Here is a 56,477-nt window from a genome sequence, read left to right as displayed (position 1 = left end):
CGCCACACAGGCAACCGCCGCTTAAGACTGGGGCAGGGCTCATGGCTTCCTCCAAGGCGAAAACAAGACCTAGCACTACCGCGATATGATGGGGAACGCAATAAAAAACCAGCCCCGCAATGGGGCTGGTTGAGTCGGGGCTGATCACTGAGCGGGCTGATTGGCGTTCGCCACTCATGCTCGCCACTCATGCTCGTCACTTATGCTCGCTATTCTGGTTCGTCACCACTGTTCGCTCTGGACGTACGTCATCCCCCCGTTGTGGGGGTCGCCATAAGGTGGCTTAGAGGCGGCTGCTGATGAAGTCGTAGATCTTGGCTTCGGCCGCTGGGCCTTCGGGGCAGTGGCCCGCATCGCCAAAGAACGCCACTTCAGAATCGGACGATAAAGCCGCAGTGGCGTGCATGTCCGCCGGGGAGGCAACCCGATCGGCCTTGGTGTTGATCACCAGCAGTGGCACTTGAGTGTGGGGCTTACCATCAAAATAGCCTTTGGTTTTCAGCGACAGTGGGATGGAGTAGCTGCCGGGATTGCTGAGCTCATCAAAGCGCAAACCGAAGCGGGCAAACAGCGAATCGACGCTCATTTTCGGCAAGAACTTAAATTTCTGCGGTTGGGTCAGTACCCCGTCCACTAACGCACAGCGCGCGACCGAGGCTTTCAGGCTTGGATTTTGCAGCACAAACTCCATCAAGCTAATGCCGCCGCCGGATGAGGTCAGTGCGGCTACGCGGTTGGCGTCCAGCAGTGGCGATTGCGCCACAAAAGCCAGCGCAGCGTTGTGAGCGGCGGCTTCATTGCCAACGGCCAATGGCAGTGTTTCGTTTAAGCCGCCGCCGGGCATATCGAAGGTTAATACCGCGTAGCCGCTGTCGAGGTAACGCTGTAATGAGTGCTGATGTTCAACCAAGGTTTTATCAACGCCGCCGGTCCATAAAATGGTGGCAACGGGGGCGCTGATGTTGGTTGGCAGGTGCAGTAATCCCGTTAGCTTGATGCCATTGGCCGCAGGCATGTTAACGATGTCTACACGCTGCTGTCGCAAGGCGCTAGCGCGAACGTAATGCTGTACTGATTGTTGTAAGGCTGCCCGTTCTGCATCGCTGCCGTGGTTTGGGTAAGAAGCCACTAAAAAGAGGGCGCTGGCACGTTGATGCAACGCGAGTGTCTGAGCTTGTTGGCTTGCGGGGGTGGCGTGCGCTTGGGCTGCGATCCGCTGCGCTTGCTGGCTCCATTCGTAGGTCCAGAAGCCATTTTCATTGGGGTTGATCTGATCGCGCAAAGCGGCGGTGCCATGGATGCGTGGCAGCACTTGATTGAGATCGTCTTGGGTTAATCCCAGTTGTTGCCAGTCGCTTAGACGCAATTCGCGATACCACGACTGTTGATCTGAATACTCTAATTGGCCGCCCCGAAAATCCTGATGTTGGGCCAGGTTGGTGGCGTTAGCGGTTGTGGTTGCTGATGATTGCGCCTGTGCACTTGGGTGCAGCAACAGCAGGGCGGTAACAGCGGCGGCGGTGTAGCGAAGTTTATTGGTCATCATCGGATTGGCACTGTGGTCGTTTATTGTTTGGTTTGACCATAAGGCTTGGGCAGTGAATAAGGTGTGAAGACAACGGTTCATTTTGCGCTGCAGGCGGCGACCGGATCGACAACCAAAAAAAACGGCTCCCGAGGGAGCCGTTCTTTTGCTTTGCGTTTAGCTTGCTGACGTTAAGCGACGCTTAGCGGTGCCATACCCAATCGGTGATCTCTTTCGGGTCTACACCGTGTTCTTTGATGTAGTTGCGGTGATCAACCAGCTTCTGCAGCATTTCGGTGGTGATTTCGATGTGTTGTGCATCGGTGATCACGCCTTGCTGGAATGCTTTGTAAGCCATGTCGATAACCAAGTGGTAACGAGAAGTACCGTTACGTACGCCCATGTCGAATGGGGTAGTGGTCGAACCTTCTTCGACGTAACCCTTAACGCGACAGCGCTGGATACCAGGGTAGTTGAACAACAGCTTGTGGATGGTGTTCGGGTAGCCGTGGTAGTTGATTACTACGCCTTTGTCTGCGGTGAAGAACTCATCCAGCATGTCTGGGTTCTGACCGTACTTGAGGCTACCGATGCCATCGGAAGTCAGCTCAGAGATGTTCACAAAGCGAACTTTCACTTTTGGCATCTTCTCGCGCATCAGTACCAGCGCCGCCATACACTCTTGGGTAACGTAGTCACCACAAGAAGCCAGTACCACGTCTGGGTTTTCGTCAGAAGCGAAGTCCCAAGTCATGATGCCTTCGGCGGTTTGCTTACGGGCTTCTTCCAGAGTCAGCCACTGTGGCAGCTCTTTCTTACCCGCAACGATAACGTTCAACTTGTCGCGGTCATCAAACGACTTTTCGGTGTAGCACAGGGTGCTGTTACCGTCTGCAGGCAGGTAAGCGGAGATGATGGTTGGGTGCTTTTCAAGCATGGCGCCCAGCAGCGATGGGTTCTGGTGCGAGTAACCGTTGTGATCCTGACGCTCCAGCAGCGAAGACAGCACTACGTTACACGCAGGAACTGGCTTACGGAACGGCACACCTTGCGAGGCGTACACGTACTTACAGTATTGGTCACACATGGAGGAAACCACCTGTGCAAACGCTTCGTAAGTAGGGAACATGCCGTGACGACCGGTTACGGTGTAACCGTGCAACATACCAAACAGCAGGTTCTCAGACAGCAGCTCCATTACGCGACCATCGCGAGACATATCTTGGTCCCACTCTTTGATTGGCCACTGCCAAGCACGAGAGGTCTCTTCGAATACCGCTTGCAGCTGGTTAGAGTAAGTTTCGTCTGGCGAGAAGATCCGCAGGTTCTTCTGCTCGGCGTTGAGGCGGAATGCATCACGCATCCATTCGCCCATCTTGTTCATGGACACGCCACGTTGACCACGGGCGGTTTCGGCGCCGTAAGACAGCTCTTCCAGATTTGGCTTGTTCAGTGGGCGAACCACTTCACCGCCGTAAGACAGGATCTGGCGACCAATACGCAGGTCTTCACGTGGGATCAGGGTTTTGATCTCGTCGTCAAACTCGATGGTGCCGTCAGCAGCGATGTTGTACAGCTCATCGAAGCCGTAGCTTTGCAGCCATTCGTTCAACAGACGCAAGTGCTCTGGGTTTTCAGCACACTTGTTGATGATCACCTGGTGAGATTCGCAGTTGCCTTCCAGTTTCTTACCGTTGGCTTCTTTAGTACCGGTCCAACCTTTGGCAGTACGCATCGCGATTACTGGCCACTTTGGCTTACATACGTCTTCGCCGCTGCGAGCACGAGTTTGGATGTCGGTGATGATTTCGTAAGCGCGGTCCATGGCATCCGCCATCTGCACGTATACGTCTTCTTCTTTTTCGTCATCAACAAACAGCACTTCGTAACCTAAACCGGTGTACTCCATGCGGATCTCTTCGTCGTCCATACGACCCAAGCGGGTAGGACCAGAGATTTTGTAGCCGTTGATGTGAAGAATTGGCAGAACCGCACCGGAAGTCTTTGGATCCAGCAGGCGGTTAGCGTACCAAGAAGCCGCCAGTGGGCCGGTTTCGGATTCGCCGTCACCAACCAGTACCACGTTGATCAGATCTGGGTTATCCAGTGCTGCACCAACACCAACAGACAGAGAGTAACCCAGTTCGCCACCTTCCAGGATCTGGCCAGGGGCTTCAGGGTTAGCGTGTGATGGGTAACCGTAAGCGGCAGAGAACTTCTCACAGATCTGCTTCATGCCCGCTTCTTTGTACGGGATGGTGTCTGGGTAGAAGTGAGACAAGGAGCCTTCGATAAACAGGTTTGCCTGTACCGCTGGGAAGCCGTGACCAGGACCTACCAAGTATAGGAACGGACGGTTGTGCTTACAGATCAGACGGTTGATGTGAGCGTAAACAAATGAGATGCCAGGACAGGTGCCCCAGTGACCCAGCAAGCGCGGCTTGATGTCTTCGTGTTGCAATTCGTTCTGCAGCAGAACGTTTTGCTTCAGGTAGATTTGTGAAACGGACAGATAGTTACTGGCACGTACCAGTTTTTTCAGTGCGCCAATTTCTTTGTTATTCGCCATGTCGATAGCTCCTTGAACGTAATCTCGCGGGTAATAAAGACCTATTCATCTTAGACCGTTATCTGCGAGTTAAACTTAGGTTGTGTGAAAGAGCGTAAGGGATGATTTGCTCAAAAAAGTGGAGCTAAATCACATCCGCATAAATCGTGAAGAATTGTTATTTCTCTGGGTGTGGCGGTGTATTTTCACAAGATTGCACAGGGCTGTTGTTAAGGCGAAATTGAGCCGCTGAGAATGATTTCACTCGCTTCTTTGACGACCTACAACGGCCGTGCTGAGGCGTGACTTCTGTGTGATGGGGTGAACAGCGACAGGGCGCAGACTGACCAAGGTAACCGAGTTATAGTGGCCCCGTTGAGCGGCATGATGGCCACGGCGGTTGGTTGCTGTGGCAAGCCTGCTGCAGCGCGGTTACAGCCACGGTCGCTATCGGGGAACGGGGCAGCGAAGAGTGGCTTGGAATGCGGTATTGGACTTATTTTGAGAACAATGGCTGTAATTTTAAGAACAATAAAGGGAGCATTTTCGGGATCCATACCCATTAAGGGCAGGGGGGCCGGCAGAGCGTTACGGCGGTAACGGGCTCAGCCAGTTCGTGCTTGGCGCCAAAAATGAGATCTAAAACTGTGAAACCCTGTTTGCGATGTGATCTTGATCGTCATTCATTTGGCTTTTTTGATGAAAAAAACAGCGGCATTGAGTTGAAAGCCAATAGACCAATGTCTGAGATGGTGATCTGGATCACGCACGCTGATTGCTGGTTATTATCTGGGTTGGGTTTTATTTGCTCAGCTTTGCACATTGTTTATTGCGCTCGCGTAACGGCTTTGGCTTTTTTCTGGCGCTGCACGCCAATGAGCGGCCTTACTGCCGCCATTTGGGCAGCAATGATCACCCTCAATACGGCAGAGATCTAATGGCGTCGATAAATGGGCCTAAAAAAATGCCGAAGCGAGCGGCTTCGGCATGAACGGCATCTCTTGCCAGGGCGTGAGTTAACCAGACCGGCTGAGGTGAGCAGCTGGAGACCCGGTGTTAACCTTTATAGTGGCGTGCGGTTAATTGACTGAGGGTCACGATCATCTCAACCGCCTGTTCCATTTGGGTCAACGAGGCAAACTCGTGCTTACCGTGGAAGTTGTAGCCGCCAGTAAATAGGTTTGGGCATGGCAGGCCTTTAAAGGACAACACGGCGCCATCGGTACCGCCCCGGATCGGCTTGATCAGCGGCTCAATCTGCAGCTGTTGCATCGCTTGTTTCGCTAAATCGATGATGTGAGGGTGCGGTTCAACCATCTCTTTCATGTTGCGGTAGCTTTCTTGCCAGTCCAGCTGGCAAGGAATGCCATTGGCGTTAAATGCCGCCACTTGCTGTTGCAAGAACGCCTTGCGCTCGGCCAAGGAATCCAAGCAGAAGTCGCGCACAATGTAGCTCAGGCTGGCGGTCGCGGTGCCGCCGTTGATCGCCACCAAGTGGTAAAAGCCTTGGTAGCCTTCTGTGTGTTCAGGGGTTTGCGCGCACGGCATCTGCTGATGAAACTGGGTGGCGAGCGTTAACGCATTAACCAGCTTGCCTTTGGCGGTGCCGGGGTGTACTGAGTTACCGCTAAATTCGATGGTGGCGCTGGCGGCGTTGAAGTTTTCATACTCCAGCTCCCCCACGGGGCCACCATCAATGGTGTAAGCCCACTGTGCGCCAAACTTGGCCACATCAAACAGGTTGGCGCCACGGCCAATCTCTTCATCTGGGGTAAAGCCGATGCAGATGTCACCGTGAGGCAACTCCGGCTGGGCTTGCAGCTGCACCATCGCGGTGATGATCTCTGCGATGCCGGCTTTATTATCCGCCCCCAGCAAGGTGCTGCCGTCGGTGGTAATTAAGGTTTGGCCAAGCAGTTGCTTCAGCACCGGATATTGGCTTGGGCAGAGCTGCTCACCACGGTCGTTTAACGCAATCGTGCCACCTTGGTAGTTTTCAATCAGCTGCGGCTTTACGTTCTTGCCAGAGGCATCCGGCGCGGTGTCCATATGGGCGACAAAGCCGATGGCTGGTACTGGGTAGTCCACATTGCTGGGTAATTTCGCCATCACGTAGCCGTTGTCGTCGAGCGACACATCAGCAAACCCGAGCGCAGTAAGTTCTTGGTATAGCGCCTTGGCAAACACCATTTGACCAGGGGTGCTGGGCACGCATTGGTTGGCGGCATCGGATTGGGTATCAAAGGTAACGTAACCGAGAAAACGATTGAGTAAGGCGTTCATAGCAACCTTGGCTAATGACAAAATTAGGGCGGTATTATGCCAAGGGCAGTGGTTCAGGCTGTTTGAGGGGGATCACACAAATACAACTGCTCACCACCGACCCCGTTTATTGGCCGGTGGTGGTGGCGGCGTTAGTTCTTAAATTGCACACATTGCGCCAGCGGGGCTCGGCTGGTTCGGGCGTTATTGGCGGCCACGTCAGGATCTTCATAGCCAAATGAGATCCCAACCAAAATCCCTTCTTGTTCGGGAATGCCCATGACCTCTTTCACCAACGGCGGGAAGTAGGCCAGTGCCCCTTGAGCACAGCTGGCAACGCCGTGGGCTTCCATGACCAACATCAGGGTTTGTAAGTAGACCCCAATATCGAGGCTGTTGACGATGTCGTACTCTTTATTCATGCAGATAAAGGCCACGTGTGGGGCATCAAAAAACTGGTAGTTTCGTACCAAAGCGCCCATTCGGCCGCGTTTATCTTCCCGTGGGATCCCCATTGCGCCATACAGCGCTTCAGCACATTCCACTTGCCGAGTTCGATGTTCACCGGAGAATTTACTGAAGTAATCAAATTCGGCTTTAGGCGGGGTGCCGGCCATGATCTGCTCAACCAAGCCCTGTCTGAGTTGATTGCAGCTGTTGCCACTGGCGACATAGGTTTGCCATGGCTGGGTATTGCAATTGGACGGTGACAGCTGCGCCTCGGTGAAGATCTGCTCTAAGGTTGCGCTATCAATGGCTTGGTTGGTAAAGCCTCGCACCGAGCGCCGACTGCGTAGCAGCTGCTCTAAGGTGGCTTCAGAATAAGGGCGGGTCATGGCAATGCTCTCCGTAGCGATTTGCTTCATCACAGCACAACCGCTCCTGACTGTAAAACGCTCGTTTGAACGTGACCGTTGTGAGCCAAATTCAAAGCTGCGGCAAATGTGACCGTTGGTAGCAGAAACTATCGTTTTTACAAACGGCTTTATCCTAGTCAATTGTTAATGTTATGTTGTGCTCTAAATCTTTAGTCGCATGTCCCAATAACGTTGACTGGTATAAAAACCAAACGGTTAGGGCAACAAAATAACAAAAGTAATCGGTGTTCGGGTGGCATAACCACCGGTTCAAATTGCCAATAAAGAGGTTCTACATGTTTTCATCTGTGCGGCAAAGGATGAGCCGCAAACGGCAGCAATTGGATGCAGCAAAAGTAAGCCTTGAGGGGCAGCAGCAATTAAAGCGGCTGGGTTGGCACAGTGCCAAGGGCGGCTTAGCGTTGATCCTGCTCTTTGTGGCCGCATTTATGTGGAGCAATCTGGACAGCCCATTGTCGTTGCCGGGTGAATATCACGGCCCCAGCCAAGTGGTGATTGATGCCAACGGACAACCGCTGTCTGCGGTAGTGAATAACCAAGGTTACTGGCGTTACCCCGTCAACATTGATCAAATCTCCCCGTTATTGATTGAGGCGTTGTCGGCACAGCACCAAAGCGTCTTTGCTGGTGTGATTGGCTTTGATCCCCTGACCGTAAAAACCGCGGAACTGTTTTTCCCTCAAGCGGGCATGTGGCAGAGCCACGTTCGTACTCTGCAGCTAGAACTGGCGTACAGCAAAGATGAGATCATGGCGCTGTACCTTAATCACGTTCGCTTAGGCGGCAAGATTGAAGGGGTGCAGGCAGCCAGTTATCAATTCTTTGATAAACCGGCCTTAGCGTTAGAGCATCACGAAGTGGCGTTGCTGCTGGCACTGGCGAAATACCCGAAACGCTATCGTCTGGATAAGTTTGCCGATCGAGCCAAGGTTGAGCGGGATCAACTGATCAACGAATTTGGCGACGAGCAGCTGTGGACCCAAAAACAAGTAAACCGTGCTCTTGGTATGCCGGTCGCGACGGTTTCATTAGCGTTGCCGCAGATCGCCAGCCAATACGCCAGCAAGGTGATGCAGGATAACGATGAAACGGTGATCCGCAGCAACATTGATGCGGTGATCCAAGCTGAGCTAGAGCGCTATTCACAAGAATTTGCCGATAAACAGGTGAACGGCTCTAGTATGGCGATGCTGATGATGGATAACCAAACCAAGCAAGTGATCGCCTACGTCGGTAACTCGCCCGGCCACGACAGCACCGACATGGTGCAGGCGATGCGCTCCCCGGGTGACATGCTGAAACCGCTGGTTTTTGGTAAGGCGTTGGATGAACGCTTAATTCACTCTGAATCGTTGCTGGCGGATGTGCCTCGCCGTGGTTATTTGCGTGATGTGGCTGACGGTTTTGATGAATTCATCGGGCCGGTTTCCGCCAGTGAAGCCCTGCAGATGTCATTGAACGTGCCTTTCGTGCAGTTGATTGAAAACATTGGCGAGAAGAAGTTTCTGAAATCGTTAGCGGCGGTTGGGCAGCCATTAGAGCTGAGTGATTTTGGCTTGTCACCACGGGTACTGCTGGGGGAAGCGGAAACCAACTTGGCGCAAATGGTGCAGTTGTATGCTTCTTTTGGCAGCCAAGGCAATGTGGCACCACTGCAATATTTACCGGCGGCTGAGCGCCCCGAGAACAAACGCTTTATGAGCGCGGAATCGGCTTGGATCACTTGGAATACGCTTCGTGAAGCGCCGGTGCCAGAGTACGTGTTAGCGCCAAAACCAGCGGTACTGGGTTGGAAAGCGGGTTCCGGTTGGGCCAGTCGTGATAACTGGGCGATTGGGGTTACCCCCTCCTTTACCCTTGGGATCTGGGTTGGGGTACACGATGACATCTATTCGAGCCCAGTCAGCGGCCGTGATAACGCCGTTGCCTCGTTGATTGCGATCACCGCAGCGATGGAAGAGTATCGGCCTCTGGGTAAGCTGTCTCGCCCTCGTGGGGTAAAACAAGAAGAGATCTGTTGGCCGGATGGTCGCAGCCGTGGGGTGAACCTGTACGGCTGCGATCGCCGCAAAACCGCATGGACGAAAAATGGCGATGCACCGCGCACCTTATTAGCTGGGCAGGGCAAAGGCTGGTTCCGCAGTCAAAAAGGGATGTACGTTGACAGCATTACTGAAAAACGCTTAAGCCGCGGCTGTTATAAGAACCGCGCCGAGTACACCACCGCAACGTTATGGCCACGGGTGTTAGAGCCGTGGTTGCCAGAGCGAATGCGCCGTGCCAAACGTTTGCCTGATTTTAATGATTACTGTCCCAACATTCCGATGGAAAGTAACGAGCTGGTGGTTACGGGCATCGCCCCACAACAGGTGTTCCACCGCATCAACAACAAGCGGTTGCCACCATTAATGGTGCAGGCGTCCAGTGCGAACGGCGATGTCGAGTGGTATCTCAATGGCGAATCGATTGCGGATGGCAACTTGCTGGAGCTGAACTTAAATCGTCTGGTTGATGGCCCACAGCAGCTGGTTGCCTTGGATGAAAAAGGGTATTCGTTGCAGATCCCATTTGAGATGGCCAAAGCGTTACCGGAACCGGTTAAGGTGGCCCCCGCGGCGGCTGCAACCGTGCCGACCGCTGAAGGTGACGACGAACAAGCCTATGAGCCAGTAATACTGTGATCACCGAGAAGTGCGGCTAAGTTGCCGCAAACGGTTATTTGGCTCGAACACAGAAAAGCCGACGCACACTGCGTCGGCTTTTTTATTGCCGTGAGGCTCTCCCTTTCTTGCCAGTCACAATGCGCCACTTCAGTACCTGTGTGTTTCGAGCGAGAATAAACCCATCAGAGGATGTTTGTGATACCAGGGCAAAGCGCAGCGGCAGGGCATAGCGATTCAGGCACTGCGGGCGCGAGCACTATTATGCGCGCTTGGCGTTGGCCGCGATAACCGGCGCTGTTCTGTCGCCGAGTTCGAGCCCAATAGGAAGCCCGCAATATCAAGATCAAATCCGGCAGACGTGATTGAAACCCAGACAGCAAAAAGCCCCGCTAAGTTTCCTTAGCGGGGCTTTTAAACGGCTAGCTTATAAGTAACGAATTACTTAGCAGCGTTGCGTTCTTTAACTTCAGCAATTACTTGCTCTGCCACGGTGTTCGGGCAAGGCATGTAGTGGGAGAACTCCATAGAGAACTGACCACGGCCTGAAGTGATGGTACGCAGGTGACCGATGTAACCGAACATTTCAGACAGAGGTACATCTGCCTTAATACGAACGCCGGTAGAAGCAGCCATCTGATCTTTGATCATGCCACGACGACGGTTCAAATCACCAATCACATCACCAACGTGATCTTCTGGAGTGAATACGTCAACGTACATGATTGGTTCGATCAGCTGTGGGCCCGCTTTAGGGATAGACTGACGGAAAGCGCCTTTAGCAGCGATTTCGAAAGCAATCGCAGAGGAGTCAACTGCGTGGAAACCACCGTCGAACAGCTCTACTTCAACGTCCAGCACTGGGAAGCCAGCCAGAACGCCTTGCTCCATCATGCCGCCGAAGCCTTTCTCAACTGCTGGCCAGAATTCCTTAGGAACGTTACCGCCAACAACAGAAGAGGTGAACTTGAAGCCTGAACCCGGCTCACCTGGCTTGATGCGGTAATCGATCTTACCGAACTGACCAGAACCACCAGACTGCTTCTTGTGAGTGTAAGAATCTTCAATCGCAGTAGTGATGGTTTCGCGGTAAGCAACCTGTGGCTTACCAACGATCAGATCAACACCGTAGGTACGCTTCAGGATGTCTACTTTGATGTCCAAGTGCAGCTCGCCCATACCTTTCAGGATGGTTTCGCCAGAATCTTCATCAGTTTCAACCAAGAAGGATGGATCTTCAGCAACCATCTTACCGATCGCGATGCCCATCTTCTCGCTGCCGCCTTTGTCCTTCGGAGAAACAGCGATAGAGATCACTGGCTCTGGGAAGATCATTGGCTCCAGGGTACATTCGTGCTTCACGTCACACAGAGTGTGGCCGGTCTGTACGTTCTTCATACCAACAACGGCGATGATGTCACCTGCTTGCGCAGAGCTGATCTCGTTACGTTCGTCAGCGTGCATCTCAACCATACGACCAATACGCTCGGTTTTGCCGGTCGCAGAGTTCAGGATGGTCATACCTTTTTCCAGTTTACCGGAGTAGATACGGATGAAGGTCAGGGCGCCGAAACGGTCGTCCATGATCTTAAACGCCAGAGCGCGCAGTGGCTCGTCGGTAGAAACCAGAGCAACTTCACCAGTTGGCTCACCGGTTTCTTTGTCGGTCAGCGGCTGTGGGTCAACTTCGGTAGGAGACGGCAAGTAATCAACAACAGCGTCCAGCACCAGCTGAATACCTTTGTTCTTAAATGCAGAACCACAGTAAGTTGGGAAGAAGTCGTTGGTACGAGTACCAGCACGGATACAACGCTGGATGTCTTCCAAAGATGGCTCAGTGCCTTCTTCTAAGTATTCCATCAGCAGATCTTCGTCCTGCTCTAGGGCAGTTTCGATCAGCTCTTCGCGGTAGGCCGCTGCATCGTCAACCATGTCGGCTGGGATGTCGGTTACTTCGTAGTTTTCTGGCAGACCGGAGTCATCCCAGATGTACGCTTTCTGGCTCAGTACGTCTACACAACCTACGAAGTCATCTTCGCGGCCGATAGGCAGAGTCATAACCAGTGGGCGTGCGCCCAAAACGTTTTTCACTTGATCTACAACGCGGTAGAAGTCTGCACCCATACGGTCCAGCTTGTTCACGAAGATCAGACGAGCAACTTCAGAGTCGTTCGCGTAGCGCCAGTTGGTTTCGGACTGTGGCTCAACGCCGCCGGAACCACAGAATACGCCTACACCACCATCCAATACTTTCAGGGAACGGTAAACTTCAACGGTGAAGTCAACGTGTCCTGGGGTATCGATGATGTTCATGCGGTGATCGTTCCAGAAACAGGTAGTAGCTGCTGACTGGATGGTAATACCACGCTCAGCTTCCTGCTCCATGAAGTCAGTAGTCGCTGCGCCATCGTGAACTTCACCGGTCTTGTGGATCTTACCGGTCAGTTTCAGGATACGTTCGGTGGTAGTGGTTTTACCGGCATCTACGTGAGCGAAGATACCGATATTTCTGTAACGGGATAAGTCTGCCATTAGTTGTACTCTGTCAGGGTCGAAATCGCGCGAAAGTATACAGGATTTCTTGTTTATATTCGAAGAATTCCGTCTTCCACGCCATTTCCACCAATCAAATTCGTTTTTCTGCACCACAAAATAAGTTATATCGTTGAATATCAACGACATAGGTGCTGATGCATTTTTCACCAGCAAAAGTAACTTTGTGAAGAAAAACAAGATTGTATGACCGAAGGTCAAAAATTCAACCGCTATTGCTGAGTGGTAACCACCCATAAGCAGTTTAGCAGTCGATCCTTGGGTCAATAAGGCAACGGAATACCCGTTGCCTTGTGTTTAATCGTCGGCGGCGTAACCACCAGCAGACAATTGCTCCCCATCCATCATCGCGCAGTCGTTCGCCATGGTCAGTCGACCTTGGCAGAACCACTTCACCACAAGTGGATAAATGCGATGCTCTTGGCTGTGAACGCGCAGGGCTAAGCCGTCTGCGACGTCCTCAGTAAACACCGGCACTTTGGCCTGCAATACCACCGGGCCACCATCAAGCTCTGGTGTCACGAAGTGCACCGAGGCGCCATGTTCGTTATCACCGGCGTCAATTGCCCGTTGGTGAGTGTTGAGGCCAGGGTACTTCGGCAATAAGGAGGGGTGAATGTTAAACATCTTTCCCTGGTATTGTCGAACAAAGGATTCAGAAAGAATCCGCATAAAGCCTGCCAGCACAATCAGATCAACCTTATATGGGGCTAATTCAGCCTGCAAACGCTGATCGTATTGTTCGCGGGTTTGGCCTTTATTGGCGGCCACGACTTGCTGGGGGATCCCGGCGTTAGCGGCGCGCTCTAGGCCAAACACATCCGCTTTATTGCTGATCACGGTAACCACCTCACCGTTGATCTCGTTGGCGGCACAGGCGTCGATAATCGCCTGTAAATTACTGCCGCTGCCGGAGATCAACACCGCAATGCGGAATTTTTTCATTGGGCTTCCTTTCACTCGGCTGAATGTTGCGACCAGTTAGCTGTTGTGGATCTCAACTTGTTCTTGCTCGCCATCGCGGGCGGCAATCTGGCCAATCACCCAAGCGTGCTCACCTTCGCCGTTCAGTAACTCTACGGCGGCAGCGGCTTGATCTGCGGGTAACGCAATCACTAAGCCCACGCCACAGTTAAAGGTGCGGTACATTTCGTGTTGGTTGATGTTGCCGGTCTCTTGCAACCAGTTAAACACCTGGGGCCACTGCCAACTGCTGCCGTCAATGACCGCTTTACAGTGTGCCGGTAAGACGCGTGGGATGTTTTCCCAGAAGCCACCCCCAGTAATGTGGGAGATCGCATGCAGGGGGGTTTGTTTGGCCAGCTTTAAAACCGACTTAACGTAAATTTTGGTTGGCGCCATCAAGGCATCAATTAAGTTTTGCTCACCCAACTGTACTTCACTTGGGTTGTCGCAACGCTCTAGTACCTTGCGGATCAACGAGTAACCATTTGAATGCGGACCACTGGAACCCAGTGCAATCAACGCATCGCCCGCGGCGACTTTGGTGCCGGTGATCACTTCATCTTCTTCTACCACCCCAACGCAGAAGCCAGCCATGTCGTAATCGGCGCCTTCATACATGCCTGGCATCTCTGCGGTTTCACCGCCGATCAGGGCACAGCCGGCCAGCTCACAGCCATCAGCAATGCCGCTGACTACTGAGGTGGCCACATCCACATCCAGCTTACCAGTGGCGTAGTAATCCAAGAAGAACAGCGGCTCGGCACCTTGCACGATCAAATCGTTAACGCACATGGCCACCAAATCGATGCCGACGGTGCTGTGGCGCTGATGGTCGATGGCTAAGCGCAGCTTGGTACCAACGCCGTCGGTGCCGGATACCAGCAGTGGCTTCTTATAATTGGTAGGTAGGCGACATAGGGCGCCAAATCCACCCAAACCACCCATTACTTCAGGACGATGGGTACGTTTTACCGCAGACTTGATGTTATCAACCAGTGCATTACCTGCATCGATATCAACACCCGCGTCTTTGTAACTCAGTTGGCTAGAAGTAGTCACAGAGGCCTCGTTATGGTTTTTGTTTTAGGTAGAGCAGTACTTGTAGGGGTACTAATTTTGCGCGGTATTCTAGCAGTGACGGCGGTTTGACCCAAGCAGCTTCGGTGCTAATTGATTGTTTTACTTACAGGAAACTGCCGCCGCTGAGATGGAATATTAAATTCACTGCGCTGCCGCCTATTTTTAGTGGAAAGCATTGCCTGAAATGGTCACTGCGTTAGCGAATAAACGTACAGCAAAACAAGCGCTTGGTGATGATGGTCACAAAAATGCAATGGGATTGGTTGAATTGCTTTTGCGCTGGCGTTGATTGCGACTATGCTCCCGTTAATTTGTCTGGTAAAAGTCTTGGAGACGTCGATGCAAGTCACTGAAGTAAACCACCCACTGATCCAACATAAACTGGGTTTGATGCGCGAAGCGGATATTAGTACTAAACGCTTCCGTGAGTTGGCTCATGAGGTTTCTAGCCTAGTGACCTACGAAGCGACCAAAGACTTCGAGATGGAAACCGTTACCATTGATGGTTGGAACGGCCCGATTGACGTAAAGAAGATCAAGGGAAAGAAAGTTACCGTCGTGCCAATCCTGCGTGCCGGTTTGGGCATGATGGACGCGGTGCTAGAGCACATGCCATCGGCTAAAGTATCGGTTGTTGGCATCTACCGCGATGAAGAAACCCTAGAGCCAGTGCCGTACTTCGAAAAGTTGGTTGCCAACATTGAAGAGCGCATCGCCATGGTGGTTGATCCGATGCTGGCGACCGGTGGTTCGATGATCTCCACCTTGGATCTGCTGAAGTCTCGTGGCTGTAAGCACATTAAGGTGTTGGTGCTGGTTGCTGCCCCAGAGGGCATTAAAGCGCTGGAAGCGGCTCACCCAGACGTTGAGCTGTACGCGGCCTCTATTGATGAGTGTCTGAACGAGAAAGGGTACATTTTACCGGGCCTCGGCGACGCCGGAGACAAGATTTTCGGAACCAAGTGATCCGATAGCAACAATTAAGGCGTCGATATCGGCGCCTTTTTTTCGACCTGAAAAACTTCAGGTACGATGGCACTAGCCTAAATACGATAAAAAATAAACAACAAACCCTTTGGGACTCTACATGCAAACTCAACAATTCACTCCTGCGCAGCAGATCTTGGCCGGTGGCCAGATGCTGTTTGTGGCGTTTGGTGCCTTGGTTTTAGTACCGATGCTAACCGGTCTTGATATTCGGGTGGCGTTATTCACCGCTGGGATCGGCACCCTAATCTTCCAACTGGTGACGAAGCGCCAGGTGCCGGTGTTCTTAGCCTCTTCCTTTGCTTTTATTGCGCCGATTTCTGCCGGGGTGGCGCAGTGGGGGATCGCCGACACCATGGGCGGGTTGTTCGCCGCTGGTTTGGTGTACATGGTGTTATCGCAAGTGGCGCGGGTCGGGGGCGCACAAGCGATCAACCGTTATTTGCCTGCAGTTGTAGTTGGCCCGGTGATTATGGTGATTGGTTTATCACTGGCACCGGTTGCGGTGAAGATGGCCCTGGGTTTTGCCGGTGATACGCAAGTGGTGCCGACGGCGACGGCGTTGATGGTGGCATTGCCAACCTTAATTACCGCGTTGTTGGTGTCGATATTGGGTAAGGGCTTACTGCGCTTGCTGCCCATTTTGTGCGCCATTGTGGTGGGCTATAGCTTATCGCTGGCGTTTGGCTTGGTGGATTTCAGTCCCGTGGCGGCGGCGGCTTGGTTCTCGTTGCCGAGCTTTGTGGCGCCAACGTTTAACTGGCAAGCGGTGCTGTTTATGTTGCCGGTGGCGATTGCCCCAGCGGTAGAACACATCGGCGACATGGTGGCGATATCTAACGTGACCGGCAAAAACTACGTGGAAAAGCCGGGCTTGCACCGCACCTTGTTGGGAGATGGCTTGGCCACCAGCACCGCGGCACTGTTTGGTGGGCCGCCAAACACGACCTATTCGGAAGTAACCGGCGCGGTCATGCTCACCAAAAACTACGATCCAAAAATCATGACCTACGGCGCGATCTTTGCGGTGGCCTTGGCAATGGTCGGTAAGTTTGGTGCCTTGCTGATGACGGTTCCGGTGGTGGTGATGGGCGGCATTATGATTTTGCTGTTTGGCTCGATTGCGGCCGTGGGAATGAACACCCTAATTAAGCACCAAGTGGATCTGACCGATGCACGTAACTTGGTGATTGTGGCGGTAACCTTGGTGTTTGGTATTGGCGGTATGGTGTTCCCATTGGGGAACTTCCAACTGCAAGGGATCGCGCTGTGTGCGGTTACCGCCATCGTACTGAACCTTGTCTTGCCGCGTACGCGCCATTAACGGGTTAGCTTGTCATGGGATCGCAGCGATCCCATGACAATGTCGTGATACACTTGCTGTCTATGATTTCGTAAGTTAGGAACCCCAGTGCGCGCTGCTTTATTACTGTTTTTAAGTCTGTTTAGTTTGCTGGCCAATGCCGTTCAGGTTACCCAACTTTACCGTGGTGACGTAACCGTGGAGGCGCGGGATAACCGTGCTCGCAGTGCGGGGGTTAAGGCGGCATTAGCTCAGGTGTTGGTGCGGATCACCGGCGATGACAGCATCGCATCGCAGCCCCAAGGTAAGGCGCTGCTACGCCAAGCCGACAGCTTTATGCTGACCTATTCGTTTCAGTCGGGTGAGCCACTGCGTTTACAGGCACGGTTTGATGCCACCAAGTTGCAGCAGCAGATGCGCCAATTGGGCTTACCGATTTGGGGGGCACAGCGGCCAACAACGCTGCACTGGGCGGCGATTGAGCAAACCGACGGCCAATTGCGGCTATTAAGTGATGCGGATGAGCTCGGCGAAAAAGTTGCTGCGCATGCGGAACAACGGGGATTACCGCAACTGTTGCCGTTGCTGGATCTTGAAGACAGCATGAAAGCCGACGTTAACGACGTGCGGGGGAATTTCCCCAAATTGGTGTTAGAGGCGTCACAGCGTTATGGCTCTGATTTTGTGTTGCTCAGCAGCATCGAACCCATCGCAGAACAGTGGCAGTACCACTTGCATCTTTACAGCGGCGCGGTTGCTAGCGATCCTTTTGCGGTGGCACGCACCCTGCTGCAAGGCAGTGGTGAAGCGGCCACCGAAGCGGAGGCGCTGGATCAGGTGATCGCCAAGGTTGCTCTGTACTTTTCGCTGCGTTATGGCGCGATTGCCAGCGAGCAAAGCGGGCAAACTCAACTGCACTTTACCTTAACCGGCGGCATTGCGGCGCTGGTTGAACTCGAGCGCTATTTAACCAGTCTCGCCCCAGTTAAAGCCACCAAGGTGGTGGCCGTTACTGGCCAAGAGATCCAGATTGAATTGGACTTGATTGGTGGCCTCGCCGAGGTGGAGCAGCTGATGACGCTAGAGCAGCGACTGACTAAACTGGAAGTTGTCGATCAACTAGACGAACGCACCCACTATCTGTGGCAGCAGCCGTAAGTCGGGCAGGAGTCATGGTACAATTGCTGGGTAAACGATAGGTAAGGGATCCAAGTTATAGTGACACCAAGCTCACCCATTCAACTGTCTCTGCCGGTGCACCTGCCGGACGACGAGACCTTTAACAGTTACCACCCTGGTGGCAATCAACAATTGATTGATAGCCTCCGTTTGGCTGCTTCCGGCCAAGGCGAGCGCATCACCTATTTGTGGGGGCCCGCCAAGTGTGGCCGTACCCACTTATTGCATGCCACTTGCGCCTTGGCCGCCGATTCGGAGCTAAAGGCTTTTTATCTGCCCTTGGGCATTCATGCCTCGATGTCGCCCGCCATTCTTGAAGGATTAGAGAATCTGGATCTGATCTGTTTGGATGACATCGATCAGATCAGCCGACACCCCGTATGGGAAGAAGCGCTGTTCGATTTGTATAACCGAGTGGATGAGAGTGAACGCTGTCGCTTGGTGGTCTCGGCTCGCAGTGCCGCGTTACAGGCGGGTTTTCTGCTGCCGGATCTGGTGTCGCGACTCAACTGGGGCATTCAATATCAGCTGCATCCGCTGAGTGACGATGCGAAGTTAGCGGCGATGCAAAATCGAGCCAAAGTCCGTGGCTTAGAACTGCCGGAGGACGTAGGGCGGTTTTTGCTTACCCGCTTAGCGCGGGATCTTCGTACCCTATTTGAAGTACTGGATAAGCTGGATAAAGCGTCGATGGTGGCGCAGCGCAAGTTAACCATCCCGTTCGTGAAAGAGATACTGCACCTGTAAACGGTTCATGTTCCCCCCAATAGGTTCAATGGCGGATCGCGGTTGAATACGCATAAGGCGCGCTAGCAATAGAGCGCCTTTTTGTTGCCAGAACCGGCTCAGTACCTTAGATCAGAATGATGACTCAGCCGTCGGACTCGTTGCCAAGCCAGCGGTAGGCCACCCCCGCTAAGATCGCGCCCGCTATCGGTGCCAACCAAAATAACCACAGCTGGTTGATCGCCCAGTCACCTTGGAACAGGGCAACACCGGTGCTGCGGGCGGGGTTAACCGAGGTGTTGGTGATCGGAATGGAGATCAGGTGGATCAGGGTTAAGCCTAAGCCAATGGCAACGGGGGCAAGCCCAGCAGGAGCCCGTTTATCGGTAGCCCCTAAGATGATGATCAGGAACATGAAGGTCATGACGACTTCAGCCACTAAGGCGGCCATCATCGAATAGCCACCTGGGGAGTGTTCACCGTAGCCATTGGCAGCAAAGCCGGCACTGGCGTCAAAGCCGACTTGGCCCGAGGCGATGATATAGAGCAGCCCAGCACCGCTAATGCCGCCCAGTACCTGAGCCAAAATGTAGGGCAGTAACTCGGCGCTGCTAAAGCGGCCACCGGACCATAAACCCAGTGATACCGCTGGATTTAAGTGGCAGCCAGAGATATGACCAATGGCAAACGCCATGGTTAACACCGTTAACCCAAACGCCAGTGACACCCCAAGTAAACCGATGCCAACATCGGGAAACGCTGCCGCCAAAACGGCACTGCCGCAGCCACCAAGCACCAGCCATAGGGTGCCAATAAACTCCGCCGCGAATTTGTTAGTCATCGGCATGGGATACTCTCCTTAACGCAACCGCCTTGGTTACGAACAAAAAATTAAGCACGATCAACATGATCGTGCTTAAGCGTAGAAGAGTTTCGCGCTGCTGATGACTGCCGCTACCGGTTAACCACGGCGTTTGGCAAAGGCAAACTTGCCGAGGCGAGTGAAGGTATCAAACACCGCATACCAGCCACTGAGGTTGTACTTTGGCTCTAAGCCGCGGCCAATGCGGCGCAGCTGCGCTTCATACCAAGTGATGCTGAGCATCGCGGCGGCATCCAACCCCTTGAAACCAGTGGTTGGGTTATTCACATCCACACTGAAGTCGTCATTGTGGATCGCTTGCTTAGCCAGATCGGGCACCAGTGACAGCGGTCGGCCAAGACCAATCATGTCGGTTGCGCCGCTGGCTAAGGCTTCGTTCATCGCTTTTGCTGAGCGGAATCCTCCGGTAACCACCAAGGTGCAGTTAACCTGATGGCGTGCTTGTTCAGCGTATTCAAGGAAATAAGCTTCACGCTTGGCGGTGGAGGCTTTAACGTCGGTCTTCTTACCCGCGCCCATCATCGAAGGAGATTCGTAGGTGCCGCCGCTGATCTCAATCAGATCAATACCAGCGCTATCAAGCGCTTTGATCACCGCCATGGATTCGGTTTCATCAAAGCCATCTTTCATAAAATCAGCCGAGTTGAGTTTGATTCCAATCGGGAAATCCTCACCCACGGCGGCGCGAATGGCGTGGAATACCGCCAACACAAAGCGCATGCGGTTGTCGGCGCTGCCGCCCCATTGGTCATCCCGTTGGTTGTGGCGAGGCGATAAAAACTGGCTGACCAGATAGCCGTGGGCACCGTGGATCTGCACGCCGGCAAAGCCCGCTTCTTTGGCGAGAGTTGCGGCGGTTGCAAACGCCGCGATGGTGGCTTGGATCTCGGCTTCGGTCATGGCGCGGGGGGTGTTAAAGGATTTTTCTAAGCCACGCCCTAATGAGATAGCCGATGGCGCTAACGGCTCTGGGCTTAATACCGCAGGGATCTGCTTACCCGGGTGGTTTAACTGCATCCACAATTTGGAGCCATTAATGTCGGCCGCCACCGCCCACTGCTTAAATTTACGCAGATCGCTGTGTTGATCCAGCACCACATTGCCCGGCTCGCCCAAGGCGTTGCGATCAATCATCACGTTGCCGCTGACGCAGATCCCAACTTCACCTTTGGCCCAAGTTTGATACAGCCGCGCTTGTTGTGGCAGTGGATCGTGGTGTTTGTCGCCAAGCTGTTCGCTCATGGCGGATTTAAAGACGCGGTTGATGCTGTGAATGCGCTGCTGTTGCAGCGGGCTGCCAAGGGTTACGGTGGTCATTAGTGCTCTCCATTAAAATTGATGTCTGTAACAAACACGTGCTGCAACAGAAGTTCCATTTGCGCCAGCATCGGTTCGATGCTGCCTTGCAGCTGCATTCGCAGTAAGCCGCCTTGCCAGCAATCCCAAAACAGTTGCGATAATTGCAGTGGCGGCAAACTGGAGCGGATCTGTTGCTGTTGTTGTCCTTGTTCAATCACCGCCATCAGCCATTGTTCAAACTGGCTAAACACATGCAGCATGGCGTGATTACACAGGTTGTTATGGTGGCCCAGCTCAGCGGCTAACGATCCCAACAAACAACCGTGCTGATAGTGGTTGGCTTGGTATTGCTGCAACCCTTGGCGCACGATCTGCGCCAGTTGATCCCGGGGCTGGGGATAGTCACTGGCGATCTTGTCCATCTGTGCCAGTACCTGTTGGCCGTAGCGTTCGATCACCTGAGCGACAAAATGCTCTTTGCTGTCGAAGTAGTGATAAAAGGAGCCTTTGGGCACCTGCACCAGATCCAAAATCTGTTTCAGTCCGGTGCCGTGATAGCCCTGCTGCGCCAGCAAGCTGAGGCCAGCATCCAACAGTTGCTCGCGGTTGTGATCGTTTCGTCGTGGTCTGGCCATGGCCGTGGTGTTATTGAGCTGCGGTTTGATATTGGCATTATGCGACCGGTCGTCTACAAATGGTAATCTAAATTTCCGATTGCCTCAAAATGTGGGGAAACAGTGTGTTTTTCTTGCAGGCTAACCGAGGCCATTTGCCTTGTTTATGTTGGCCGAAGCAGTGGTATGGTCTGCTTATGGGCGTAGTGGGTACTGGGCGTAATGGTTACTGGGCGAAATGCGGCAATGTCCTGAACGGACAGAGGGCGTTTGTGCGTTGCTGAACGTCGCGCAATGCCGTTGCGGCTCCGTTTAGGCCGTTGCCGAGGCCTGCTGTTGGGAAGGGATAACCGATGAACGAGATAATGGAAGACAACATAGAGGCGCTGCTGCAGCTGAATCAGCAGGCGTGGGATAGACGCACCGAGATCCATTTAAAATCAAAATTTTATGACGTTGAAGGGTTTCTGGCCGGGCAATGCAAACTCAATCCGCTGGAGTTATCGCTGTTGGGCGATGTGCGCGGCAAAAACTTACTGCATCTGCAGTGTCACTTTGGGCTAGAGAGCCTGTGTTGGTCGCGGCGTGGTGCTTGGGTTACGGGGCTGGATCTGTCGCCAACGGCAATAGAGCAAGCCAATCGGCTGGCCCAACAAACCAAGCAAGCGGTGCATTTTATCTGCACTGATGTGCTCAGCTTTGGCGATGAAGTCAAGCCGGAGTACGACTGGGTTTACACCAGTTATGGGGTGCTGTGCTGGCTGGCCGACATCGATCGTTGGGCTCAAACCGTGGCCAAATCCCTGCACCGTGGCGGCAAACTGTGTTTGATTGAATTTCACCCTGCGGTGGATCTGCTGTTGGGCTACGGCTATTTCAGTCGCGACGAGCCCGACATTGAAGTGGAAAGCACCTATACCGAAAACGCCGGTACCGAAAAACAACGGGTTGCCCTGTGGAATCACAGCATTGGCGAAGTAATGTCGGCGTTGTTACGCCACGGCATGGCCATCGAGCACTTCCAAGAGCATCGAGTCAGCCCCTATGATTGCTTTGCCAATCTGACCGAGCGCGCCCCCGGTCAGTTTGTGTGGCAGCAAGATGGGCACGAGATGCCGTTGCTGTATTCGATTGTGGCGCGCAAGCAATAGCGTTGTTAGCGCGACGGGTTGTGTTGCAACACCTCAGACAGCCCCATCGATAGCCCTTTCATGGTTTCGACTTGTTCGAGCAGCAGCGCGGCCTGTTGCTCAACTTCGACCGACACTAAGTTACTGCTGTCGGCGGTTTGGCTGACATCCAGGCTGGCTTGATTCAGCTGATTTGCGGCTTGCAACTGCTGGCTGATCAGCTCGGCCAACTGGCTGATGTCTGTTTGGGTAACACCAATCTGCTGGATGATCTCACCCAACTCCGACGCGGTGGCTTGCACCACTTTTTGTCCATGCACCACCTCTTGCTGGCTCTTATCCAAGATCTGGCGGATCTCAATGGCGGCGTTGGTGCTTTTGCCTGACAGTTCACGCACCTGATCGGCCACCACCGCAAACCCTCGGCCTTGCTCACCGGCGCGAGCCGCTTCGATGGCGGCATTGAGCGCCAGCAAGTTGGTTTGTTCTGCCACCGAGGTGATCAGATCCGCCACCGAGACGATCTGCTGGTTGGTTTGCAAGATCTGGGCAATGGCTGAGGTGGAATCGCTGAGGGTTTTCGAACTGCTTTGCGCCTGTTGGTTGATGGCATTGCTGCGCTGATTCAGATCGCCAACAAACTGATCCGCTTGGGCCATGTCGATGTTCATCTGTTGCAGTTGGGCGTTCATCTGCTCGGTGGCGGCCGACTGAGTGGTGCAGTTGTCTTTCAGCTGCCCCACCTGTTGCTGCAGCTGCCCAGATTGTTGATCCAGCCACTCGGTGACTTGGTTGAGCTGGCCAACGTTATCTTGCACGCTATCAACCACACCGGCCAGGTGCTGTTGGTTTTGGCTCGATTGGGCCGCAATTCTATCCGCTTCGGCGCTGGCGCTTTCGGCGCTATCAACCGCTTGCTGCCGTTGGCGAGCGGTAAAGCCTTGGGCGATGCTTAAGATCAGCAGCGGCAGCAGCATGCCCGAGATCGCTTCAATCCGATTGGCGCTCTCAGACAGCGTCATCAGCGGAAATTCAGCCCCATTGATGGCCATCACCACCAGCGCTAATGAACCACTGATCACCAAAAAAGCCCAAACGTTGGCCATTAAGGTGCTGGCCGAAAGGTAAAAACCGATAAGCAGCACCGGCAACCACAGGGTTTGATCCGAAGCCAGTGGCCCACCATCTTGGTAAACAATGTTGAAGGCGTGCACCACCATGCCAAGAAAACCGATGTTGAGTGCCGCCACGTGGCTGTGGCTGAGTCGCAGTACGAGCCCCGCGACAATCGCCAGCACCACAATCACCATCGAGGTGCTGATCAGCAGTTCGTGTTGGTGTTTGCTCCATTTAAACAAGCTGTATAGGCCAATGCCGGTTGAAAGCAGGGTGAAAAACAACAGGGTGTCGACTTGTCTGATCTTGGCTTGATCCCAGCGATGATCCGCAGGATAAAACAGCCCTTTCCATAGGTTTAACAGGTTCATGATTTGCTCGAATTATTTTTGTTAGCAGCGGGATAACGATAAAGCATTGAAGGGGTTAACGAAAGGCTGAAGTCATTAGGCTGTTGTTGCATTGCGTCATAATGAAACCGCCCCAGCACAGGGGCCGGGGCGGGGTATGACACACTTAAATAAGGCGTGCGTGAGTTGATTTTTATGGCTTAAATCAAGGCGCTAGCGATTGCTTGTCTGGTGGCGCTGATGATCATGGCGCGAGCCCAAATAAAATCGCCCTTGCAACGGCGACTGCGGCTTAGATTGCAGCACCGAATTCACCCCAGCATTGGCGGTCGGGGTGGCGAAGTTAATGGCATCAAACCAACTGAGGCCACGGATCATCGTTTGCGGTGGGTCGAGCTCGTTGCTGATGTTACCCAGCTCCGGCAGCAACGCATCAAACACCAACTGCACCCGTGGCGTCAGTTCGGTCGCGCCAACGCGACCCCGTTGCCCTTGGGCCACGATCAGATCCAGCGCCGGATTGGTGGAGCGGCCGCTGGTGACCGCAACATCGCGGTGAATGTTATAACGATGCTGCATCATGGTTTCTTCAACCAGTACCGCCAGATCCTCCCGTGGGGTGCTGTAAGCGTAAAAATCGGAAGCCCGATCAGCAAAAAACTGCTGCGCGACATCCTCCGCGCTGAGCGCTTTTTGGCTGCTGTTGGCTTGGGCGCCTTGAAAGCTGACTTGAGCCAAGCCGCGCATGGTGTCGCTGCTGAGGCCATAGCTGCTGTCGAGGCTATCAGACACCAAGGTTTTGCTGTTATAGCGATCGTTGGCCAGTTGCAGCAAGGTGCCGCTGCCCATGCTGCTGTGAAGGCTGCGGGGGAAGAAATCGTTGGCGTGGGCCAATTCGTGGTACATCAAGCTGGTGAGATCCGGCAGCACCTGTTGCCATGGCCGCGACAGTTTTACGCCCGGTGGATAGTACAGGCTGGCGTAGTCATTGCCGTTAACGAAGCGCCACGGCATTAAAAATTGCAGTTCAGAGCCAAAACCGCTGCGGTAATCGGGATCTTCATTGATGCTGGCACGCTGCCATGGGTGCTCCCACAGGTTATCTGGATCCAGATAGATGGCACCGGTCACCACCCAATAAAAGGAAGGGCGTACGTCTGAGCTGATCACCACCGCAGTCACCGCAGACAATAAGCGGCGGAAGTCGCCGTTGTTGTCGTTGTTGCGCAGCAGGTACTCCAGCTGCGCTCCCATCCACGGGTGCGACACCACCACGCGATCCAGGATCTCATCGATGCTGGGCTCGGCACTGTTTTGGCCGATCAGGGGCAGCTCTGCGATGCTGCATTCTTGATTGAGCTGGGTGGAGTAAACGCATTTGCTCAGCGCCGCCGCGTAGGGGCTGTTGCTTCGGTAGGGTTGCACCCGTGCTAATGGGCCATCAAAAAAGGCGTTGGGGGCGGGGGCAGGATCGGCGGTAACCCAAACCGAAACACGATCGGTGCCGGTAACGCCATTGGCGCTGCCGCTCAGTTCAAACACCAGTTCCGTGTCTTGGGTTACGTTAGGGGCACTGAAGGTCAGCAACTGCGGTTCTTCATTGCCTAAATTCGATACCGCAGGGCCACTGACTTGCTGCCAGCTGAGGTTACTGGGGTAGCTTTGGCCGAAGTCATCCAGTGCTTCCGCGCGCAGGCTCACGCGGCCATTACTGACGACTTGTTGATCGCTGTAAGAGGCGATGCTGTCGCTGATCGCACCACTGCTGAAGCTCACATTGGCGCTGGCGTCGCCCACGTCCACTTGCAGCTGGTAGGTGCCACTGGTCGTCACCGCAAAGCTGGCCAGTGGGCTGTTGGGGTTAACAATATTGAGCTGTGGCCCGCTGATCTGGCGCCAACGCACCGCTTGTGAGAGCGAGGCGCCGTTGGCGCGGACGATAAACGCAGCGCCATCGCCCAAATTAACTTGCTCGGGACCGCTGACGGTTAAGCCACCATTGTCCACCACCTGCTGGGGTTCATCGCTGCCGCCTCCGCCGCCGCAACCAACCAGTAACGCTGATAACCCGAGTCCAATCCATTTGTTACTCATTATCCCTCCAGCGCCCAAGCGCGTTGAATTTATTTCGTTTTTAACTTCTTCAAGCTTAACCCTAATTCACGACCACGGTGTCTGGCAAAGTAAGTTGCCGCCAAGAGCCAGATCAGCAAGGCCGCCACGGTCGCCGAGGCGATGATCCGTTCTTGCGGGTAAACCCACCACGAGGTGGCGCTACTGAGCAAATACAGCGAGGCGATAAAGCCAGACCAAGCGTGGGTATAAGGCTTACCCTGCAGCAGCCCAACGCTGGGTAAAAACAGCGGGATCAACAGCAACAGCTGAAAAACGAGGCTTGAGCTGCTTTGGCCGATGGCGGCCCAGCTCAGCAATAACACGACCGACGCAAGGTAGCCCAGTCGGGCGGTAAGGAACCAGCGCTGGGTAAGGGGGCTCATTGGGCTCATAACAGCTCCAACACGGCTTCGGGTGGCCGGCCCACTGCCGCGGCGTTACCGTGGATCACCACCGGTCGCTCAATCAGTTTCGGGTTGGCCACCAAGGTTTGCAGCCACTGTTGTTCGGTGAGCTCGGCGTCGGCCAAGGCCAGTTCGGCAAACAGCGCTTCTTTGGTGCGGGTTAATTGCAATGGGGTTTTGCCGAGCAGCGACAGCACTTGAGCCAGCTCCGTGGTGGAGGGCGGGGTCTCTAAGTATTTTACGATGGTTGGGTTGATGCCACGCTCTTGCAGCAAAGCCAAGGTTTGGCGGCTTTTGGAGCAGCGGGGGTTGTGCCAAATGGTGGTCATGATGATCTCCTTATTATTGTTTGAATTGGTGCTTGCAGCTGCGGCAACGGGGCCGCTATTTAAATTGTTGTAACTGCTGTTGTGCCAGTCGCATCTGTTTAATGCGCGCGTCGATGCGCGCCAGCTGCAGCGGTTCTTGGCGCGATAACCGATAAGCGTGCTGCAGTTGATCAATGGCGAGTTCGTAATTGGCGCGCAGCGCCAGCAATTCCGCTTGGGTTAGGTAGCGCTGGGCATTGAGCTCTAAGCGCCGGTACACGGTGCTCAGTAACGACAACACCGTTGAGTTTTGTGGCTGCAAGATTTGCAGCTGCTCCAGCAGCCGTTGGGCTTGCTCGATTTGGCCTTGCTCCAGATAACTGTTGGCTAAGTTAATCTCGATCACCGCATTATTGGGGCGATTTTTACGGGCGGCTTGCAAGGCATCAATCGCGAGTTGGTGTTGACCGCTGGCCAGCATCACATCGGCGTAGCTGTCGAGGTAAAACAGGTTTTGCGGATCTTGATTCAATAACTTGCTGATCAGCGGCTTGGCATCGGTCAGGTTGTCTTGTTTCAGGTAAGCCAACACCAAGCCATATTCTGCCGCGGCGCGAAAACGCTGATCGATGCTGGCCAGTTGCTTGGTAAAGATGTCGATGGCGCGATCGGCACTGTAATCGGAGTAACGCACCTGCACGCGGGCTTTGGCCAAACGGAACAGCAGGCTGTCGTCGACTCGCCGTGGCGGGTAGCGGGCGGCGCGGTTACGGCTGTCGGCGATGCGCGATTCGGGCAGGGGGTGGGTTAACAACATCGCCGGTGGTTTGGTGGCAAAGCGATATTGTGCGGCCATTTTGCCAAAGAAGCTCGGTACGGCGTTGGCATCAAAACCGGCTGCCACCATCGAACGCATGCCAATCCGATCCGCTTCTTGTTCGTTACTGCGGGTGTAGTTGATCTGGGCTTGTTGGCCTAAGGCCAAGGTGGATTGCAAGGCGGCGATCCCAGCCTCGGGGGCGGCCATCGCTAAGATGATGGAGCCCAGCACCCCAGCCACTGTGGCGGGGGTATTTTTACGCTGCGCTTCAATCGAACGCGCCAAGTGACGCTGGGTCACGTGGGCGATTTCGTGGGCCAGCACCGACGCCAATTCACTTTCGTTGTCGGCATACAGAAACAGGGCGCTGTGCACCCCAACGTGGCCGCCAAAGAAGGCAAAGGCGTTGATGGTGTTGTTGTTGACCAAGAAAAACTGAAACGGGGTTTTGACGTTATCCGCGTAGGCAACAATGCGATGGCCGATGTCATCCAGGTATTCGGTAAGCACCGGATCGGTCACCAACGGCAACTGCGAGCGCATTAAGCGCATGTAGATCCCGCCAATCTCATTTTCTTGGTCGATAGAAAGGGTACTGCCCGCCACGGTGCCCAGTTCTGGCAGATCGTTACTGGCGTACACCGTGGCCGCGCTGAACAGGGCGGAACAGCAGCACAGGAGGGTGGCGATGGTTCGACGTTTAATCTGAATCACAAAATCCGTTCTTTGTTTGATGCCGGTACAGTTTACCGTTAATAAAATCTGCTGCGCCAGAGGTTTAAGTTTTGCCAACAGCAAGCGATAATGGCGCTTATATCCAAAGGATACCTGTTGTATAACATGGCGGTAGAGCGATGCCTGAAAAATTAGCCATTACGGACTTACGTCATCTGCGCTGCCCAATGGCCTTTGTACAGGCAAAAATGGCCATTATCGAGCGTTGTCGGTCGCAGCCGTTAGTATTGCTGTTATCTGACCCTGGAACACGCCAAGATGTTCCGCGTTGGTTAGACAAAAACCAGATTAAGTATTGTATTCAGGCCGACACAGCAAGCGGCATGACCATCCAAATTACCGGCTAAGCCGAGGAAAACTGAACCCGAATGTGGAATTTTGTTCGTAGCTGGTATCAAGAAAAGTTCTCTGATCCCAAGGCCGTGACGTTAGCGGCGATTTTATTAACCGGTTTTGCGGTGATCTACTTCTATGGCCAACTGCTGATGCCCATTTTGGTGGCCGTGGTGTTGGCTTACATGCTCGACTGGCCGGTTACGCGGCTGTCGAACCTTGGCGTGCCTCGTGCGGTTGGGGCAGGATTAGTGTTGGCGGTCTTCGCCTTACTGGTGGCCGTGGTGGTGCTGGTGCTGTTGCCGGCGTTATGGCAGCAGGGGATGGCGCTGGCGCGTGAGATGCCAACCATGTTTGCCAAGTGGCAGGGGGTGTTGCTGGAGTTACCGCAGCGATACCCAAACTACATTGACCAAGCCCAGCTGAAATCCATACTGCAGTCGTTTAACGACTCCCTATTAGGAGTAGGCACTAACTTAGTGTCGCTGTCGTTGTCGTCGCTGCTGGATCTGGTGGCCTTGATGGTTTACGCCATTGTGGTGCCGCTGCTGCTGTTCTTCTTCTTGAAAGACAAAACCGAGTTGCGCCGCAGCTTTGCCCGTTTTGTGCCGCAAAACCGCGAACTGGCCAATGCGGTCGCCAAAGAGATGAACGTGCAGATCGGCAACTACATTCGCGGCAAAGCGATTGAGATTGTGATCATCGGTGGCGCCACCTTTATTGGTTTTGCGGTGTTTGAACTGCGCTACGCGGCGCTGCTGTCGGTGCTGGTGGGCTTGTCGGTATTGATCCCTTATATTGGCGCCACCATCGTCACCATTCCGGTGGCCATTGTGGCCTTCTTCCAGTTTGGGATCTCGCAAGAGTTTGGTTACGTGATGGCGGTGTATGGGGTGATCCAAGCCCTTGATGGCAACCTGCTGGTGCCGCTGCTGTTCTCGGAAGCGGTGAACCTGCATCCGGTGATGATCATCATCGCGGTGCTGATCTTCGGCGGCTTGTGGGGCTTCTGGGGGGTATTCTTCGCCATCCCACTGGCCACCTTGGTGAAAGCGGTGATCAACGTTTGGCCAACCCAGGCTGATGAGATGACCGAAGCCTAATTTGAGACCAACTCGATTCCAGCGAAGGCTTGGGACAGATTGAGGTCAGGTTAAGACTTGGTCTTGCCCCAGAGTTACTGCGCTGCAACGCTCGCTTCGGCGAGCGTTTTGCGTTGGGGCAAGGCTGGCTCGGTTAGGGCGAGTGGGGCAGTCAGGGCTTCGGCGTGATCGGCTTCTAAGGCGTAGCCGCTGGAGTATTGCTCCATGTGGTAGTCGCGAGTGTAGAGCGTGCCACGGATGACGATGGGATCGCTGCTTAATTGAAACGGCAATCCGGCGGGGTAACGCACGTGCACTAACTGATTGGTGGCCGGTGGCGGCACATGCACGCAGGCGCCGAGGTAGGGCACCAGCAAAAACTCGGTGATGCGCTGGCCATCGCCCAGCAATGGCACCACAAACCCGCGCAGCTGCACCGCTTGGCCATCCCATTGCGCCAGCACTTGCCCTTGCTGCTGTTGCCATTCAATGGGGCTGCGTTCATTGACAAAGGGCGTGCCCAGATGGGGGTTGATGGCAACCACTCCTTGGCCGCGTTCGGCCAGTGGCTGCAATTGTGGCCAGCTCAGTGGAATGGGCTCGGCCGCCACGCTGGCGCTCACCAGCAGCGCGAGTAACAGTGATTTCATGCTGGGCTCCATCCCGGCGGGGCTGAGGGGCTTTCTTAAACGTAAGCATAGCCCTAAGCGCCGCCCTTCAGCGGAGACAACAAAACGGCGCCGTTGGGCGCCGTGTCAGTCGGGGTCGGGCTCGCCACGGCCGGTGGCTCAGGCGCTACCCCAGTTGGGCTTGGTTCATCAGGCTGCGATCCTCGGGGATCTCATTGTAAGAGAGCACATGCAGCCCCTTGGCAAAGGCGTGGGCATAGCGTGCCAGCAGTGGCCGTAAATGGGGCGACACCAGCAACACCGGCGGGTGCGGCCGATTGGGATCGCTGTGCAGCAGTTGTGGCATCTGCTGTTGCAACTTGGCCAAAATCTCTTGATCCACCGGGAAGCTATCAAGGCTGGTTGGCCCCGACTTTTGCGCTTGGGTCAGACTATTAAGCAAGGTTTGCTCCAGCGCTGGGGCGAGGGTGGTTACCGCTAAATCGCTGTCGGGCCCCGCGATGTTGGTGACAATGCTGGCGCGCAGGGCACAGCGGATATCGGCGGTTAATAACAACGGCTCTTTGCTGTTCTCAACGCTGTCGATCAAGGTGGTGGCGATGGCGCGAATATCGGTCAACGCCACCCCCTCTTTCAGCAGCATCCGAAACACCTTGAGCTGCTGAATTGGGGTTAAGGCACCGGTTAACGCTTCGGCCAATTTGGGGGCGATTTGCGCTAAGCGGTTGTTGAGCTCAGACACATCATCGTGTTGCAGCATCTGCTCGGTGCATTCGCGCAAAATCTTACTTAAATGGGTGGCGATGATGGTGGCGTGTTCCACCACCGAATAGCCCATGTTCAACGCGCGGGCTTTGTCGTCGCTGTTGATCCACAGCGCCGGCATGCCGTAAGCGGGATCTTGGGTGATCTGCCCCTCGACCTTGCCGTACAGCTGGCCGGTTTCAATCGCCATCAACGAATCCGGTTGCAGCTCGCCACTGGCCACCAAGCGGCCAGACAACTTCACCTGATAGGCATTGGGAGACAAACTGAGGTTATCCCGCACGCGGATCTCCGGCAGCAAAAAGCCCACCTGTTCAGACAGGGTGCGGCGTACCCCCGTTAACCGTTTGATCAGCTCGGCGCCTTTGCTGCGATCCACCAGATGCACTAAGCGAAAGCCAACGCTCAGTTCAATCAGATCCAGATGGGGCAGTGCATCCCACGTCGGCGCGGGGGCGTCTTCGGTGATCTTCTCTGCTTTTTGTTCAACCTCTTTCGGTACGCTGACGTTGGGCTGAGTACGCATGCGCCAAGCGGCAAAAAACAGCACCGCAGCAAAACTTAAGAACACCAAGGTTGGCATGCCCGGCACGATGCCGATGATGGTCATTACCGCACCGGCGCTCATTAGCGAGGTGGGCGAGGCCAACAGTTGCTGTTGCAGCTGGCTTGGCAGGTTTTCAGCGTTAGAAGTACGGGTAACAATGATGGCGGCGGCGGTGGCCAGCAGCAGCGAAGGGATCTGCGCCGCCAAGCCATCACCGATGGTCAGCAGGGCGTAGGTGCGGAACGCATCCCCAGCGCTTAAATCGTACATTAAGGTGCCGATCAGCAGGCCACCGATAATGTTGATGGCCAGGATCAACAGACCGGCGATGGCATCGCCGCGCACAAACTTCGAGGCGCCGTCCATCGAGCCGTAGAAATCCGCTTCGTCAGTGACCTCTTTGCGGCGCTTGCGGGCCTGATCTTGGTTGATGGCGCCGGTGTTCAGATCCGCATCAATCGCCATCTGTTTGCCGGGCAAGGCATCCAAGGTAAAGCGGGCGCTGACTTCAGAGATCCGCTCGCCGCCTTTGGTGATCACCACAAAGTTGATGATCATTAAGATCAGGAACACCACCGCGCCAACCACGTAGTTGCCGCCGATCACCACATCGCCAAAGGCTTGGATCACCTTACCGGCGGCGTCCCCCCCTTGGTGGCCTTCAATCAACACCACCCGGGTTGAGGCGACGTTTAGGGTGAGTCGCAGCAGCGTGGCCAGCAGCAGCACCGTTGGAAACAGGCTGAACTCGAGCGGACGGCGGATCGATACCGCCACCAGCAGCACCATGATGGCGAGGATAATGTTGAAGGTGAACAGTATGTCCAGCAGCCAACTTGGGATCGGCAAGATGATCATTGCCAGCATCGCCAACAGCAGCGTAGGAACGGCGATCAGGTTGCCGTTGGCGGTAAGAGGATTAGACAGCTTCATGGGCGGCGTGGGGTCGGTTCCGTTTGTAGATGAGCGGGGATCGGCAACGTCGGCAGCGGCGCAGGCTGATGGCCTTCACCGCGGCGTGCCGCTTGCAGTTGGGCAACGTACCTCAACACCTGTGCCACTGCGCGGTACAGGGTGGGCGGGATCTGTTGTTCGATGCGCGTAGAAAAATAGATGGCGCGGGTGAGCGTGGGCGCTTCCACCACCTCTAAGTTCAGGCTTGGGGCGAGGGTTTTCATGTACAGCGCCAGTTCATCAACCCCTTTGGTTAGCACAAACGGGGCTTCGGCTCGTTGTTCGTCAAACTTCAGCGCCACCGCATAGTGTTCTGGGTTCACCAGCAGCACATCCGCCTGAGGCAGCGCGGTGGTGGTACGAGCGCGCGCCATCTGCTGCTGAATTTGGCGAATCTTGGCTTTCACTTCTGGCTTACCCTCCTGCTGCTTGTGTTCATCCTTTACCTCTTGCTTGGTCATCTTCAGATCGTTGTTGGTTTTCCACAGCTGGTAGGGCAGATCGAGGGCGCCGATGGCCAAGGCGCCAAAGGCCAGCAGCAGCACCCCCAACAACACATCACCAAGGGCAGCAAAGATGGCCTGATAGGGAGTGAGCCCCAACAGTTGCGGCAGATCGGCGGCGATCCCCTTGAGGTAAAGCAGGGCGATGCCAACAAACACGGTCACTTTTAAGATCGATTTGCCCAGCTCCACCCAGGATTGCTTGCCGCCAATTTTGGCCAGCCCTTTGATCGGGTTGAGCTTGCTGAATTTTGGTGCCAGCAAGCTGGGGTAAAACAGCGGCCCCTTGGGCAACATGGCGGCAAGGGCGGTGGCCAACCATAACCAAAACAGGGTTTGACTGAGGATCAGCAGCATGTTTTTCAGGCTTTGGGCCAGATGCCGAGCCATCAGATCCTGTTGTTGCAGATCCTCTGGGGTTAACAGCCAGTTATCGCTAAACAGGGTGCCCATCTCGGCCATTAATTCGCGGCCGTTTAACAGCAACAGCGCCATGGCGCAGATCAGCAACAGGCCGCTGGTGAGATCTTTAGAGCGCGGTACCTGCCCCTGCTTTTTGGCTTTCTCCAGTTTCTTGCGGCTGGGCTGTTCGGTTTTTTCGCCGCTGCTTTGCTGACTCATTGGCGCTCCTTAGGGCTGCACAAACTGCTGCATCATCTGCAGGGCTTGGGCGCTGTAATCGCCATAACGGCTGGGCAGCAACTGTTGCAGCAGCGCCATCGCCCCTAACCCCATCAACATCGCCATCGGAAAACCCAGAGCAAAGATGTTGAAGCTGGAAGCCGCGCGGTTCATAACCCCAAACGTTAGGTTTACCAGCAGCATCGCCACCACCGCCGGTAAGGCCGTAAGCAACGCCGAGGCGATCAACCAGCCAAACTGCAGCGCCAATTGGTACAGCGGTAAGCTGAAGATCCCTTTGCCGACGGGCCAGCTGTGAAAGCTGGCGGCGTACACCTGCAGCGCCACGTTATGGCCATCCATGCCCAGAAACAGCAAGGTGCCGTACAGCAGCAACCATTGCCCCAGCAGGGCGTGGCTGCCGCCGTTGATGGGATCGTTCATGATGGCCATCGACAGCCCCATTTGCATCGACACAATGCCGCCAATCACCGACATGATCTGCAAACAAAACAGCAGTGGCATCGCCATTAAAAAGCCCAGCAAGATCTGCTCTAGGCTCAGCAATACCGCTCCGGCGGAGGCCAGTTCCAGCTGTGGCATGGCGGGCATCAACGGCAGTGCCACCAGCGCCACCATCAGTGCCAGCAGCACTTTTACCCGCATGGGGATGTAGCGGCTCGACAGCATCGGCAGGGTTAAAAACAGCCCCATAGCACGACAAAAAGGCCACCAGATCAGCCCCAACCATGCGCCAATTTGCGCCATCGACAGCTCTAACATCAGCTGATCAACTGCGGAATGTTGTGGAACAGATTGGTAAAGAAATCACCAATCAAACTCAGTAGCCACTGGCCGATGATCAACACCATCGCCAAGGTCAGCAGCAGTTTGGGTAAAAAGCTTAAGGTTTGTTCATTCACCTGCGTGGCCGCTTGGAATACGGCGATCAACACCCCCAGCAACAGGCCGGGAATAACCAAGGCAGAGACGGCTTTGAGGACGATGATGATCGCTTCGGAAAAGACCGCCGTGATGGTGATGTCGGTCATCGCTAACTCCAATAACTGGCGGTAAGGGTGGCAGAGAGCATCGACCAGCCATCCACCAGCACAAACACCATCAACTTAAAGGGCAGCGAGATCACCAGCGGCGACAGCATCATCATCCCCATCGACATCAACACGCTGGCGACAATCAAATCGATGATCAAAAACGGCAAGAACAGCAAGAAGCCAATCTGAAAGGCGGATTTCAGTTCGCTTAAGACAAAGGCGGGGATCAGCACTAAAAACGGCACCTGATCGTCTTGCAAGGTCATGTCTTCGCCGGAGATCCGCAGCATCTGTTCAACGTCGCTGCGGCGGGTGTTGGGCTGAATAAAATCCCGCAGCGGCACTTCGGCGCGGCTCAGAGCCTCGGTAAAGTTGATCTGCTCTTGGTCGTAGGGGGCGATGGCGTCGGTGTAGATGGCGGTGCCCACCGGGCGCATGATGCACAGGGTCAGCACCAGCGCCAGCCCAACCAACACTTTGTTGGGGGGCGACTGCTGCAAGCCAATGGCTTGGCGCAAAATCGCCAGCACCACAATGATGCGGGTAAAGCTGGTGAGCATCAGCAGCATGGCCGGCAGCAGGCTCAGCAGGGTCATTAACGCGAGGATCTCCAGCTTAATGGAGATCTGCTGATTGCTGTCGCCGTCGGTTAGGTTCAGCAGCGGCAACGACAGCTCTGCGGAAGCCGACGGTGCCAGCAGCAGTAGTGTCATCAGCAGCAGCGCCAGCAGCGGAGAACGGCCCACCTTAGGACTCCCCCTGCTGGACGATGGAGGGGGTAACGGCGGTAAGGCGCAGATCCAACATGCCATCGTTCTGGCCCAGTTCTCCGCTGCCGATGGCTTCGCCGTTCACTCGCAGCATCATCTGCGGTTGATGGGGCTCGGCTAACACCAGCACATTGCCCACTTGCAGCTGTTGCAGTTGCGCCAAGGGCAGTGAGATCCGTGCCAGCTCAACGGTCAGTTGCAGCGGCAGACCGGGAAATTGGTTGATGTCGCCACTGCGCTGGGGGGCGTCGTGGTCGCTGGGTTGATCCAGTAACAGATCGTCCAGCAAGCCGTCGTCGAGCATCAGATCGGGATCGAGGTTAGTCATGGGAGATCTTTACCACCATCGAATGTTCTTGGGTGTGCACCTGCCCAGTAAAAAGGCGGCGTCCAGCAATGGTGACCGGACAACTTGGGTGCAGGTTAATCGGCAGGATCTCGCCGGGCTTCAGCTGATGCAGGTTATGCAGCGGGATCGACATCGACGCCAGCTCCACTTTCAGCTGCACCGGCACTTGCTCCAGCTTGTGTTTCAGCCCTTGGCTTAGATCCGGCGCTTCCGGTACCACTAAGGATTCGTCGCAATAGAAGCGATCGGCCAGCTCTGGGGCAAACCACAGCGACAGCTCGGGCAGGTCAACGTCATCGGGCCACTGGCCAACAAATTCCACCCCTTCGCGATAATGCTCGGGCGCCAATTCGGTGGTGGTGCTGATGGTGACGCTGCTGGCCACCGCAACTTCGGGGCTCAGCTGGCTTAGCACCGCTTTAAGCAGGCGCTCGGCTTGGCGTAATTCCGGTTTCAGTTGGCTTTGCAGGGGCGAAAGCCACTGAAAATGCTTGCTGCCGTAGTAGGCGCCGGCCAGTTGCAACAAGGTGCAGGGATCAATGCGCAGCACCGCCAGTAAGCGGCTTTGCTCGGCAATCACAAAGGTGCGCCAGGGGTGCAGATGGCTGGGGGCGACCACTTCATGGCCACTGTTCAGCTGCAGCTGGGTCAGTTCGGGGTAGCCTTGGCGCAGCAGTGGTTTTAGGGCGTCGTTCAGCGCCAGCAGCATCGGCCGGCTCAATTGCTGCCAGTGATCGCGCTGATGGGCAAAGGCGGCGTCGCCTTTGATCAAACTACGGCTGGGGTAGTCGGCGGTGCGTTCGCTGCAGTCGATGAAGGCGGAGGATCTCATTACCACAGTCCTTTTGCTTTGACGTTGGCCACTTTTTGCATGGTGTCGGCCGAAGGCAGATCACTGTCGTTGGCGCCGGCAGTGATCGGCTCGTTGCGGTGGGCGCTCGGGGTTACCGCCGCGCTGAGCTGAGCCCCAGCCAGCTGTTGCTGCAGGCTTTGCAGCTGCTCGGTTAGCTGCTGGTTTTGTTGCTGCAATTGCTGCTGCAGCTGTTGTTGCTGTTGCAGCAGCTGCGCCAGCTGTTGTGGCAGCTGTTGTGGCAGTTGGCTCTCGCCGCCGCCGAGGTTGGCGCGGGGGCTGAGATCCAGCTGATCACACAGGGTTGACAGCTGCACTTGGGTGGGCCCAAAGCTGTCTGCCAAGGTGGCGGGTAGGCCACTATCAAGCAGATGCAAAAACAAACCAGAGAGATAGATCTGACGGTTAAATTCGCTGACGGCCACCGCGTTTTCGTCGTTGGCGTGGCACTGCTCTTGCTGCTTTAACCATTGGCGTAACACCACGAGGGCGTAGTCGTGCGCCGGATTGGTATCAACGTCTAAGGTGAATTGGCAGCGGATCTGCTTCGGCCCTGTGCGCTCAGTCATAACGGTTATTCCGCCGCTGCGGCTTGGTATAGGCAAATTTCTTCGGCCAAGGCGGTTTGCGCCTGCTTCACCTGCACCACTTTGCTGCCTAGGGTTGGGTAGGCTTGGCAGATGGCCTCGGCAATTAAGCTGGCCCCACCACCGACCAAAAAGACTCGGTGTGGGTTTTTGCAAAACTTCTTCGCTTCGTAAGCGACTTGGGCGCCGAGCTCTTCAATTTTGTCTTGCAGCTTCTGCATGATCCGTGGGATCTGCTGATCGTCATTCACCACTTGTTCAATAAAGTCTGGATCGTGGCGCTGGCGGATCAGCTCGTTGGCTACCAAGTAGCTGGCGTCGCTGTCGGCGGCGGCAAGGGCTTTTTTGGCGGCATCAGTCACCATCGAAACGCCGATCTCTTTGTTGCCGTAGATGTCCGACACCTCGTCAAACTCGCCGACAATCACCCCCATGTCTAAGGTGGTGCCGCCCAGATCGATCACTAAGGATTTGGTTAAACCGTTCACGTCGGAGTTGACCAAGGTCGACAAGACCGCCGGTAAACTTTCTGGCATCACCTGCACATCCACAATCTCGAACAGCTCGCCTTTATTGAGCGAGATGGCGCGCATCAGGTTGTCTTTCTTACGCTGGATGTTGGCCTCGTTCTTTTGGCAGTCATCGGCGTCGTAGTATTCGGTTATCGGCAAAGTCACAACGATTTCAACCGGTTGTGGTGTTAGCCCGGTTTGCAGCAAGGCGTGGTGAACGGCCAGCAAATTTTGATCGTCGTATTGGTAGGCGATGTGGGTGGTCGACATCGCTTTATCTGAGGTCGCATCGTAGGTGTATTTGGTGTTACCAATCTGGTAGTTGTACACCGAATTCGCCTGACGAAGGGCAGCGCTTTTCCAATCTTTGCGGAAGGAGTTGGGGGAAGTCAGGCGGTTAATTTCGCCGTCATTTAACCAGCACACTTTGACATTGGTGGAGCCATCATCGATAGCAATCTTTAACACAGTCATATTTACGCCCAGTAAAACAATACAGTCTGAATATTAGCGCGTTTTTTACCATAGCGAATAAACCTGAGCAAATTTACTCGGTGAATTGTTTTATTAATGCTCGCAGGGTCGTTTATTTAAGGTTTAATAATAAACGACGGGCGAATAAGCCCAATTTATTGGCGTCTGTCAAAATAATGGTTTGTGGCTTTTCGTTGGGTTTGCTGGGGCGGAAGTAACGCTTCCGCTTACGCTGTGGTGGCGGAAGTCTCTGCTGCGTCTGGCTTTGCTGGTATAAAAATGACAACTGACAATAAAGTGTCATATCAATGCTGAGATTATCCATGCCGCCGTAATCCGCGCTTTGTTTTTAAAAATATTGGCTTGATGACCGGTTTTATAACTTACGGTTCTTGCTCTTTATATTAGCCCTGAGTAGTATCATCGCGAAAATCAGAACCGCATTAATACACTATTTGTTAGATGCAACTTCTTATGGATTGTTCTATTCCTGTTAATGGCTCGTAGCGGTTAACAGTAATAAGAATGGCCGGATCGTTTCTCATAATTCAGCATCAAAGTAGTGATCATGCAGACAGGGCGAGTGACACCCAGCAGCGTTTGGCTGCTGCTAATAAGCACCATACTCAGTGCACCGATACTGAGCGCCGCGGCGCTTGGCCAAACCGAGCTGAGCGCGGCGTTAACCGTGACCGCGGTAACGCCGCTAGAGCAAGCGCAATGGCAGTACCGTGGCGATAAGTTTGCCTGTTCCTTGCGTCACCCAGTGGCGGATTTTGGCAGCTATCAACTTCGCCACCGTGCCGGTGGGGCGCTGCAGTTGCAGCTGCAAGCGGATTGGCTTAATCAACCGGAAGCGCAATCAACGCTGACGCTGCTGGTGCCTGATTGGCAACGGCCACACCAAGCGCCCACCACCCCATACCCTCTTATCTGGCAAGGCCAGCGCGGTTACGCCAACGAGGCCGCCCCCGCCGCCTTGCAAGCGCTGCTGCGTGGTTGGAGCTGGCAAAGTCAGATCCAAGCTCGCGCTGGCCGCTATCTGGTGCAGGCGCAAAATGTCCAAGCCAAAGCGGCAGCGCAACAGTTTTTAGCGTGTCAGCAACAGCTGCTGCCGCGTTCGTTTGAACAGCTGCGTAATCTGCAACTGCCGATGGCCAGCGCTCGTTTCACCTTAACCGCCGCTCAGAAAATCGAAGTGGATGCGGTAGCCGCCTACGTTAACGCCGATCCCAAGGTGGCGCGGATCCTGATTGATGCCCACACCGACAACCGTGGCGACAGTTTGGAAAACCTGGTGTTAAGCCGAGCCCGCAGCGACGAAGTGGTGTCGCGGTTAGTGGCCGCAGGCGTTTCAGCGCACATGATTGAAGCCCGAGGCCACGGCGAACGCTACCCGATCGCCTCAAACCGCACCGCCGATGGTCGGCAACGTAACCGCCGGGTGTCGATCCGGCTGGAACTGGAAGGCCAATCACTGCCGCAACACCAAAGCAGTGTCGATTTTAATCAAACCTTGCCGCAGCCGCAGGCATTGGGGGCAGGGCAATGATGCATTACCAACTTGATGGCATAACGCTGGATGACGCGCTGGTGGCTCGGTTGGCGCAACAAGGGTGGCAACCAACCGATGCCACCCAGTCAACGACCAGCGCCGACGTGGCCTTAGTGGATCTGACCCTGATTGAGGAAGCGGCGGTTGGCGCAAAGTTAGCGCAGCAAAAAACCGCCATGACCATCGCCCTAGTGCAACCGGAACAGCCCCATCTGGCCAGCGCGGCCTTGGCCAATGGCGCCGACGATTACCTGCTGCTGCCGCTGGAAGTGGTGCAGCTGGAACTGCTGCTGCAGCGGCTGCTCTGTGTCAGCCAAAGCACCAGCACCATGGTGGCTTCTGCCCCCAGCAGCCGCCAGTTGATGATGTTGGCGCAGCGCGCTGCGATGGTGCCAGCCACGGTGTTGTTGTCGGGGGAAAGTGGGGTGGGCAAAGAGTGCTTCGCCCGCTACATCCACGAACACAGCCCCCGTGCCGCTCAACCCTTGGTGACCGTTAATTGCGCCGCCATTCCCGATAGCATGTTGGAAACCCTGTTGTTTGGGCATGTGAAAGGGGCTTTCACCAGCGCCTTTAGCGACAAAATTGGCAAGTTTGAACACGCCAATCACGGCACCTTGTTGCTGGATGAGATCAGCGAGATGTCGCCGGCACTGCAAGCCAAACTGCTGCGCGTGCTGCAAGAACGAGAAGTGGAAAAGCTGGGCAGTCACCAGCCGATCAAGCTGGACATTAAAGTGATTGCCGCCACCAACCGCGATCTGCGCGCCGAAGTGGCCGCTGGCCGTTTCCGCCAAGATCTGTTCTACCGCTTAGACGTTTTGCCACTGCACATACCGCCCCTGAAAGAGCGCCGTGAAGACATTTTGCCCATCGCCCAAAGCCTGCTGCAGCGTTACAGCCGCCAATACAACGCCAGCCATTGCAGCCTAAGCAACTGCGCTCGCGATGCGCTGCTGAATCATGACTGGCCCGGCAACGTGCGCGAGCTCGACAACCGCCTGCAGCGCGCTTTAGTGATGCGCCACGGCGCCAGCTTAATGGCCACCGATTTGGGTTTTGACGCCGTGGCCGCCGCGCCGGTAGGGCAAGCGATTGCCCAATCGAAGAAGCAATTAGAGTTTCAATGCATTGTGGATGTGTTGAAGCAAAACAGCGGCAATCGTAGCCGCAGTGCAGAAGCCTTGGGGATCACCCCCAGAGCCCTGCGTTACAAACTGGCGCAAATGCGAGAGAACGGCATCGACATCGATTCCGAACTTAAGCGCGCCGCCAACTTTTAATCAGGGAGAGTCCCCTTATGCCCAGCCCGATTATGTTATCGGAACAAGCGATCCTTACTCGCCTTGATGCCAACCAACAACGCTTAGAAGCGCCCATCATGGCCGCCGACAGCGACTGGCAGGTGGCGGGGCAACCCTTCGCCAGCTTTGCCGATCTGATGCACAGCAAGATCCAAGGGATCAACCTTGATCAGGTGCAAGCCGGAGAGCAGATGCGGCAGGTTGAGCTTGGCCAAAGTGACGATTTGGTTGGCGCCATGGTGGCGTCACAGAAGGCAGAGCTGTCGTTTACCGCGATGGTGCAGGTGCGCAATCGCCTGGTAAAAGCCCTCGATGAAATCATTAACATGCCGTTGTAGGAAGTTGCATGACCACCCTTGTTCGTGAATCGGAATTACCGCAACAACAACTCGGCGCGCTCAAAGGCTTGTTTGGCCGCGTGAAAACCCCCTCTATTGGCATTTCGCTGGTGGCCTTGCTGGCGGTGGTTGTTGCTTGCTGCATCGTAATGATCCTCTGGTCGGTGTCGATCCAGTACCGGCCGTTGTATGGCGCGCAGGAGAACTTCGACAGCGCCCAAGTGATTGAAATTTTAGAAGCGGAAGGCCGCGCCTATCAGATCTCGCCACAGGACGGCACCGTACTGGTGCAGGCGGATCAAGTGGGCGAAGTGCGGATGCTGATGGCGGCGCGCGGAGTGCAAGCGCGATTGCCGAACGGGTTTGATAGCTTCAACAGCGACATGACCACCAGCCAATTTATGGAGCAAGCCCGCTACCGCCAAGGCTTAGAAGGCGAGCTGGCGCGCACCATCATGGGGCTGCAACAAGTACGCAGCGCCCGGGTGCATCTGGCCGTACCGAAAACCCAAGTGTTCATGCGCAGCGACGATCCCAAGCCAACGGCGTCGGTGATGGTGGAACTGGAAAGCGGTGCCCAATTGGGCCGCAGCGAAGTGGCCGGGATTGTGAATCTGGTGGCGGGCAGCGTGACCGGATTGGCCACCGCCCGGGTGCGGGTGGTGGATCAGCAGGGGCAGCTGCTCAGTGGCGATCAAACCAGCGCTGGCCTAGGCATGAGCGATCAACACACCCAGTTTCGGCAGCAGTTAGAGCAAAGCTTGGTGGAACGCGCCAGCACCATGTTGGAACCCCTGCTGGGTTTCGGCAACTTTCGGGTGCAGGTGTCGGCGCAGGTGAACTTCGACAAAGTCAATGAAACCCGCGAATCGATCGATCCCAATCCGGTGGTGCGACAAGAGTCCACGAATTTGATCAGCCGTTTAGTGCCCGATCCCGTTGGCATTCCCGGCGCGCTGTCCAATCTGCCAGCCGGGCAGGGGCAAGCGGAGCCCGGCAGCAGCGAGATCACCAACCAAGATGAGCAGATAAAGCGCCAGTTTGAAGTAGGGCGCGCCATCACGCGCACCCAAAAACAGCAAGGGCTGGTTGAGCAACTGTCCATTTCGGTGCTGCTGAACGACGCCGTAGTGCAAGCCCAAAACTGGGAACAAGCGCAGCTCGATAGCGTGGCGGTGATGGTGCAAGACGCCGTTGGCTACCAAACCCAGCGCAGCGATAAATTCAGCTTGGCGACCCTGCCATTTCAAGTGGCGCAACCGGTAACGGTGGTGGAGCCACCGTGGTGGCAACAAGCGGCCAATCAACTGTACCTGCGGATCGGCATCGGCGTGTTGTTAACCCTGCTGATGTTGCTGCTGGTGGTGCGTCCACTGGTGCGCAGCATCACGCGCAACTACGACCAACAGCAACAGCCAACCGCCGGCAGCGACAAGGCCAGCGCCAGCCACATTGGCGTGACCGAGCCGATGCCAGAACAAGGCTTAATGGCCGCCACGGGCAGCGACGCGCCACCCCTAGCGGTGGGCAATAACGACGATGGCACCATTCCAGGCTTGGCCTTGGTGCCCGCATCGGATGCCAGCTTGGATACCCAATTGCAGCACCTTGGCATGTTAGCCGGACAAGAGCCGGAAAAAGTGGCCGAAGTGATCGAACAGATGCTGAGCGGAGGAGAACGTCCCCATGAGCGATAACGTCAGCGCCGAACTCGAACCAGTAGAACAGGCCGCGATGATCATGCTAAGCCTGCCCGAAGCGCAATCGGCGCGGGTGATGCAGCGGTTGTCTTCCCTTGATATTCAGCGCCTTACCCAGAAAATGGCGACCTTAAAACAGGTCAGTAGCCAAGACGCCCAACAAGTGTTGCAGCAGTTTTTTACCCTGTACCAGCAAAACGCGGGCATCAAGAAAGCGGATCGGGATTCGTTGGCGCGCACCCTGCACGATGCGGTGGGAGCCACGGCGGCCAAAAGCCTGATTGAACAGGTGTATGGCCACGATGTGCACGACGCCGTGCAACGGTTGGAATGGATCGACGATCAACTGCTGGCGGATGAACTGAGCCAGGAACACCACCAGATGCAGGCCAACTTGTTGGCGATGCTGAGCGCGCAAAAATCCGCGATTGTGTTAGAGCTGCTGCCGGCGGCCAGCCACGACGACATCCTTTATCGGATCGCCACCATGGATCAGGTTAACAACGCCGCCGTGGATGAAGTGGAACAGCTGATTGAGCGCTGCATTTTGCGCTCGAACCAAACCAAGGCGCCGAAGGTGGACGGCACCCAGTGCGTGGCCGACATCGTCAACAACTTTGGGGGCCAGAAAACCGCGCTGTTAAAGACCCTGCGCGAACACAACCACACCGTGGCACAAGAAGTGGAAGCGAAGATGTTCGACTTCATCATCTTGGGTCGACAGCAAGATGAAGTGCTGCAAACGCTGGTGGCCGAAATCGAGATGGAGCTGATGGCCACGGCGCTCAAAGGCACCGACAGTAGCGTACGCAAAGCGATCATGGCGGCGCTGCCAAAACGGATGGCGCAAAGTTTGGGGAATCAGATCACCGCCTTGGGGGGCATTCCAAACAGTCAGGCCGAAGCGGCGCGCAGCGAAGTGATGCGGATGGCCAAAGAGATGATGGACAACGGCGCGCTGGATCTGCAGTTGTTTGAAGATCAGGTGGTGGAATGATGAGCCAAGCCCGTTGGCGTCTTAGCCACACACAGGCTCGTCATCACCGCTTTAGCACCTTAAATGGCGAGCAGCACAGCCAGTGGCAAAGCCACGAGGACGCCTGCGAACAAGGCTACCAACAAGGGCTGCTGCAAGGGCAACAACAGGGGCAGCAACAAGGTCGCGACGAAGGCGTACAGCAAGGCTTGATTGAAGGCCGCGCCAAAGGCCACAGCGAAGGTTACGCCGAAGGGCAGGCGCAGGCGCAGCAGCAATTAGAACAGTTGTTGCTGCCACTGAACGCCTTAAAAGCGCAGCTTGATACAGCCCACCAACAACAGTTAGCGCAACAACAGCAGGTGATTGTCGCCCTAGTGCAACAGGTGTGCGACAAAGTGATCCGGCAAGAGCTGCAACTGCAGCCGCGGCGCATCATTCCGTTACTGGAAGACACCATCGCCACCTTACCCAGCGGCGCCAGCGACATCGAAGTGCGCTTGCACCCCAGCAGCCAAAAAGCGCTGGCGGCACTGCCGGAACTGGCCGCGTGGCGCTTGGTGGCCGATCCCGAATTAACCCTAGGCGATCTGCTGGTTAGCTCCAACGTGAGCGAAGCCGACGCTTCCGCCGCGCTGCGGTTGCAAGCCTGCATCGACAAACTAGCAGAGCATCTTATCGGTGACGGCGCTTAATTCCGCCCTGGCGCAGATCCAGTGGGACGACATCGAGCTGGCCCAGCATTATGGCAAGCTGACCCAAGTGAGCGGGCTGCTGCTGCAAGCGGTAGGTTGCCAGCTGGGCATTGGCCAACGCTGCTGGGTAGCAACCAGCAATGGCGGCGAAATCGAAGCGGAAGTGGTGGGCTTTAAAGAGCAAAAACTGCAACTGATGCCGCTGGAATCGGTAGAGGGGTTGCGCCCCGGAGCACGGGTGCGGCCACTGTCGCGGCCAGCGCAAATCCCCGTCGGCAACGGCTTGCTGGGGCGGGTGCTTGATGGCTGCGCGCGCCCGATTGATGGCAAAGGGCCGCTGCAACAGGTGCAGTACCAAAGCGCCCGGCTCAGCAGCCCCAACCCGCTGCTGCGGCAACCCATCGGCAAACAGCTGGATGTGGGGGTGCGGGTACTCAACGGCTTGCTGCCCATCGGCCAAGGGCAACGCTTAGGGCTGTTTGCGGGCTCTGGCGTCGGCAAATCGGTGCTGTTGGGCATGATGACCCGCTACACCGATGCGCCGATTGTGGTGGTGGGCTTGATTGGCGAACGTGGCCGCGAAGTGCGCGAATTCATTGAACACGCCTTAGGGGAAGCGGGCTTGCAGCAAGCGGTGGTGATCGCCGCCCCAGCCGACGCCACCCCATTAATGCGCCTGCGCGCCGCCCGTTTGTGCCATCAGATCGCCTGTGGCTTTCGCGATCAAGGCCAAACCGTATTGATGCTGATGGACTCCCTAACCCGTTACGCTCAAGCTCAACGGGAAATTGGCCTGAGCGTGGGCGAACCCCCGGCCACCCGCGGCTATCCGCCGTCGGTCTTTTCGGCGCTGCCAGCGTTGGTAGAGATGGCCGGTAACGGCGAGCATCCGCAAGGATCGCTCACCGCCTTTTATACGGTGTTGGCTGAAGGGGACGATCAGCAAGATCCCATCGCCGATGCCGCCCGCGCCATTTTAGATGGCCACATGGTGTTAAGCCGCCAGTTGGCGCAGCAAGGGCATTACCCCGCCATCGACTTGAACGCCTCGGTATCGCGAGTGGCGGATCAACTGTTGCCACGGCCACGCTTGGATCAGATCAACCGCGTGCGGCAGTTGCTGGGCCGCTACCGCGACGTGCAAGAGCTGATCCCGTTAGGGGGTTACCAGCCCGGCCAAGACGCCGAGCTGGATCTGGCGGTGCAGCAGTACCCACAGATCCGCGCGTACCTGCAACAGCAGCAACATGAAGCGGTGGATCTCGACCGCGCCGCCACCGAACTGGATCAGCTGATGCAACTGCTGCAGCCAGCGCCAGTTGGGGCGCCATAATGGCCAGCGGCAGCATCGCACGGCTGGCGGAACAGCTGGAACAGCAGCTGAGTAAGCTGGGGCAGCAGCGCAGCGCCAATCGACTGCGGCTGGATCAACTGCAACAGCAGCAACAGTGGCTGCGGCAAAAGTTAACCAGCTTGCAGCGCAGTTGCAGTTGCGTGGCGCAACTGGCCAATGGCCAGCAGCTGAGTTTGCAACTGCTGCCACTGCAGCAGCAAAACCAACACAAAATTGAACTGTTGACCCAAGAGCAGCGCCGTTTGGAGCGGCTTTGGGGTCATATCCTACGGCGCCGACAAGGATTACAGTGGCTGTCGAATCAACGCAGTGAACGAGCAGTACAAGCGCGTTTGAAGGCAGAGCAGCGGCAACAGGATGAGTTTGCTGCTCGACGTCGGCTAAACCCATAACCGGAGCTTGTTATGTCTGAGGTCAAACCGAAAGGGCTTACGCCCCAAGTCGGCCACCAAGCGCGGGCCTTCCCGCGTTTTAGCTATCTTAAATACCGCGATCCGTTGAATCAGGATCGGGCCACGGTGGTGATTGAACTGCCGACCAAATTCGGCTTCTTCCGGCCCAAACCGGTGGTGGCCGAGCTGCAAAATGTCTCCAAAGGCGGTTGTGCCTTTGTCTGCCAGCAACACTTTGCCTGCGGCAGTGAGCTCACCCTGCATTTCAGCGATAGCCTGCAATGGCATGGGGTGGTGCGCTGGATAGACCGCCTTCCCAGTGGCGACGTCATCACCGGCGTGCAGTTCACCCCCATCTTGAACGACGCCGAATTGCGGCAGATGTAACCGCGCCAACGCCGAGCTAAGCTCGGCGTTTTTGTATTGGTCATCGTGACCTACAGTGTTGCTTACCAGCTCATGTAGGTTGGATTCGCCGCAGGCGTAATCGAACAATCGTAATCGAACAATGGTGAGCAGCAGTGGGAAGGGTTGGCACTGCTAAATGGGCCTTGTCACGTTACGCCAAACTGCGGCTAACGTGACCTACTGTGCGGCCTACAGCTCATGTAGGTTTGATTCGCCGCAGGCGTAATCGAACAATGGTGCGCTTTAGTGATAAGGGTTGGCAGCGGCAAATGGGCGTTGTCACGTTACGCCAAACAGCGGCTAACGTGACCTACTAAGCGGTTTACCAGCTCATGTAGGTTGGATTAGCCGCAGGCGTAATCGAACAATCGTAATCGAACAATGGTGCGCTTTAGCGATAAGGGTTGGCACTGTTAAATGGGCGTTGTCACGTTACGCCAAACAGCGGCTAACGTGACCTACTGTGCGGACTACAAGCTCATGTAGGTTTGATTCGCCGCAGGCGTAATCGAACAATCGTAATCGAACAATCGTAATCGAACAATGGTGCGCAGCAGTGGGAAGGGTTGGCACTGTTACATGGGCGTTGTCACGTTACGCCAAACAGCGGCGAACGTGACCTACTGTGCGGTTTACCAGCTTATGTAGGTTGGATTAGCCGCAGGCGTAATCGAACAATCGTAATCAAACATTGGTGCGCTTTAGCGGTAAGGGTTGGTGCTGGAAAATGGGCGTTGTCACGTTACGCCAAACAGCGGCTAACGTGACCTACTGTGTTGCTTACAAGCTCATGTAGGTTGGATTAGCCACAGGCGTAATCGAACAATCGTAATCGAACAATGGTGCGCTTTAGCGGTAAGGGTTGGCACCGGCAAATGGGCGTTGTCACGTTACGCCAAACAGCGGCGAACGTGACCTACTGTGCGGACTACAAGCTCGTGTAGGTTGGATTCGCCGCAGGCGTAATCGAACAATCGTAATCGAACAATGGTGCGCAGCAGTGGGAAGGGTTGGCACTGTTACATGGGCGTTGTCACGTTACGCCAAACAGCGGCGAACGTGACCTACTAAGTGGTTTACTAGCTCATGTAGGTTGGATCAGCCGCAGGCGTAATTGAACAATCGTAATCGAACAATGGTGCGCTTTAGCGGTAAGGATTGGCACCGGCAAATGGGCGTTGTCACGTTACGCCAAACAGCGGCTAACGTGACCTACTGTGCGGCCTACAAGCTCATGTAGGTTGGATTAGCCGCAGGCGTAATCGAACAAGGGTGCGGCGAAGCAGGATCCGGTTAAAGACAAAAGGGGATAAGACCAACGGTCTTATCCCCTTTTTTGTCATCTGCGCTGCAGCGAATTAGCGCTTTAACAGCGCCACGGCGGCGGCAACGGTGTTGCAGCGATACTCTTTTAGGATCTCGCGCAGAAACTTAGTGAACTGCTTATTGTGGAAGCGGGTGCTGTGGTAGCTCTGGAACACCTGCACCACATCGGCGTCGCTTAACTGGCCTTGCTGGACGCTGATGGCCAACAGGTAATGCTCCAGCAAGAAACAATCAAAGGCGATGTCGACAAATTGCGCGATAGGGCTGTCGGTCGCTGCCGGAAAACCGTTGTGGTAGAGGCGGTAAAACAGAAACTGCGCCATCAGTTGCGGTTGTTCATCAAGGTAAGGATCCAGCACCTGCTGTTGCGCTTGCTGTAACGGCTCGATTTGCAACTGTCCCCCTTGCAGCAGGGCTTCTAACGCTTGCATCGCTTGTTGGCGGCGGCTGGCACCGCGGCTTTGTTTGTGGGATAAGGGCCCATTTTGCTGCAGCCAAACAACGACCGCTTGCAGCATGCGGTTGTGGTGGTTATTGGTGTTTGGCAGCTGGCTGAAGTGGCAACCAAGCTCGCCTTGGCGGGCTTTATTCAGCAACGCTTGGGCAAAATGTTCAATCCGCAGGGCGGCCATCGGATCTTTTTCTATCCCTTCCACAAACTCCGCTAATAAGCCGATGGCGTACAGGGCCGTGCGCCAGTTCAGGCTGGATTCAGACAGCATCGCCGTGGCGCAATTGTGGGCAACCTCGACCCACGCCGGGGCGGCAAGGCCGACCACGTTGCTGCCGCTTTGGCTGGCACTGAATTGAAAGGCGTTGGCGCTGAACAGCACCTTGCGGCAGACCTCTGGGCACGAGATGGTCATCGACTCAAACCGCAGTGCCCCTTGCACGCGGGTGCTGCGGGGGTAAGTTTGGCAGGTGGGCGACAGTGCTTTGTGCCCCAGTTTGCTGTGGATCTGACACAGGCCACCGTGGTCCATAAACAGGCAGTTGCCTTGTTCATTCAGCCCCATTTTGCCCCAGTTCTGCTGGCTGTCTTTGCTGATGGTGATCTGCTCAGCCAGTTGCCGGATCTCAATGTCGCCGCATTTTTTGTAGCGCTTGCAGCTGGCTTTATCGAGGGCGATGGTCCAGCCCTGACAGCAGTGATCTTCACAGTCGCCGCCGATGCATTGAAAGTCGGCGGCAAAGCCGGGCGTGAGGGTGGTCTGTTGCATGGTGAGATCCCCAATAGGAGGGTTAGCGTTGGCTGCCGTAATCCTGCAGTTGCTGTTGTTGTTGGTGCGGGTTGAGCAAGCGGTTGAGTAACTGCTGCTGTTTTACCAACAACTGACCGTTGCGGTCGTTTTGGCGTTGGCAGGCGTGCATCAGTTGTTTCAGGCGTTGGTAACTTTGCTTCAATTTGGCGCTGCTGCCGCTGGGCAGCCGCGCCAGCAGATCGTAAAACCCATCGGCGTTGCTGCTGAAGCCCAGCTCATTCAACCACTGCTGCCGTTGGGCGGCGCGGGCTTGCAAGCTGGCGTAGACCTGCTCTAGGCGCTGGTTCAGCTCGCTGAGCGAATCGATGTCCCGTTCCAACATCAACTGCTGTTGCTTTTGCAGTTGCGCCAACAGCTTGGGGTAGGTCAGCAGATCCTGCTGGATCGATTCAGCCAGGGTACGCAGGGTATCGGCGCGGCTCATCGTTGTTGGCCGTGCTGTTCAAGCAGGCCCTCGCTGATGGCGTCGAGATCCAGCTCGAAATTGCCGCTCTCCAGCGCTTGGCGTAACGCCGCCACCTTATCCAAATTCACTTCAGGCAATTGGCTGAGCTCGGTGGCGGCTTGTTCCAGTTGCATAAAGTCATTAGAGATGGCGCTGCCTTGGGTTTGCTCTGGGGCAGTTTGCTGTGGCGCTGCGGTGTGTGGCGCTTGTTTGGTGGCATGCGACGTGCGGTTAGGCATGGTCACTTGGGTGTCATGGGCTGGAATTTTCATGCGTCAATCCTGTTTAGGCGGCGGTGGGTGACGATTTTGCTAACGACGCTGAGTCAGTGTGTTTAGCAAAAGTCGTCGCGGCTTATTGAGCTAAGGCGGCGTGAGTGTACGGAAACTTAAGCCCCAATTTTAAATAAATGGCAAAAATCGACGGATTGGCGGCCGTAGTTGTGACCCACCGCCGCCATGGGCGGCGGTGGATCAGCAACGGCACTGAATTCAGTGGCGGTTTAGCCCAGCAGGCTCATCACCAAAGAGGTGTTCTGGTTGGCGCGAGACAGCACGTTGGTGCCCGCTTGTACCAGCATCTGGTTTTTGGTCATGTTGGAGGATTCCACCGCAAAATCAGCGTCTTTGATGGTGCCCAGAGCTTGCTGGGTGCCTTCATCAATGTTGGCGTTGTTACTGGCGGTGTGCTGCAGGCGGTTAACGCCAGCGCCGAGGTCTGCACGGGTATTACCTAAGTCTGCCAGCATACCATCAACCAATTTTTCCGGGCCTCCGGGGGCAACAGTGGTGATATCTAGGGCACCGTAACTAGCAATCAGTTTATCCATATTGACCTTTGCGTTGACGGATACGTCGCGGCCTACACCGGCATCAATAGTGATAGCGCCGCTGCCAACTTTACCGCCTTCTAACAGCTTTTCTCCGGCGAATTCGGTTTTGGTCATGATGTCGCCGACTTCAGCTTTCAGTGCATTAAACTCAGTTTCTACGGCAGTTTTGTCGTCAGCAGACAGGGTGCCGTTCCCGTATTGGGTCGCCAGCTCGGTCATGCGCATGCCAATAGATTCCACTTCCGACAGGGCGCCATCGGCGGTTTCCAGCATCGCAACGCCGTCGTTGACGTTACGCATGCCTTGATTCAGGGCAACGGAATCCGCTTCTAAGCGAGAGGCGATCTGCAAACCGGCGGCGTCGTCAGAGGCGCCGTTGATGCGAAAGCCAGTGGACAAACGCTCCATGGCGGTGGTCATGTCGCCGTTGGCGCGGTTAAGGGAGTTTTGGCCTACCAAAGAGGCGTAGTTAGTGTGTACCGATAGCATTGGGCTCTCCAGTAAATTGAGCGGGCTGCTCAAGAGTCGTATCTGGACAGGACGACCGTTGCGGGCAATAACTTAATGTTTATTTGAAAATTTTTTCTATGAATTAGCCGGTTAACAGCATGAGTTGTATTTTTATGCGTTTGCGGCTGAATGTTGACCGTGTCTAGCAAAAGATTGGCTTTAGCTTGAGCGGCGGTGCCCCAGTGGCAGCTGTGGGCAGGGCTATGCCGTGACCTGACATGGCATGACGCGGGGTGTCGCGGTCAGCTCTCACTCTAAGCTCTCAATCTAAGCCCTTAAACCCAAGCCCTTAAATCTAAGCCCTCCAGCCTAAGCTCCCCCTGAATTGACGCTGATAACGACATAAAAAAGCGGCGATGACTAAGTCATCGCCGCGACAGCGGATCAGCTTGGCTCCGGTGGGGATTAACCCAGCAGGCTCATCACCAAAGAGGTGTTCTGGTTGGCGCGAGACAGCACGTTGGTGCCCGCCTGTACCAGCATCTGGTTTTTGGTCATGTTGGAGGATTCCACCGCAAAATCAGCGTCTTTGATGGTGCCCAGGGCTTGCTGGGTGCCTTCATCAATGTTGGCGTTGTTGTTGGCGGTGTGCTGCAGGCGGTTCACCCCAGCACCAAGATCGGCGCGGGTTTGCCCCAAGGTTTTGAGCATGTCGTCGACTTTGGTTACGTCGGCTACATCCAGCGCGCCGTAAGCGGTTTTCAGGGCGGTCATGTTGGTGGTGGCATCCACCGACACGGTACGGCCTACGCCAGCATCAATTTTGATGGCGGCATCCAATTTACCGCCTTCCAGCAGTTTTTCACCGGCAAATTCAGTTTTGGTCATGATGTCGGTGATTTCGGTTTTCAGCGCGTCGAACTCGGTCTTCACGGCCTTTTGATCGTCAGCAGACAGGGTGCCGTTTCCGTACTGGGTCGCCAGCTCGGTCATGCGCATGCCCATGGATTCCACTTCAGACAGGGCACCGTCGGCGGTTTCCAGCATCGCAACGCCGTCGTTTACGTTACGCATGCCTTGGTTTAGGGCAACGGAATCCGCTTCTAAGCGCGACGCGATCTGCAGGCCAGCGGCGTCGTCAGAGGCGCCGTTGATGCGAAAACCGGTAGACAAACGTTCCATCGCGGTGGTCATGTCGCCGTTGGCGCGGTTGAGGGAGTTTTGGCCTACCAGTGATGCGTAGTTAGTGTGAACAGAAAGCATATTATTATCCTCTAACGTCTTGGGCAGTGTGCCCTCGGGGTTCACTCAAGCAAGGCGGCAACCCACTGAAAAAACTTAATGTTTTTTTGATTAAAACGTAAAGGCTAATAAAAACAAAGATTTACCTGTGTATGGTGACGCCGTTAGAGGTTGCCCCCCTAACGGCGCCCAGCCAGTTAGCCCAACAGACTCATCACCAAGCTGGTGTTTTGGTTGGCACGTGACAGCACGTTGGTGCCCGCCTGTACCAGCATCTGATTTTTGGTCATGTTGGAAGATTCAATGGCAAAGTCAGCGTCTTTGATGCCACTTAATGCCTGCTGAGTCCCCTCATCGATGTTGGCGTTGTTGTTGCCAGTGTGCTGCAGGCGGTTGACCCCAGCACCGATGTCGGCTCGGGTGTCACCCAGGCTTTTCAACATGGTGTCTACGGTGCCCACATCGGCCACATCCAGCGCGGCATAATCGGTTGCTAATTGGGTGAGATTGGCGCTGGCATCAATGCTTACGGTGCGGCCAACCCCAGCATCAATGACGACGGCGGCACCTAACTTGCCCCCTTCCAACAGCTTTTGCCCTGCAAATTCGGTCTTGGTCATGATGTCGGTGATTTCCGTTGCCAGGGCATCGAATTCGGTTTTCACTGCGGCTTGATCATCGGCGGACAGGGTGGCGTTGTTGTGTTGGGTGGCGAGTTCGGTCATGCGCATGCCAATCGACTCCACTTCCGATAACGCGCCATCGGCGGTTTCCAGCATCGCCACGCCATCATTCACATTACGGATCCCTTGATTCAGTGCCACTGAATCCGCTTGTAAGCGTGACGCGATTTGCAGCCCCGCCGCATCGTCTGAGGCACCGTTGATACGAAAACCAGTGGATAAGCGTTCCATGGCGGTGGTCATCGAACTGTTAGCGCGGCTGAGTGAGTTTTGGCCCACTAACGAGGCGTAGTTGGTATGAACAGTAAGCATGATAAGTCCTCTTTATCAGTGCGGGCGTTTGCCCTGGGTTCACTCATTCAAGGCGGTGGCGACTGCATTTTTCTTAAATGAATTGCTGCTTTTTTGAGCTTGGTGATTTTTATCAGCAAGTTAGCCTTTGGCCATTGCGAACGGCGACGCCCTGCAGTGAACGCTGCCCGAATCATGACAGGGAGTCATGAGGCCATCCATTCAGCACAGCCGCCCAGCGGTTTGCCAGAAACCGCCTTGGCAAACGCCGGTAGTGACGACTTCCGCGGTAGCGGCAACAGGAAAAACCGCTTCCGCTTTGTCATTCGATTTAAGTTCTTCCCTCCCTTGGACGCCTTGCCACATCAGTAGTTAATGTTTTTTAGGTTGTTGGCCTGATTATTGCTTTGTGGCTGTTAGCGACATTGCCGTGATTGGGCTTAGCACCCCATTGCGATCTTCGAGAGGAAAATTATGCCTGGCATGCCTACTGGTAACTCGGCGTCTATGGCGCAGCAGATCATCGCTGCTGAACGCGCCGCCCAAGACACCATCTACAGCAACCGCGAAAGCGGCTTAGATTCGCGTTCGGACGCTTACGATCTGTTGGAATCGTCGCTGGAAAAGATGCAAAAACAGTTGTCGGAGCTGGGGAAAGAGGGCTTTGACGCCTTTAAAGGCAGCTTCAGCAGCGACAGTTTTGCTGATGTAACCATTGGCAACAGTGCCCCCGCGGGCAATTACGATCTGGCGGTAACCCAGCTGGCGCAATCCCACAAGATCAGCGCAGCCTTTGCCAGTGAAGACGCCATCTTGCCCGCCAGTGGTTTGCTGGAATTTGACGTTGATGGCCAAAGCATGACCGTTGATTTTGCGCTGCTGAACGCCAGTGGCACCGCCACCGTGAGCGATCTGGTGAGCCACATCAACGACGCCAATGATAACCCCGGTGCCACCGCCGCGTTGATCCGCAAAGGCGATGGCAGCGTTGAGCTGATGCTGTCGGCTAACGACAGTGGCGTCGCCAACCAGATCAACATCGTGCAGAACGATGCCGGTTTTGCTTTTAACCAACTCGCGGCGGCGCAAGACGCGCAGTTCAGCATCAATGGGGTGGCCATTAGCAGCAGCTCGAACCACGTAGAAAACGTGATTGATGGCATCAGCTTGGATCTCAAGCAGGTTGGCACCGACACCCTGAAGGTCGAAGCCGATACCGATTCTACCAAGGATCAGGTGGAAGATTTTGTTGAAAACTACAACAACTTGATGAAGCAGATTGATGAGCTCACGCAAGCGATGACGGTTGAAGACGATGACGACAGCAGCACCGACGATGACGACGACGATGACAGCGACAGCGACGATGAGGACGACGACAAACCGAAAGAGGTTGGCGCCGATGAGATTGGGATCTTAAAGGGCGATTCTTCGATCCGGCGGTTACGGATGAACCTGCGTGAGATGGTGTTTGATGCCGCCGATAACGGCATGGCGCTGTCGGACATCGGCATCGAAATGGAACGCAGTGGCAAGCTCAGTGTGGACGACGACAAATTAGATGCCGCCTTAAGCAACAACGCCAAAGCGGTGGAGGAGATGTTCAGCGGCACTGGCGGCTACATCGACAAAATCGACGCCACCTTAGATCCCTTCACCAAAACCCAAGGTTACTTGGACATGAAACAGGACTCGGTCAAACAGGAGCAGCGCACTCTGGAAGACGACATGGAGTCCTTTGATTACCGCATGAAGCAGAAATACAGCATGTACGTCGACCGCTTTGCTGCGGCCGAACAGTACCAGATGCAGCTGCTGTCTACCTCGCAACTGTTTTACGCCCCAACGGCTTAAGGACAACGTTAATGTTTACCAATCAAGACCCATTCGCCGCTTATCAGCAAAGTTCGGTTGATGCCCGTGCGGCCTCGGCCAACCAACACGAATTGGTGCGGATGCTGCTGGAAGGCTGCTTGGATGAACTGGGGAAAGTGGCCGGGCACATTGACGCCCGTCGCTTTGAAGCCAAAGCCAAATCGGTAGAGAAGTGCCTGAACATCATCATGGGCATGGACGCGATGCTGGACATGGAGAACGGCGGCGAACTGGCGGCGAACTTGCACCAACTGTACGACTTCAGCCATCGCCAGCTGCTGAACGCCAGCATCAACAACGACACCGTAATGCTCAATTCCGTGAGCGAGGTGATCAGCAACATTCATCAGGGATGGCAGAGTTTTGACTGACATTTGGTTGCGTTTTGCCGATGCGTTAGAGCGCCACAGCGTTGCCAAAGAGTGGGCTCGCTTGGCGATGGTGGATCGCAAATTAGCGCCGTTGTTAAAGCTGCATGGCCCCAAACAGCGGGGGGAAGACAGCAGTTACGATCTGGTTGCCGCCGCCCACCAGCGCGCGATGATCCGCATGCAACAGCACAATATTGAGCTGCAACAACAGCTTCAACAGCAGCAGCAACAGCAACATGGGCTGCGGGCTTATCACCAAACCGAGTTAATGCATCAACGTGAACATCGCTTCTATTAATCAATCGGGCGCCACACGCGGCGCCAGTGGCATCGCGCCCGCCACCACCGAGTCGCTGACAACGGACGGCTATCGGCCACTGCACGGCCGTTCGCTTGCGTCTGCTGAAGCCGAACCGGCCGAGCAGCCGGCTTCGTTCGAGTTGGGCGATAACCCGCAACCGCCGCTGACGCCAGAATCGGCAGAGGCAACGCGAGAGGCAGAGCGT

Annotated in this window: 55 protein-coding genes (2 of these 55 running past the window's edge); 22 read left to right on the top strand and 33 right to left on the bottom strand. The window is 55.3% G+C overall.

What is annotated here, in order from left to right:
- From Q0796_RS01800 to Q0796_RS01790, 3 genes are all read right to left on the bottom strand, one after another.
- Window positions 1-43: the 5' end (the start) of a GFA family protein gene (locus Q0796_RS01800; RefSeq protein ID WP_298439662.1), read on the bottom strand. The gene continues 398 nt to the left of window position 1, outside the view; only the first 43 of its 441 coding nucleotides appear in the window; the start codon lies at window positions 41-43; its stop codon lies beyond the left edge, outside the window.
- A 240-nt stretch (window positions 44-283) separates the two neighbouring features.
- Entirely contained in the window at window positions 284-1,627 is a 1,344-nt protein-coding gene (locus tag Q0796_RS01795) for an alpha/beta hydrolase (RefSeq protein WP_298439660.1), read from the bottom strand.
- Window positions 1,628-1,727: 100 nt separating this feature from the next.
- Window positions 1,728-4,094 (bottom strand): phosphoketolase family protein, encoded by a 2,367-nt coding sequence (locus tag Q0796_RS01790; RefSeq protein ID WP_298439658.1) that lies wholly within the window; start codon window positions 4,092-4,094, stop codon window positions 1,728-1,730.
- Between the two features lie 611 nt (window positions 4,095-4,705).
- Here Q0796_RS01790 and Q0796_RS01785 point away from each other — a divergent pair.
- Complete coding sequence (locus tag Q0796_RS01785) at window positions 4,706-5,011, top strand: hypothetical protein (protein WP_298439656.1); 306 nt, start codon at window positions 4,706-4,708, stop codon at window positions 5,009-5,011.
- A 118-nt stretch (window positions 5,012-5,129) separates the two neighbouring features.
- Here the strand turns inward: Q0796_RS01785 and pepT are convergent, their stop codons facing one another.
- Window positions 5,130-6,356: a peptidase T gene (gene pepT, locus Q0796_RS01780; protein ID WP_298439653.1), complete on the bottom strand. Its 1,227-nt coding sequence runs from the start codon at window positions 6,354-6,356 to the stop codon at window positions 5,130-5,132.
- A gap of 131 nt (window positions 6,357-6,487) precedes the next feature.
- Window positions 6,488-7,171 (bottom strand): nitroreductase, encoded by a 684-nt coding sequence (locus tag Q0796_RS01775; protein WP_298439651.1) that lies wholly within the window; start codon window positions 7,169-7,171, stop codon window positions 6,488-6,490.
- Between the two features lie 317 nt (window positions 7,172-7,488).
- Here Q0796_RS01775 and Q0796_RS01770 point away from each other — a divergent pair, with 317 nt between their 5' ends.
- The gene (locus tag Q0796_RS01770; RefSeq protein ID WP_298439649.1) at window positions 7,489-9,894 is read left to right on the top strand and encodes a transglycosylase domain-containing protein; all 2,406 of its coding nucleotides are present in this window, start codon (window positions 7,489-7,491) and stop codon (window positions 9,892-9,894) included.
- A 420-nt stretch (window positions 9,895-10,314) separates the two neighbouring features.
- Here the strand turns inward: Q0796_RS01770 and fusA are convergent, their stop codons facing one another.
- The 3 genes from fusA to purM all read right to left on the bottom strand — a co-directional run bounded on the left by fusA (window position 10,315) and on the right by purM (window position 14,451).
- Window positions 10,315-12,405: an elongation factor G gene (gene fusA / locus Q0796_RS01765; RefSeq protein ID WP_298439647.1), complete on the bottom strand. Its 2,091-nt coding sequence runs from the start codon at window positions 12,403-12,405 to the stop codon at window positions 10,315-10,317.
- A 318-nt stretch (window positions 12,406-12,723) separates the two neighbouring features.
- A complete protein-coding gene (gene purN, locus Q0796_RS01760; protein ID WP_298439645.1) occupies window positions 12,724-13,371 on the bottom strand; it encodes a phosphoribosylglycinamide formyltransferase in 648 nt (215 codons plus the stop codon).
- A 36-nt stretch (window positions 13,372-13,407) separates the two neighbouring features.
- The gene (gene purM / locus Q0796_RS01755; protein WP_298439643.1) at window positions 13,408-14,451 is read right to left on the bottom strand and encodes a phosphoribosylformylglycinamidine cyclo-ligase; all 1,044 of its coding nucleotides are present in this window, start codon (window positions 14,449-14,451) and stop codon (window positions 13,408-13,410) included.
- A gap of 360 nt (window positions 14,452-14,811) precedes the next feature.
- On the opposite strand from purM, the gene upp reads away from it, so the two are divergent.
- The 4 genes from upp to hda all read left to right on the top strand — a co-directional run bounded on the left by upp (window position 14,812) and on the right by hda (window position 18,688).
- Window positions 14,812-15,438: a uracil phosphoribosyltransferase gene (gene upp / locus Q0796_RS01750; protein ID WP_298439641.1), complete on the top strand. Its 627-nt coding sequence runs from the start codon at window positions 14,812-14,814 to the stop codon at window positions 15,436-15,438.
- 121 nt (window positions 15,439-15,559) lie between these two features.
- A complete protein-coding gene (locus tag Q0796_RS01745) occupies window positions 15,560-16,783 on the top strand; it encodes a uracil-xanthine permease family protein (RefSeq protein ID WP_298439639.1) in 1,224 nt (407 codons plus the stop codon).
- An 87-nt stretch (window positions 16,784-16,870) separates the two neighbouring features.
- The gene (locus Q0796_RS01740) at window positions 16,871-17,920 is read left to right on the top strand and encodes a DUF2066 domain-containing protein (RefSeq protein WP_298439637.1); all 1,050 of its coding nucleotides are present in this window, start codon (window positions 16,871-16,873) and stop codon (window positions 17,918-17,920) included.
- 60 nt (window positions 17,921-17,980) lie between these two features.
- Entirely contained in the window at window positions 17,981-18,688 is a 708-nt protein-coding gene (gene hda / locus Q0796_RS01735; RefSeq protein WP_298439635.1) for a DnaA inactivator Hda, read from the top strand.
- Window positions 18,689-18,812: 124 nt separating this feature from the next.
- On the opposite strand, the gene aqpZ is transcribed toward hda, so the two are convergent.
- The 3 genes from aqpZ to Q0796_RS01720 all read right to left on the bottom strand — a co-directional run bounded on the left by aqpZ (window position 18,813) and on the right by Q0796_RS01720 (window position 21,484).
- A complete protein-coding gene (gene aqpZ / locus Q0796_RS01730) occupies window positions 18,813-19,514 on the bottom strand; it encodes an aquaporin Z (protein ID WP_298439633.1) in 702 nt (233 codons plus the stop codon).
- 114 nt (window positions 19,515-19,628) lie between these two features.
- A complete protein-coding gene (locus tag Q0796_RS01725; protein ID WP_298439631.1) occupies window positions 19,629-20,867 on the bottom strand; it encodes an NADH:flavin oxidoreductase/NADH oxidase family protein in 1,239 nt (412 codons plus the stop codon).
- Complete coding sequence (locus tag Q0796_RS01720) at window positions 20,867-21,484, bottom strand: TetR/AcrR family transcriptional regulator (protein WP_298439629.1); 618 nt, start codon at window positions 21,482-21,484, stop codon at window positions 20,867-20,869. Before Q0796_RS01720 ends, Q0796_RS01725 begins: the two co-directional genes overlap by 1 nt.
- Before the next feature lie 332 nt (window positions 21,485-21,816).
- Here Q0796_RS01720 and Q0796_RS01715 point away from each other — a divergent pair, with 332 nt between their 5' ends.
- Window positions 21,817-22,614, top strand: coding sequence for a methyltransferase (locus Q0796_RS01715; protein ID WP_298439627.1), 798 nt, complete (start codon window positions 21,817-21,819; stop codon window positions 22,612-22,614).
- 5 nt (window positions 22,615-22,619) lie between these two features.
- Here the strand turns inward: Q0796_RS01715 and Q0796_RS01710 are convergent, their stop codons facing one another.
- The 5 genes from Q0796_RS01710 to Q0796_RS01690 form a co-directional block, all read right to left on the bottom strand.
- The gene (locus Q0796_RS01710) at window positions 22,620-24,080 is read right to left on the bottom strand and encodes a methyl-accepting chemotaxis protein (protein WP_298439625.1); all 1,461 of its coding nucleotides are present in this window, start codon (window positions 24,078-24,080) and stop codon (window positions 22,620-22,622) included.
- Window positions 24,081-24,272: 192 nt separating this feature from the next.
- Window positions 24,273-26,153: a hypothetical protein gene (locus Q0796_RS01705; RefSeq protein ID WP_298439623.1), complete on the bottom strand. Its 1,881-nt coding sequence runs from the start codon at window positions 26,151-26,153 to the stop codon at window positions 24,273-24,275.
- A 29-nt stretch (window positions 26,154-26,182) separates the two neighbouring features.
- Window positions 26,183-26,566 carry a DUF2069 domain-containing protein gene (locus Q0796_RS01700; protein WP_298439621.1) on the bottom strand — a complete coding sequence of 128 codons (384 nt, stop codon included), beginning with the start codon at window positions 26,564-26,566 and terminating at the stop codon, window positions 26,183-26,185.
- Window positions 26,563-26,913, bottom strand: coding sequence for an arsenate reductase (glutaredoxin) (arsC, locus tag Q0796_RS01695; protein WP_298439966.1), 351 nt, complete (start codon window positions 26,911-26,913; stop codon window positions 26,563-26,565). Before arsC ends, Q0796_RS01700 begins: the two co-directional genes overlap by 4 nt.
- Before the next feature lie 49 nt (window positions 26,914-26,962).
- A complete protein-coding gene (locus tag Q0796_RS01690; protein WP_298439619.1) occupies window positions 26,963-28,420 on the bottom strand; it encodes a M48 family metalloprotease in 1,458 nt (485 codons plus the stop codon).
- Between the two features lie 140 nt (window positions 28,421-28,560).
- Here Q0796_RS01690 and Q0796_RS01685 point away from each other — a divergent pair, with 140 nt between their 5' ends.
- Together Q0796_RS01685 and Q0796_RS01680 are read left to right on the top strand one after the other, a co-directional pair.
- Window positions 28,561-28,788 (top strand): sulfurtransferase TusA family protein, encoded by a 228-nt coding sequence (locus tag Q0796_RS01685; protein WP_298439618.1) that lies wholly within the window; start codon window positions 28,561-28,563, stop codon window positions 28,786-28,788.
- A gap of 21 nt (window positions 28,789-28,809) precedes the next feature.
- A complete protein-coding gene (locus Q0796_RS01680) occupies window positions 28,810-29,877 on the top strand; it encodes an AI-2E family transporter (protein ID WP_298439616.1) in 1,068 nt (355 codons plus the stop codon).
- Window positions 29,878-29,951: 74 nt separating this feature from the next.
- Here Q0796_RS01680 and Q0796_RS01675 read toward each other — a convergent pair whose 3' ends face one another.
- The 11 genes from Q0796_RS01675 to Q0796_RS01625 form a co-directional block, all read right to left on the bottom strand.
- The gene (locus Q0796_RS01675; RefSeq protein ID WP_298439614.1) at window positions 29,952-30,506 is read right to left on the bottom strand and encodes a DUF3299 domain-containing protein; all 555 of its coding nucleotides are present in this window, start codon (window positions 30,504-30,506) and stop codon (window positions 29,952-29,954) included.
- Between the two features lie 145 nt (window positions 30,507-30,651).
- Window positions 30,652-32,730, bottom strand: coding sequence for a flagellar biosynthesis protein FlhA (gene flhA, locus Q0796_RS01670; RefSeq protein ID WP_298439612.1), 2,079 nt, complete (start codon window positions 32,728-32,730; stop codon window positions 30,652-30,654).
- Window positions 32,727-33,875, bottom strand: coding sequence for a flagellar type III secretion system protein FlhB (locus Q0796_RS01665; protein ID WP_298439609.1), 1,149 nt, complete (start codon window positions 33,873-33,875; stop codon window positions 32,727-32,729). Before Q0796_RS01665 ends, flhA begins: the two co-directional genes overlap by 4 nt.
- Before the next feature lie 9 nt (window positions 33,876-33,884).
- Window positions 33,885-34,658: a flagellar biosynthetic protein FliR gene (gene fliR / locus Q0796_RS01660; protein WP_298439607.1), complete on the bottom strand. Its 774-nt coding sequence runs from the start codon at window positions 34,656-34,658 to the stop codon at window positions 33,885-33,887.
- The gene (locus tag Q0796_RS01655; RefSeq protein WP_298439605.1) at window positions 34,658-34,927 is read right to left on the bottom strand and encodes a flagellar biosynthetic protein FliQ; all 270 of its coding nucleotides are present in this window, start codon (window positions 34,925-34,927) and stop codon (window positions 34,658-34,660) included. Before Q0796_RS01655 ends, fliR begins: the two co-directional genes overlap by 1 nt.
- 2 nt (window positions 34,928-34,929) lie before the next feature.
- Window positions 34,930-35,643 carry a flagellar type III secretion system pore protein FliP gene (fliP, locus tag Q0796_RS01650; protein ID WP_298439964.1) on the bottom strand — a complete coding sequence of 238 codons (714 nt, stop codon included), beginning with the start codon at window positions 35,641-35,643 and terminating at the stop codon, window positions 34,930-34,932.
- Window positions 35,644-35,677: 34 nt separating this feature from the next.
- The gene (locus tag Q0796_RS01645; RefSeq protein ID WP_298439603.1) at window positions 35,678-36,028 is read right to left on the bottom strand and encodes a FliM/FliN family flagellar motor switch protein; all 351 of its coding nucleotides are present in this window, start codon (window positions 36,026-36,028) and stop codon (window positions 35,678-35,680) included.
- The gene (locus tag Q0796_RS01640) at window positions 36,021-36,881 is read right to left on the bottom strand and encodes a FliM/FliN family flagellar motor switch protein (RefSeq protein WP_298439601.1); all 861 of its coding nucleotides are present in this window, start codon (window positions 36,879-36,881) and stop codon (window positions 36,021-36,023) included. Before Q0796_RS01640 ends, Q0796_RS01645 begins: the two co-directional genes overlap by 8 nt.
- On the bottom strand, window positions 36,881-37,468 hold the full coding sequence (locus tag Q0796_RS01635; RefSeq protein ID WP_298439599.1) for a hypothetical protein: 588 nt from the start codon (window positions 37,466-37,468) through the stop codon (window positions 36,881-36,883). The genes Q0796_RS01640 and Q0796_RS01635 overlap by 1 nt, the downstream gene beginning before the upstream one ends.
- Before the next feature lie 5 nt (window positions 37,469-37,473).
- Window positions 37,474-38,472 carry a plasmid segregation protein ParM domain-containing protein gene (parM, locus tag Q0796_RS01630; RefSeq protein WP_298439597.1) on the bottom strand — a complete coding sequence of 333 codons (999 nt, stop codon included), beginning with the start codon at window positions 38,470-38,472 and terminating at the stop codon, window positions 37,474-37,476.
- Window positions 38,473-38,584: 112 nt separating this feature from the next.
- On the bottom strand, window positions 38,585-38,797 hold the full coding sequence (locus Q0796_RS01625; RefSeq protein ID WP_298439595.1) for a hypothetical protein: 213 nt from the start codon (window positions 38,795-38,797) through the stop codon (window positions 38,585-38,587).
- A 243-nt stretch (window positions 38,798-39,040) separates the two neighbouring features.
- Here Q0796_RS01625 and Q0796_RS01620 point away from each other — a divergent pair, with 243 nt between their 5' ends.
- Genes Q0796_RS01620 through Q0796_RS01580 form a run of 9 tightly spaced genes read left to right on the top strand, consistent with a single transcriptional unit; the run spans window position 39,041 to window position 47,173 of the window.
- On the top strand, window positions 39,041-40,024 hold the full coding sequence (locus Q0796_RS01620) for an OmpA family protein (RefSeq protein ID WP_298439594.1): 984 nt from the start codon (window positions 39,041-39,043) through the stop codon (window positions 40,022-40,024).
- A complete protein-coding gene (locus Q0796_RS01615; RefSeq protein WP_298439592.1) occupies window positions 40,021-41,310 on the top strand; it encodes a sigma-54 dependent transcriptional regulator in 1,290 nt (429 codons plus the stop codon). Before Q0796_RS01620 ends, Q0796_RS01615 begins: the two co-directional genes overlap by 4 nt.
- A 17-nt stretch (window positions 41,311-41,327) precedes the next feature.
- Window positions 41,328-41,669 carry a flagellar hook-basal body complex protein FliE gene (fliE, locus tag Q0796_RS01610; RefSeq protein WP_298439590.1) on the top strand — a complete coding sequence of 114 codons (342 nt, stop codon included), beginning with the start codon at window positions 41,328-41,330 and terminating at the stop codon, window positions 41,667-41,669.
- Between the two features lie 8 nt (window positions 41,670-41,677).
- The gene (gene fliF, locus Q0796_RS01605) at window positions 41,678-43,366 is read left to right on the top strand and encodes a flagellar basal-body MS-ring/collar protein FliF (protein WP_298439588.1); all 1,689 of its coding nucleotides are present in this window, start codon (window positions 41,678-41,680) and stop codon (window positions 43,364-43,366) included.
- Window positions 43,356-44,366, top strand: coding sequence for a FliG C-terminal domain-containing protein (locus Q0796_RS01600; RefSeq protein WP_298439586.1), 1,011 nt, complete (start codon window positions 43,356-43,358; stop codon window positions 44,364-44,366). Before fliF ends, Q0796_RS01600 begins: the two co-directional genes overlap by 11 nt.
- A complete protein-coding gene (locus Q0796_RS01595) occupies window positions 44,366-45,040 on the top strand; it encodes a FliH/SctL family protein (protein ID WP_298439584.1) in 675 nt (224 codons plus the stop codon). The genes Q0796_RS01600 and Q0796_RS01595 overlap by 1 nt, the downstream gene beginning before the upstream one ends.
- A complete protein-coding gene (locus Q0796_RS01590) occupies window positions 45,027-46,373 on the top strand; it encodes a FliI/YscN family ATPase (protein WP_298439582.1) in 1,347 nt (448 codons plus the stop codon). The genes Q0796_RS01595 and Q0796_RS01590 overlap by 14 nt, the downstream gene beginning before the upstream one ends.
- A complete protein-coding gene (locus tag Q0796_RS01585; RefSeq protein ID WP_298439579.1) occupies window positions 46,373-46,786 on the top strand; it encodes a hypothetical protein in 414 nt (137 codons plus the stop codon). The genes Q0796_RS01590 and Q0796_RS01585 overlap by 1 nt, the downstream gene beginning before the upstream one ends.
- Window positions 46,787-46,798: 12 nt before the next feature.
- On the top strand, window positions 46,799-47,173 hold the full coding sequence (locus Q0796_RS01580) for a PilZ domain-containing protein (RefSeq protein ID WP_298439577.1): 375 nt from the start codon (window positions 46,799-46,801) through the stop codon (window positions 47,171-47,173).
- A gap of 1,379 nt (window positions 47,174-48,552) precedes the next feature.
- Here Q0796_RS01580 and fliB read toward each other — a convergent pair.
- The 6 genes from fliB to Q0796_RS01550 all read right to left on the bottom strand — a co-directional run bounded on the left by fliB (window position 48,553) and on the right by Q0796_RS01550 (window position 53,746).
- The gene (gene fliB, locus Q0796_RS01575; protein WP_298439574.1) at window positions 48,553-49,740 is read right to left on the bottom strand and encodes a flagellin lysine-N-methylase; all 1,188 of its coding nucleotides are present in this window, start codon (window positions 49,738-49,740) and stop codon (window positions 48,553-48,555) included.
- Window positions 49,741-49,762: 22 nt separating this feature from the next.
- Entirely contained in the window at window positions 49,763-50,206 is a 444-nt protein-coding gene (locus Q0796_RS01570) for a flagellar protein FlgN (RefSeq protein ID WP_298439572.1), read from the bottom strand.
- Window positions 50,203-50,499, bottom strand: coding sequence for a flagellar biosynthesis anti-sigma factor FlgM (gene flgM, locus Q0796_RS01565; protein WP_298439570.1), 297 nt, complete (start codon window positions 50,497-50,499; stop codon window positions 50,203-50,205). The genes Q0796_RS01570 and flgM overlap by 4 nt, the downstream gene beginning before the upstream one ends.
- 230 nt (window positions 50,500-50,729) lie before the next feature.
- The gene (locus Q0796_RS01560) at window positions 50,730-51,548 is read right to left on the bottom strand and encodes a flagellin (RefSeq protein WP_298439568.1); all 819 of its coding nucleotides are present in this window, start codon (window positions 51,546-51,548) and stop codon (window positions 50,730-50,732) included.
- A gap of 426 nt (window positions 51,549-51,974) precedes the next feature.
- Window positions 51,975-52,772 (bottom strand): flagellin, encoded by a 798-nt coding sequence (locus Q0796_RS01555; RefSeq protein WP_298439565.1) that lies wholly within the window; start codon window positions 52,770-52,772, stop codon window positions 51,975-51,977.
- A gap of 176 nt (window positions 52,773-52,948) precedes the next feature.
- Window positions 52,949-53,746 carry a flagellin gene (locus Q0796_RS01550; protein ID WP_298439563.1) on the bottom strand — a complete coding sequence of 266 codons (798 nt, stop codon included), beginning with the start codon at window positions 53,744-53,746 and terminating at the stop codon, window positions 52,949-52,951.
- A 453-nt stretch (window positions 53,747-54,199) separates the two neighbouring features.
- On the opposite strand from Q0796_RS01550, the gene fliD reads away from it, so the two are divergent.
- The 4 genes in view from fliD to Q0796_RS01530 are tightly spaced (at most 11 nt apart) and all read left to right on the top strand, a layout consistent with a single transcriptional unit that may run on beyond the window.
- Window positions 54,200-55,579, top strand: a complete 1,380-nt coding sequence (gene fliD / locus Q0796_RS01545) for a flagellar filament capping protein FliD (RefSeq protein WP_298439561.1) — start codon at window positions 54,200-54,202, stop codon at window positions 55,577-55,579.
- A gap of 11 nt (window positions 55,580-55,590) precedes the next feature.
- Complete coding sequence (gene fliS / locus Q0796_RS01540) at window positions 55,591-55,971, top strand: flagellar export chaperone FliS (RefSeq protein ID WP_298439559.1); 381 nt, start codon at window positions 55,591-55,593, stop codon at window positions 55,969-55,971.
- Window positions 55,964-56,269, top strand: coding sequence for a hypothetical protein (locus Q0796_RS01535; RefSeq protein ID WP_298439557.1), 306 nt, complete (start codon window positions 55,964-55,966; stop codon window positions 56,267-56,269). The genes fliS and Q0796_RS01535 overlap by 8 nt, the downstream gene beginning before the upstream one ends.
- A protein-coding gene (locus Q0796_RS01530) for a flagellar hook-length control protein FliK (RefSeq protein WP_298439555.1) crosses the window boundary here: on the top strand, window positions 56,250-56,477 show its beginning. 1,083 nt of this gene lie beyond the right edge of the window; the window shows 228 of its 1,311 coding nt (coding positions 1-228); it begins with the start codon at window positions 56,250-56,252; its stop codon lies off the right edge, out of view. Before Q0796_RS01535 ends, Q0796_RS01530 begins: the two co-directional genes overlap by 20 nt.

This window comes from uncultured Ferrimonas sp. (assembly GCF_947489035.1).
Lineage (GTDB): Bacteria > Pseudomonadota > Gammaproteobacteria > Enterobacterales > Shewanellaceae > Ferrimonas.
The sequence above is the reverse complement of the archived record's forward strand: the minus strand, read 5'-3'. Positions and strand labels throughout refer to the sequence as shown.

What these genes read in the sequence shown, in the direction of transcription:
- Q0796_RS01795 (WP_298439660.1), bottom strand. Translation starts at nt 1,627, where the DNA reads ATGAACCGTTGTCTTCACACCTTATTCACTGCCCAAGCCTTATGGTCA.
- Q0796_RS01790 (WP_298439658.1), bottom strand. Translation starts at nt 4,094, where the DNA reads ATGGCGAATAACAAAGAAATTGGCGCACTGAAAAAACTGGTACGTGCC.
- Q0796_RS01785 (WP_298439656.1), top strand. Translation starts at nt 4,706, where the DNA reads ATGAGATCTAAAACTGTGAAACCCTGTTTGCGATGTGATCTTGATCGT.
- pepT (WP_298439653.1), bottom strand. Translation starts at nt 6,356, where the DNA reads ATGAACGCCTTACTCAATCGTTTTCTCGGTTACGTTACCTTTGATACC.
- Q0796_RS01775 (WP_298439651.1), bottom strand. Translation starts at nt 7,171, where the DNA reads ATGACCCGCCCTTATTCTGAAGCCACCTTAGAGCAGCTGCTACGCAGT.
- Q0796_RS01770 (WP_298439649.1), top strand. Translation starts at nt 7,489, where the DNA reads ATGTTTTCATCTGTGCGGCAAAGGATGAGCCGCAAACGGCAGCAATTG.
- fusA (WP_298439647.1), bottom strand. Translation starts at nt 12,405, where the DNA reads ATGGCAGACTTATCCCGTTACAGAAATATCGGTATCTTCGCTCACGTA.
- purN (WP_298439645.1), bottom strand. Translation starts at nt 13,371, where the DNA reads ATGAAAAAATTCCGCATTGCGGTGTTGATCTCCGGCAGCGGCAGTAAT.
- upp (WP_298439641.1), top strand. Translation starts at nt 14,812, where the DNA reads ATGCAAGTCACTGAAGTAAACCACCCACTGATCCAACATAAACTGGGT.
- Q0796_RS01745 (WP_298439639.1), top strand. Translation starts at nt 15,560, where the DNA reads ATGCAAACTCAACAATTCACTCCTGCGCAGCAGATCTTGGCCGGTGGC.
- aqpZ (WP_298439633.1), bottom strand. Translation starts at nt 19,514, where the DNA reads ATGCCGATGACTAACAAATTCGCGGCGGAGTTTATTGGCACCCTATGG.
- Q0796_RS01725 (WP_298439631.1), bottom strand. Translation starts at nt 20,867, where the DNA reads ATGACCACCGTAACCCTTGGCAGCCCGCTGCAACAGCAGCGCATTCAC.
- Q0796_RS01720 (WP_298439629.1), bottom strand. Translation starts at nt 21,484, where the DNA reads ATGGCCAGACCACGACGAAACGATCACAACCGCGAGCAACTGTTGGAT.
- Q0796_RS01715 (WP_298439627.1), top strand. Translation starts at nt 21,817, where the DNA reads ATGAACGAGATAATGGAAGACAACATAGAGGCGCTGCTGCAGCTGAAT.
- Q0796_RS01710 (WP_298439625.1), bottom strand. Translation starts at nt 24,080, where the DNA reads ATGAACCTGTTAAACCTATGGAAAGGGCTGTTTTATCCTGCGGATCAT.
- Q0796_RS01705 (WP_298439623.1), bottom strand. Translation starts at nt 26,153, where the DNA reads ATGAGTAACAAATGGATTGGACTCGGGTTATCAGCGTTACTGGTTGGT.
- Q0796_RS01700 (WP_298439621.1), bottom strand. Translation starts at nt 26,566, where the DNA reads ATGAGCCCAATGAGCCCCCTTACCCAGCGCTGGTTCCTTACCGCCCGA.
- Q0796_RS01685 (WP_298439618.1), top strand. Translation starts at nt 28,561, where the DNA reads ATGCCTGAAAAATTAGCCATTACGGACTTACGTCATCTGCGCTGCCCA.
- Q0796_RS01680 (WP_298439616.1), top strand. Translation starts at nt 28,810, where the DNA reads ATGTGGAATTTTGTTCGTAGCTGGTATCAAGAAAAGTTCTCTGATCCC.
- Q0796_RS01675 (WP_298439614.1), bottom strand. Translation starts at nt 30,506, where the DNA reads ATGAAATCACTGTTACTCGCGCTGCTGGTGAGCGCCAGCGTGGCGGCC.
- flhA (WP_298439612.1), bottom strand. Translation starts at nt 32,730, where the DNA reads ATGAAGCTGTCTAATCCTCTTACCGCCAACGGCAACCTGATCGCCGTT.
- Q0796_RS01665 (WP_298439609.1), bottom strand. Translation starts at nt 33,875, where the DNA reads ATGAGTCAGCAAAGCAGCGGCGAAAAAACCGAACAGCCCAGCCGCAAG.
- fliR (WP_298439607.1), bottom strand. Translation starts at nt 34,658, where the DNA reads ATGTTAGAGCTGTCGATGGCGCAAATTGGCGCATGGTTGGGGCTGATC.
- Q0796_RS01655 (WP_298439605.1), bottom strand. Translation starts at nt 34,927, where the DNA reads ATGACCGACATCACCATCACGGCGGTCTTTTCCGAAGCGATCATCATC.
- fliP (WP_298439964.1), bottom strand. Translation starts at nt 35,643, where the DNA reads ATGACACTACTGCTGCTGGCACCGTCGGCTTCCGCAGAGCTGTCGTTG.
- Q0796_RS01645 (WP_298439603.1), bottom strand. Translation starts at nt 36,028, where the DNA reads ATGACTAACCTCGATCCCGATCTGATGCTCGACGACGGCTTGCTGGAC.
- Q0796_RS01640 (WP_298439601.1), bottom strand. Translation starts at nt 36,881, where the DNA reads ATGAGATCCTCCGCCTTCATCGACTGCAGCGAACGCACCGCCGACTAC.
- Q0796_RS01635 (WP_298439599.1), bottom strand. Translation starts at nt 37,468, where the DNA reads ATGACTGAGCGCACAGGGCCGAAGCAGATCCGCTGCCAATTCACCTTA.
- parM (WP_298439597.1), bottom strand. Translation starts at nt 38,472, where the DNA reads ATGACTGTGTTAAAGATTGCTATCGATGATGGCTCCACCAATGTCAAA.
- Q0796_RS01625 (WP_298439595.1), bottom strand. Translation starts at nt 38,797, where the DNA reads ATGGATAATCTCAGCATTGATATGACACTTTATTGTCAGTTGTCATTT.
- Q0796_RS01620 (WP_298439594.1), top strand. Translation starts at nt 39,041, where the DNA reads ATGCAGACAGGGCGAGTGACACCCAGCAGCGTTTGGCTGCTGCTAATA.
- Q0796_RS01615 (WP_298439592.1), top strand. Translation starts at nt 40,021, where the DNA reads ATGATGCATTACCAACTTGATGGCATAACGCTGGATGACGCGCTGGTG.
- fliE (WP_298439590.1), top strand. Translation starts at nt 41,328, where the DNA reads ATGCCCAGCCCGATTATGTTATCGGAACAAGCGATCCTTACTCGCCTT.
- fliF (WP_298439588.1), top strand. Translation starts at nt 41,678, where the DNA reads ATGACCACCCTTGTTCGTGAATCGGAATTACCGCAACAACAACTCGGC.
- Q0796_RS01600 (WP_298439586.1), top strand. Translation starts at nt 43,356, where the DNA reads ATGAGCGATAACGTCAGCGCCGAACTCGAACCAGTAGAACAGGCCGCG.
- Q0796_RS01595 (WP_298439584.1), top strand. Translation starts at nt 44,366, where the DNA reads ATGAGCCAAGCCCGTTGGCGTCTTAGCCACACACAGGCTCGTCATCAC.
- Q0796_RS01585 (WP_298439579.1), top strand. Translation starts at nt 46,373, where the DNA reads ATGGCCAGCGGCAGCATCGCACGGCTGGCGGAACAGCTGGAACAGCAG.
- Q0796_RS01580 (WP_298439577.1), top strand. Translation starts at nt 46,799, where the DNA reads ATGTCTGAGGTCAAACCGAAAGGGCTTACGCCCCAAGTCGGCCACCAA.
- fliB (WP_298439574.1), bottom strand. Translation starts at nt 49,740, where the DNA reads ATGCAACAGACCACCCTCACGCCCGGCTTTGCCGCCGACTTTCAATGC.
- Q0796_RS01570 (WP_298439572.1), bottom strand. Translation starts at nt 50,206, where the DNA reads ATGAGCCGCGCCGATACCCTGCGTACCCTGGCTGAATCGATCCAGCAG.
- flgM (WP_298439570.1), bottom strand. Translation starts at nt 50,499, where the DNA reads ATGAAAATTCCAGCCCATGACACCCAAGTGACCATGCCTAACCGCACG.
- Q0796_RS01560 (WP_298439568.1), bottom strand. Translation starts at nt 51,548, where the DNA reads ATGCTATCGGTACACACTAACTACGCCTCTTTGGTAGGCCAAAACTCC.
- Q0796_RS01555 (WP_298439565.1), bottom strand. Translation starts at nt 52,772, where the DNA reads ATGCTTTCTGTTCACACTAACTACGCATCACTGGTAGGCCAAAACTCC.
- Q0796_RS01550 (WP_298439563.1), bottom strand. Translation starts at nt 53,746, where the DNA reads ATGCTTACTGTTCATACCAACTACGCCTCGTTAGTGGGCCAAAACTCA.
- fliD (WP_298439561.1), top strand. Translation starts at nt 54,200, where the DNA reads ATGCCTGGCATGCCTACTGGTAACTCGGCGTCTATGGCGCAGCAGATC.
- fliS (WP_298439559.1), top strand. Translation starts at nt 55,591, where the DNA reads ATGTTTACCAATCAAGACCCATTCGCCGCTTATCAGCAAAGTTCGGTT.